Origin of the sequence: Paraburkholderia mimosarum LMG 23256 = NBRC 106338, assembly GCF_000739815.1 — a bacterium.
GTDB classification, from domain to species: Bacteria; Pseudomonadota; Gammaproteobacteria; order Burkholderiales; family Burkholderiaceae; genus Paraburkholderia; species Paraburkholderia mimosarum.
The window spans coordinates 57,672-115,131 of the sequence record NZ_BBJJ01000022.1 but is presented as its reverse complement, the minus strand read 5'-3'; the positions used below and the strand labels follow the sequence as shown (position 1 = coordinate 115,131).

Below are 57,460 nucleotides of genomic sequence, written 5' to 3'. Positions count from 1 at the left end.
AACATCATTGCCAGTTTGAAAATGCCATGGCGCAGCGCACGCGATGTCATTCACCCGTGTTCAGAAGTGCATCAGTTTTCATGTTGCCTTGGGAGTTTCCCGGGCGTTGCGCAGCGAAGCTGCCTGGTGATCTGTTCTTTTTCCGCCTCGCCCCCGTGCACACGGGCGCGAGCGCTTCTGTATCCCTGAATCATCAAAGGCATCGAACGCCCTTCGCGAAGCGCAGCACTTATGTGTCATTTGCAATCGCGCTTCAATGGCCGACGCGGTGCGAATCGCGCGAACGCGTGTGACCAGAATGCGCGCCACAAATGACGATAACGAGCTGTCGAGCGAGCCGCAGCCGCGCAATTTACGCATGCGGACGAAATCTGTCCGGTGATCGACGGCAACCCCATTGATCACTGTTTCGCCCCAAGTGCTGCCGCGGATAAATAGAAATACAGATCAGTTATGTGTGCAGCCGCACGCTCTCTTCAGCAACGGAGCGACCTCGGCTCGCGGTTCGCGCACGCACGTTCGAAGTGCGTCTACATCCGAGACATCGCCACGGGTGTGCATGCCGTTTCATTCCTGAATCAAAGTAAAAGATTGACGCGACGCACAAGCGCGTGGCCTGCTGGAGTAGGGGTTTCCATCACTATGGGCGTCCCGAAGATGATGTCCGGTGGAGGGGGGCATGGCTTGACGACTTCACCGATGAAACGTTTTTAGACGTTCCTCGCAGCTTTGCAAGGCGGTTTCTGAACGGAGTCCTGAAAACAGAAGGTTCGGCGGGATGCTGGCACGGGCTTCGCTATAAGGCTCGCCGCGCAAATGAACGGGGCAGGTGCGCAACGCAATAACCGGCACCCGGAACACAACGCTGAACTACCCGCCGCTCGCCAGACAAAGCGATCGTTGTTGCCCTCAATGCGCCATTCATATGGCGCAGGGAACCGCTTTGCCTGTCGGCTGGCACCGACCACGCGAGGAACAATGAAAACCAAACGCTCTAGCCGACACAAGCACGCCGCAGTCAAGGCGACCGCCTTGCTGCTGGTGCTGCTTGCGCGCGACTACTGCGCCGCGCAGCCGACCACTGCGTCCGGAATCACGGGGAACGTCGCAGAAGGCCAGGTGGCGGAAGGCAAGGTGGACACGGAGCGCGACCAGCTCCGAAAACGTATCTTTGCGCAAGCGGGTGCGGGCGCGGCGCAGCTTGCGCTGCAGGACGCGCGCGCGAGTCGCGATGCGTTCTCCGATCATGAGCTCTTGCAGATCGAAGCGCTCGTCGTGGAGACGGAAGTGCACTGGGGCCGGCAGCAATCGCTCGCATCCGATGATCCCGATCGCCTCGCCCAGCACAGAACCGCGCTCGAGCACATCGACGACATGCTCGCGCGCACGCCCGAGACGGACGAATACGCCGATGTGCGCCGGGCGGTGCTGGTCGAGAAAGTCGCCGCATTGCAGGGGCTTGGCCGCATGAAGGACGCTACCGCGCTCTATGAGGCCCTGTCCCGCTCCAACGAGCCGATGCCGGCACGCACCTACGCGGCGGCTGGCGACGCGTACACGTACCTCGACCAGCCGCGCAAGGCCGTGCCCGCGTATGAGCACGCCTTGCAAACGCCCGTCGATCCGCTCGTGCCGTCCGTCGAGCCGCATGTGCTAAAGCGCATCGACGTAGAGGAAGGGCTCTTCTTCGCATACCTGGATTCGGGCCGCTACGACGACGCGCAACGGTTGTTGAAGCAAATTTCGGCGAGCACGCCGGTTCGCGCCGATCTCGCCGAGCATCCCGAAGACGTCAACGAAGATTATGGCCGTGTGAAAAAGCTGCAGGCGCAGTACCTGCTCTACACGGACCGCACGCGCGAAGGCGTCGCCGCGCTCGATGATCTGCGCCACGAAGCGCCGTTTGATCCTGCGCTGATCAACGCGCGTTCGGACGCGTCGCTCGTGCAGCAGCGGCCGCGCGAAGCGCAAAAGGTCTACGAAGACACGCTCGTCGATCATCCCGGCGACATCGAAACGCTGGCCAGCCTGGGCCGCACTGCGCTCGAGCTGAACCAGTACGATCGCGCAGCCGACGTGAACGCGACTTTCGGAGACCGCTTTCCGGACAACAACACGGTGAAGGTGTTCCAGCGCGATTACGCTGCCTACAAGAGTCCGCAGCTGATCATTGCCGCGAACGGGCAGAAGGGTAATTCGGTACTTGCCGACAACAACTGGGGCATCGACACCCAGCTCTACTCGATGCCGATCGCCGACTACTGGCGGGTATTTGCGCATCAGTTCAGCGGACGTGCGGACACAGGCGACGGCAACAGCGTGAGCCGCATTCGCAATGGTATCGGCGGCGACTTCCGGTTCCGCGGCATCGATGCCGCTGCGGAAGTCGATCGCTCGACAGGACCGCAAGCGAGGACCGGCGGCGCCGGCAGCCTGAGCTACGCGCCCGATGATCACTGGCGCTTCCAGGCGGGGGTGGACAGCAATGCCAACTCGCTGCCGTGGAAGGCGTATCAGCAAGGTGTGACGGGCCGCACCGCAACGGGCAGCGTGCGCTACACCATCGACGATTACCGCTACTTCGATCTGGCCTACGGCGCAGCGCGATATAGCGACACCAACTTCAACCAGGCCTGGGTCGGCACCTGGTACGAGCGCCTCATCAATACGCCGAATCAACTCGTCGCGACATGGGTCGAGCTGAACACGAGCAGCAACACGCTCGCGAACACCGCGTACTTCGCGCCTCACCGCGATCTGACTGCTCAAGTAACCGCGATGTACCAGTGGACCTCGTGGCGCAACGCCGACCAGTCGCTTGCGAATCGCGCCTACGCGACGCTCGGCGGCTATCGTCAAACGGACATCGGAAACAGCTTGCTGTGGGAGGTGCGTCTCGAACAACAGTGGCAGTTCAGTGCGCACGCGTCCCTTGCGTATGGCCTCGGTCTTTCCAGCCAGCGAATGGATCACACGCGCGAGACCAGCAAGCTCATCTACCTGAACCTGAATGTTCCCCTGTAGGCCATTATGGACAAGCTCAATCGCCGACGTTTTCTCGCTTTCGCCGCGGGTCTCGCCGCAGTGCCCGCCGCGCAGGCTCGCCTCGCGCTCGACCGTTTGCCGCCGGCCGATGCCGACGATGGACTCACGTTTCGCGTGCTCGCCATTCACGATATCCGCGACGATCTGCACGCCGACGTGTCGACGGTCGCCGATACCTGTGCGATAAGCACGGCCACGCTCAACACCATCTTCGCGTGGCTGAAGGCAAAGGACTTTCGCCCGGTGAGCGTCGCTCAGATCGTCGCGTCGCGCAACGGCGGACCGCGTCTGCCGCCGCGCGCCGTGCTGCTCACTTTCGACGATGCGTACAAAAGCCAGTACACCCGCGCCTTTCCGCTGCTTCAACAGTACGGCTATCCGGCGCTGATCGGTGTAGTCACGCGCTGGACGGATACCCCTGCGGGCGACCCCGTACGCATCAGCCACAAGTCGGTGATGCCGCCGGGCTACTTCATGAGCTGGGACGACCTGCGCGAAATGGCGCAGTCGGGCCTCGTCGAGGTCGCTTCGCACACGCACGACATGCATCATGGCGCGCTCGCCAATCCACAGGGGAACGAACTGCCCGCTGCGAGTGCCCATCTGTACTCCCCGCAACTGCAGCGTTATGAAACGGATGAGGAGTACCAGGCACGCGTGCACGGTGATCTGAAGAAGAGCGTCGATCTGATTCAGGAGCGCGTAGGCATGACCGTGCGTTCGGCCGTGTGGCCCTATGGGATGTACAACGCCGCGCTCATCAATGCGTCGCAGGCGCTGGGCATGTCCGTGCATTTCACGCTCGACGACGGCCCGAACACGCCCGACGTGCCGCTCACGCAGATCCGGCGTCTGCTCGTTTCGTACGACTGGGACGTCGGCACGCTGATCGCGCAGATGCGCTCTCCTGGCGCATATCGCGGCGAGCGCAACCCGGTCGAGCGCGTCGTCAACGTATCGCTCGACGAGATGTATGACACCGATCCCAACAGGAGTGAAGAAAAGCTCGGCCGTCTGCTCGATCGCATCAAGGCGCTCGAACCGAAATCCGTGTATCTGAAGGCGTATTGGGATCCCGACAACACGGGCGTCGCGCGCGCGCTCTACTACCCCAACCGTCATCTGCCGATGCGCGCCGACCTGTTCAATCGCACTGCATGGCAACTGATCACGCGTGCGGGCGTGCAGGTGTATGCGCGCATGCCGCTGCTCGCTTTCGATCTGCCGGCGGGCCACGCGGCCGCTGGACGCCTCGTCGAAGTCGCGTCGATCAGCCCGGGCGATGCGCAGCGCGGACGCATGCCGCGTCTGAGCCCGTTTGATCCGCTCGCGCGGCAGACGATTCAGGATCTCTACGATGACCTCACGCGCTATTCGAGCTTCAACGGCGTCGTGTTCGGCGCGGATGCGACGTTGAACGCATACGAAGACACGAGCGCAGCGGCGATGGCAGTGTACCGATCGTGGGGCCTGCCCGGCGATATCGCCCAGATTCACGCATCCGACGAGTTGATGCAGCGCTGGGCGAAGGGCAAGACGGCGCATCTGAACGCCTTCACGAACCAGCTTGCAGAGCGCGTGCGCGCGTATCAGGGCGGCGGCAACGTGCTGACCGCGCGCACGATGCCAGCCGAAGCCGTGCTCGACGCGAACGCCGGATCCAACTTCTCGGTGAGCCTTGCATCGGCCCTCGAGAACTACGACTTCGTCGCGCTGACGGCGGCGCCTCGCGCATCGAACGGGGCTGCCAGCCCGATGGACGACGCATGGCTCGACAGGTTGCGGCAAATCGTGATGAAGCAACCGGGCGCGGCCATAAAGACCGTGTTCGAGTTGCCCGCCTTCAACGCGCAGACGCAGCAACCCATCGAAGCGGCCGTGCTGCGCGCACAGATGAAACGGCTCAACGCCGCAGGCGTCGTGCACATGGGCTATGGGCCGGACGACTTCCTGAAGAACCGGCCGGACACGACTGTGCTGCGCGACGTGATGTCGGTGCAAAGCACACTGCGCATGAATCAGGGGATGTTGGGTTGAGCGTCGCGCGATAACTGAATCTCCAAACGATGCGAAACCGGATCCGGGGAACAAAATGAAAAATGTCTTCAGCTTTATCTCGAACTTCGTCTTTTACTATCCATTGTTGATGGCCTATCTGTGGATGGCAGGTGGTGTGCTTCACTATCTGCTCGTCGAGCGCCGGGACGCCGGGCGCAAGTCGGCGCCGCCGCCGACGTCGTATCCGAAGGTGTCCGTGGTCGTGCCTTGCTACAACGAAGCGGACAACGTGCGCGAAGTGATCGCGTGCCTGGACCAGCTCAACTATCCGAACTACAACATTATCGCGATCAACGACGGCAGCCGCGACGACACCGGCGCGATCCTCAACGAACTGGTGAACGTCTATCCGAAGCTGGTCGTCGTGCATCAGCACCAGAACGAGGGCAAGGCGATCGGGCTCACGACGGCAGCGATGCTCTCGGATGCCGAGTACCTCATGTGCATCGACGGCGACTCGCTGCTCGACAAGGAAGCGATCGGCTGGATGCTGCGCCACTTCCTCGAAGACGCCTCCGTCGGCGCCGTGACCGGCAATCCGCGCATCCGCACGCGTTCGTCGCTGCTCGGCCGCATGCAGGTGGGCGAATTCTCGTCGATCGTCGGGCTGATCAAGCGTACCCAGCACATGTATGGACGTCTGTTGACCGTATCCGGCGTGGTGTCGATGTTCAGGAAGCGCGCGCTTCAGGAAGTCGGCTATTGGAGTTCCGACATGCTGACCGAAGACATCGACATTAGCTGGAAGCTCCAGGTGCAAGGATGGGCCGTGAATTTCGAATCGCGCGCGCTCAGCTGGATCCTGATGCCGGAGACGTTCCGCGGTCTCTACAAGCAGCGCCTGCGCTGGGCGAAGGGGGGCATTCAGGTTCTCTTCAAGTATGCGGGCGCCGTGCTGTCACGCCGCAACATGATGATGTGGCCGATTTTCGTCGAGTACGCGATCAGCATCGTGTGGGCGTACTGCATGCTGTTCACGCTCGTGATGATGGCGGCGACCGCGATGTTCACGCTGCCCGAAAGCTGGCGGTTCGCATTCATGCCGCGCGGCACCGGTGTGCTGCTGTTCGCGACCTGCTGCGCGCAGATCTTGATCGGCTGCCTGATCGATCGGAACTACGACAAGAATCTGATGCGCTATTTCGTCGACACCGTCTGGTATCCCGCTGCGTTCTGGGCGATCAGCATGATCGCGTCAGTGATCGCGTTGCCGGGCGTAGTGAGCCAGCGCCGCAGAAAGCGCGCGCGCTGGGTGAGCCCGGATCGCGGAATCCGGTCGAGCGGCGCGGTGGCCGGCGATGCATCGCCAGCGCCTCAGTACAGCGCAGCGCTCGAAGCGCCGCAGTCCAACGAGCAATTGACATAAAGCATTCGAATCGACAAAACCGGCTCAACATCCTCCACACGGGAAAACAACATGGAATTTCCGATCATCGATGTTTCAAAGCAGTCCGTTTCGCAGTTCGCGACCGAATGCACGAGGGAAAAGGCGATGCGTATGGTCGCGTGGTATCGCTTCGTGCGGCCATCACTCGTGCTCGGCACGTGGGTGCTAGCCGCCGCGTACATCCGCTGGTGTCTGGTGCATGCAAGTGCAGAAGAACTGTCGCTCGACGCATTCATGCCGGGGATCTCGGGGATCGGCATCGTCGTGCTGGCCATGATCCTCTGGACTTTCGGGCGCCAGATGGATGCGATGAATGCGAACCGCGTGCGGCGCATGCCTGAAACGAGCGACGGGCCGCCGCCCGTGACGACGCTTGAAGTCCCGCACGGCGAGGCGGGACGCTGTCTCGTCGCGTATCACGACGACGACGGCATGATCTCGCACGTCGTGACGGCGCCCGACTTCGAGCGTCAGGCTGCGTGAGTGCTCCTGCGTCCCAATATCGGAACATTGAACATAAGCAATTTCACGCACCACGGAGACCACCATGTGCGGAATTATTGGAGCGGTTGCTCAACGCAACGTCGTCGGCGTTCTCACTGAAGGCCTGCGTCGGCTCGAATATCGCGGCTATGACTCGTGCGGTGTTGCCGTCTTGCAGCACGGCACGCCGCGTCGCGTGCGCAGCGTCGAGCGCGTGGCGAATCTCGCAGAGCGGGTCGAAGAAGCGCGGCTGTCGGGCACACTCGGTGTCGCGCACACGCGCTGGGCGACGCACGGCGCACCCGTAACCGACAACGCGCACCCGATATTTTCGCGGGACGAGATTGCGCTCGTGCATAACGGAATCATCGAAAATCACGAGCCGCTGCGCGACGAGCTGAAAGCGCTCGGCTACCATTTCGAATCGGATACCGACACGGAAGTGATCGCGCATCTGATCCACCACACGCGCGGGCAGGAAGCGTCGCGCGATCTGTTGACGGCCGTGCAGCGCGCATTGCAGCGCCTGCGTGGCGCGTATGCGATCGCCGTTTTCGCGAAGAACGAACCAGACCGCGTGATCGGCGCGCGTGCGGGTTCTCCGCTCGTGATCGGCGTCGGCGAGGGCGGCAATTATCTGGCTTCGGACGCGATGGCGCTGTCCGGCACGGCCGGGCATTTCATCTTCCTCGAAGAAGGGGACATCGCCGTGCTGTCGTGCGATGGGGTGCATATCATCGATCGCGATGGCGCAACGGCGCGTCGCGAACTGCAGGCGCATCACGCTACCCACTATGCCGCGGAGCTGGGTCCGTATCGCCACTACATGCAGAAGGAGATCTTCGAGCAACCCGACGTGGTCGCCGACGCGACGGAACGCGTGCGTTCGATCACGCCGGCGCTGTTCGGCGCGAAAGCGCAGCGCGCGTTCAGCGAGATAGATTCGTTGCTGCTGCTGGCGTGCGGCACCAGCTACTACTCGGCGCTGACCGCCAAATACTGGCTCGAATCGATCGCGGGCATTCCGACGCAAGTGGAGATTGCCAGCGAATACCGCTATCGCGAGAGTGTCGTGAATCCGTGCGGGATGGTCGTCGTCGTCTCGCAATCGGGCGAAACGGCCGATACGCTCGCCGCGTTGAAGCATGCGCAACAGCTTGGCTATCACCATACGCTCGCGATCTGCAACGTGCCGCACAGCTCGATGATGCGGCTCACGGAGCTGCAATATCCGACCGGAGCGGGACCAGAGATCGGCGTGGCGTCGACGAAGGCGTTCACGACGCAGCTCGTCGCGCTTTACCTGCTGGCTCTGACGCTCGCCAAAGAGCGCGGCCGCGTGAGCGCCGACGACGAGGCGCTGGCGCTGCGTCAACTCCACCATCTCCCTGCCGCGTTGAACAGCGTCCTTGCGCTGGAGCCCCAGATCGTAGCGTGGGCACAATCGCTTGCGCGCAAGGATCACGCGCTGTTTCTCGGGCGCGGCGTGCATTACCCGATCGCGCTGGAGGGCGCGCTGAAGCTCAAGGAGATTTCATACGTGCATGCGGAAGCCTATCCCGCAGGCGAGTTGAAGCACGGTCCGCTTGCCATTGTCACGAGCGAGATGCCGGTGATTACGGTCGCGCCGAACGATGCACTGCTCGACAAGCTCAAGTCGAACATGCAGGAAGTGCGTGCGCGCGGGGGCGAGTTGTATGTGCTGGCGGATGCCGGCACGAAGATCGAAAACACTCACGGCGTGCGCGTGATCCAGTTGCCGGAACATTACGGACCCCTGTCGCCGATCCTTCACGTGGTGCCGCTGCAGTTGCTCGCGTATCACACGGCATGCGTGCGCGGCACCGATGTCGACAAGCCGCGCAATCTGGCGAAATCGGTTACGGTCGAGTGAGGGACGGCATGCGGGCGACATGTGCGGTGCTTGCCTTGGTGGCCGCATGCGGCCTCCTTCCGGTCGCTTCGCCGGCGGGCGCGAAATCCGCGAAAGCCTCGGGCGCCGTGCGCGTGCCAAAGGGCGATATGCGCGCCTACATGCACGGAATCGGCGCGACGATCGATGCGCGTGGCGTAACGACCGTGTTCTTCAGCAGTTCGGGCCTGCCGCCGCGCGGCGCGGGCGCCGACGGCAACTGGACGCACGATGTGTATATCGCGCGCTGGACGCCGCAGCAGCGCAATCTCGGCCGTCCGCGCATTTTCATCCGGCGTCCCGAAGCGCAGGAGCCCGTTTCGGTCGCGCAAAACGATACGGGCCGCGTGATGGTGTCGTTCGAAGACGGCTGGAATACGCCGAACGAAGTGAGCCAGCGCTACGGCGTGTACACGTCCGCGTTGAAAGGCGTGAAGCCGTACCCGAACGACGTTCTGTCGGGCGGCCATTCGGGGCATGTTGCCGCTGTCGGCCCGCGTTTCGTGGTGTTCTATTCGAATGACTGGGTCGACGGTGGCGGCGTCGATAACCTCGGCACGGGCAACGGCGTCTATGTGAAGACGTATGATGCCGACGGCTCGCTGCAACGGGCCATCGACGTGGCGCCGCGCGTGCGCGAATGGTGGCCCATGATCGCCGGCTCGCCGGCGCGCGCGCTGCTCGTGTGGCAGCAGTATGTGAGCGGCGAGACCTATGCGAGGCTGAAGGTCGCGACGCTCGATCCTGCGACGGGGGCGCTGAGCGACCCGCGTGTGATCGCTGGCCACGTGCGGTACTACACGTACGCGGCTTCGTACGTGCCGTCGATCGAGCGCTTCATCGTGGTCGCCACTGACGACAAGGGCAGCGGCTTCGCGCAGCTCGTCGATGCGAACGGAACGACGACGGCGACGCTTCCTTGCATGCCGGAGACGGTTCGCGAGGCAGGCGTTGCGGTGATCGGCGATCGGGCGTTCACGCCGTCGCAGGATGGACGGCTGCTGCATCTGAAGCTGACGTCCTCATCTATCGAACTCGCGGGCACGCAGCCGTCGCCGGTCAAATGGACTTATACCGGCAGCATCGGGCTCGTGCGCTCGCCCGACCAGTTGCATTGGGTCGCCACGAGCCCCGAAGGCCTGCAGGAAGCGGACTTCGATCTGAAAGCCGCGACAGCGCCTCACAATCAGGATGAATGCCGGGGATAGAGGGGCGTTAAGGCGTTCCGCGTGCGCATCCGACGCATTTAACGTGGCGAAATCTGGTGAGTGATTTGCATAAGCCGGACCCCGCACTCCGTCAAAACCATATCGACCGAAAAATATATAGAGGTACGAATTGAATATCGTGATCCTCGCGGCAGGCATGGGCAAACGCATGCACTCCGCGCTGCCCAAGGTCCTGCATCCGCTCTCCGGCAAGCCGCTCCTCTCGCACGTCATCGATACCGCCCGCACGCTTTCGCCCACCCGCCTCGTGGTCGTGGTCGGCCATGGCGGCGAAGCCGTGCGCGAGGCCGTCGGCGCGCCCGACGTCCAGTTCGCGCTGCAGGCGCAGCAGCTCGGCACGGGCCACGCGCTCGCGCAGGCGCTGCCGCTGCTCGACGCCAGCGTGCCCACGCTCGTGCTCTATGGCGACGTGCCGCTCACGCGTGCCTCGACGCTCAGGCGCCTTGTCGATGCCGCCGGCCAGGACGGCTACGGCATTCTCACCGTCACGCTCGACGATCCGACCGGTTACGGCCGCATCGTGCGCGACACGGCGGGCAAGGTCGTGCGCATCGTCGAGCAGAAGGACGCGAACGAAGCGCAGCGCAAGATCGCCGAGATCAACACGGGCATCGTCGTGACGCCCACCGCGCCGCTCGCGGGCTGGCTCGACGCGCTCAAAAACGACAACGCCCAGGGCGAGTATTACCTCACCGACGTCGTGGAAGCCGCGATCGCCTCTGGCCATCCGGTCGTGACCGCACAGCCCGACGAAGAATGGGAAACGCTCGGCGTGAACAGCAAGCAGCAGCTCGCCGAACTCGAGCGCGTGCACCAGCGGACTGTGGCGGAGGCGCTGCACTGACTGGCGTGACGCTCGCAGACCCGGATGGGGCATCGCCTTTACTTGTGCTGTTCCGGGCATGATTTTGGTCCCTTGAAAATGCAGCAAGGTGGATCTATGGAATGAGCCATATTTGAGGCACACTGGAAACGCGTGGCTGCGCCGGCCACGTTTTCCACTCACCCCACGAGCAGGCATCCCGCATGTACGTACCCGCCCATTTCGCCGAAAACCGCAAGGAAGTCCTGCATGAATGCATCGCCCAACATCCGTTCGGCACGCTGGTGACGCACGGGAAGAGCGGCCTCGACGCCAATCACATTCCTTTCGAACTCGCAGCGGAAGAGGGCGAACTCGGTGTGTTGCGCGCGCACGTCGCGCGGGCCAACCCCGTTTGGCAGGACGTAGCCAACGGCGATGAGGTTCTCGTGATCTTCAGAGCGGGCGATGCCTATATCTCGCCGAACTGGTATCCGAGCAAACATGAAGCGCACAAGCAGGTGCCGACGTGGAACTACAGGGTGGTTCATGCGCACGGGCGCATCACGATCCTCGACGACGAGCGCTACGTGCGTGGGGTGATCGGCCGCCTGACGCGCACGCACGAAGCCTCGCAGCCGACGCCATGGAAAATGGCCGACGCGCCAAGGGAATACACGGATGCGCTGGTCAAGGCGATCGTCGGCGTGCAGATCGAGATCACGCGCCTCGTGGGCAAGAGCAAGCTCAGCCAGAACAAGGAGGAGCGCGATATTCGCGGCGCGGGCGAAGCGCTCAAGTCGCTCGGGGAATCTCCCATTGGCGACGCCATGCTCGCCGCCGCTGCCCAGAAGGCTGCCCAGAACGGCCAATAGCGCGCTCGCGAGCTCGATCTGGACCAGATTTTCGCCTGGACCCGATCGCCAAGCGGGCTTGCGGGTAAACCACATTCCAGGCGCATGAATAAATTCTTCACACGCCTATTCAACTGGGATTTAATTGTCCGGCGCGGCAGTCTGCGACCGGTCACGCGCGACGCCGTGACCTGACCCTGACGATACGAGGCCGGAACGATGAATCCTCAAGAATACGAAATCCACGATGCGCGCTTTCGCATGCTGCTGCAGCCGAACGCACAGTTCGAGAAACTCGCGGGCGGCTGCATGTGGGCGGAGGGGCCGGTCTGGTTCCCGGCAGGCGACTTTCTCGTCTGGAGCGACATCCCCAATAACCGGATGATGCGCTGGGTGCCCGGCATCGGCACGGGCGTGTTCCGCGCGAACGCCAATTTCAGCAACGGCAATACGCTCGACCGCGAATGTCGTCTGGTGACGTGCGAGCACGGCACGCGGCGCGTGACGCGCACGGAGCACGACGGGCGGATCACCGTGATCGCGGACCGCTTCGAAGGGCGGCGCCTGAATTCGCCCAACGACGTGATCGTGCATTCGGACGGCTCGATCTGGTTCACGGATCCCGACTACGGCATTCTCGGCGACTACGAAGGCTTTCGTGCGCCGAGCGAGATCGGCGCATGCCATGTCTATCGCGTGGCGCCGGGCACGGGCGTGGTGGAACGCGTGGCCGACGATTTCGCCAAGCCCAACGGCCTGGCCTTCTCGCCCGACGAGTCGCGCCTCTACGTCGCCGATTCGGGCGCCTCGCATATCGAGAACGGTCCGCATCATATCCGCGTGTTCGACGTCGATGCGCATGGCAAACTGCACAACGCCCGCGTGTTCGCGGAAGTCTCGCCCGGTGTGCCCGATGGCATGCGCGTGGACGAACACGGCAACGTCTGGACGAGCGCGGGCGACGGCATCCATTGCTATGCGCCCGATGGAACGCGGCTCGGCAAGATTCTCGTGCCGGAAACCGTCGCGAATCTCGTGTTCGGCGGGCCGAAACGCAATCGTCTCTTCATCGCGGCCAGTACGTCGCTGTACTCGCTCTACGTGGGCGTACGTGGCGCTTTCAACGGAGCGCCGCAATGAGCCCATTCGATACGCCCGCCGCTTCGGCGCTTTCGGCCGCGCTGATTCTGCTCGACCGGCGCGACGACGTCGCCATTGCACGCGCGCAGTTGCTGCCCGGTTCGCCGCTGTATGGCGAGTACACGGTTGCGAGCATGATTCCGCCCGGACACAAGATTGCGTTGCGCGATATCGCGCAAGGCGAACCGGTGCGCCGCTACGGGCAGATCATCGGCTTCGCGAGCCGTCCGATCCGTCGCGGCGAGCATGTCCACACGCAGAATCTGTCGATGGGCGATTTCGAGCGCGATTACGCCTTCGGGGTGGACGCGCACGAAACGCCGGCCGCCACGCAACCCGCGGCATTTCTCGGCATCCGGCGTGCCGATGGCCGCGTGGCGACGCGAAATTACATAGGCATCCTGACGTCTGTCAATTGCTCGGCGACGGTCGCGCGCGCGATTGCCGATCACTTCAGGCGTGACATCCACCCCGAGGCGCTCGCGGCCTTCCCCAACGTGGATGGCGTGGTGGCGCTCACGCACGGTGAAGGATGCGCGCTCGCCGCCGAGGGCGAGCCGATTACCGTCTTGCGCCGTACGCTGGCGGGCTATGCGCGGCATCCCAACTTTTATGCAGTGCTGATCATCGGACTGGGCTGCGAGACGAACCAGATCGACGGCCTCGTTGAGGCCGGGCAACTCGAACGCGGCGCGCGCCTCTCGACCATGACGATCCAGCAGACCGGCGGCACCGCGCGCACGGTCGCCGCGGGCATCGACCAGGTGCGCGCGCTGCTGGCCGAGGCGAATAACGTGACGCGTGAGCCGGTGGCTGCGCGCCACCTCATGGTCGGCCTGCAGTGCGGCGGCTCGGACGGCTACTCGGGCATCTCCGCGAATCCCGCGCTCGGTGCGGCCGTAGACCGTCTCGTCGCGCATGGCGGCACGGCCATTCTCTCGGAAACGCCCGAGATCTACGGCGCCGAACATCTGCTCACGCGGCGCGCGGTCTCGCGCGAGGTGGGAGAAAAGCTCGTGGCGCGCATCCGCTGGTGGGAGGCGTATTGCGCGCGCATGGAAGCCAGCATGGACAACAATCCGTCGGCTGGAAACAAGGCGGGCGGCCTCACGACGATCCTCGAAAAATCGCTCGGCGCGGTGGCGAAAGGCGGCACGACGCAGCTGGTCGAGACCTACGAGTATGCGCAACCCGTACGCGCGCAAGGGCTCGTGTTCATGGATACGCCAGGCTACGACCCGGTCTCCGCCACGGGGCAGGTGGCGGGCGGCGCCAATCTGATCTGCTTCACGACAGGCCGCGGTTCGGCCTACGGCTGCGCGCCTTCGCCTTCACTGAAGCTGGGCACGAACACTGCGCTGTGGCGTCGCCAGGAAGAGGACATCGACCTCAATTGCGGCCGCATCCTCGACGGCGAGCAGAGCGTCGACGAAGCAGGCGCGGCGATTTTCGAGCTGATGCTCGCGACAGCCTCCGGGGCGCGCACGAAGAGTGAGCTGCACGGCTATGGCCAGAACGAATTCGTGCCCTGGCATCTGGGGGCGGTCATGTAGAACGGCTGCGGCGATGGCGCAGTCACGCCGCGCCGTTGCCGTATTGCCATGCACAAGGGGCGGAACATGTCGAATGCCACTGCTTCAAACGGTTCGCAAGTCGTCATCGAAGCGCGCGCGCTGCAGGCCTTCGTCGTCGCCATCTGGCGCGCGGCCGGCAGCGAGGCGCGCGAGGCCGCGCTGGTCGCCGACCACCTCGTCGAGGCCAATCTTGCCGGGCACGATTCGCACGGCGTAGGGATGATTCCTCGCTACGTGCTGGCATGCCGCGAAGGCGAACTGAAGCTGAACGCCCACGCGCAGATCGCACGCGATTCAGGCGCGGTGTTGACGATAGAAGCCGGGCGCGGTTTCGGTCAAGTCGTGGCGTTCGAAGCGATGGAGCACGGCATCGAGCGCGCGAAATCGCTTGGCGTGTGTGCGCTCGGGCTGCGCAACGCTCACCACATCGGGCGCATCGGGCACTGGGCGGAGCAATGTGCGCGCGCCGGTCTCGTGTCGTTCCACTTCGTCAACGTGGCGGGCGATCCGCTCGTCGCGCCGTTCGGCGGCATAGACCGTCGCTTCGGCACCAACCCGTTTTGCGCGGCGTTTCCGCTCGAAGGGCGCGCGCCGCTCGTGCTCGACTTCGCCACGAGCGCGATCGCCGCGGGCAAGGTGCGCGTGGCGTACAACAAAGGCGTGGACGTGCCGGCGGGGGCCTTGATCGACGGTGACGGCCGGCCCACGCGCGACCCCGGCGCGCTCTTCAGCGATACGCAGCATGGGGCGCTGCGGGCGTTCGGCGGCGACGTCGCGGGCCACAAGGGTTCGGGGCTCGCCGCGATGTGCGAGATTCTGGCGGGCGCGCTCTCGGGCGGCTTCACGACACGCGAGCAAACCATCGTTTCCACGCATGCCATCGTCAATTGCATGGTCTCGGTGATCGTCGATCCGGCGGCGTTCGACGCGCCGTCGCGCGAGCACGAGGCGCTGGCGTTTGTCGAATGGCTAAAGGCAACGCGGCGCGAGGCGGGCGTCGACGAGATCCTGCTGCCCGGCGAACGCGAGGACGCTACGCGCAAGGAGCGCCGGGCGCACGGCATTCCCGTGGATGCGACGAGCTGGGCGCAAATCGTCGATGCCGCTCGCATGGCGGGCGTGCCGGAGCCCGAGATCGTCGCCTTCGAGCGTAATCAGCTCAAGTGACGCCGGCGTCACTCGTCGCACTTCACCTCGTTCCTGGGTGCGACGATGATCACCGGGTAGGTGCCCCGATCGAGTTCGACGCGCACGACGATAGCGGTGGTAGCGGGGTCGCTGTCGTCGTACACGCTCACCTTCTCGTTCTTCAACAGCGTGACGCCCGTGCAGCCGGAAGCGTGGCTGTCGTCGTCGGCGACCTTGCATTGAATGTCGTTTTCCTTGAGGTAGCGGATCTTGTCGCGGTCCGGCGTGGCCAGGTAGTCGCGCACGCTTTGCGCCGAGCCTGCCACGCCCGTCACATAACCGATCGCGCAATCGCGCTTCGCGTTTGAATCGCCCGATGACGGTTGGGCGGTCGCGGGTACCGCCGACAAAGCAGTGAAAGCGAAGACGGACGAGAGGATGACACGCTTCATGAATGTTCTTTTGCCGCAAAAGTAGAACCATCAATTCTAGCGCGTCCGCGTATTCCGCTATGATCGACGCCCGATTCACCGACTGAAGCAGCCTCTAGCCAACCCGCGCCAAAAGTGAAATGGACCGTATAGACGCCATGAAGGTATTCGTCGCCACGCTGGACGAGGGGAGTCTAGCGGGCGCGGGCCGCCGGCTGGGCCGCTCGCCCGCGGCGGTGAGCCGGGCCATCGCGTTTCTGGAAGCGCACACGGGCACGCCGCTCTTGTACCGCACCACGCGCACGCTCCGGTTGAGCGAGGCGGGCGAGCGCTATGCGCTGGCGTGCCGGCGCATTCTTGCCGATCTCGAGGAAGCCGACCTGCTCGCCGCCGACGAGCGCTCCGCGCCGCGCGGGCTGCTCGGCGTGACGGCGGCGGTGGCCGTGGGCGAGGACGTGCTGCGCCCGCTGATCGAAGCGTTCATCGATCGCCATCCCGACGTGTCGATCCGCCTGCACCTGCTCGACCGGCCGGTGAGCCTCGTCGACGAGGGTATCGACGTGGCGCTGCGTATCGCGCATTTGCCCGACTCGACGCTCGTCGCCATTCCCGTGGGCGAAGTGAGGCGTGTGGTGGTCGCCTCGCCGGGATATCTGGCCACGCATGCGGCCATCGAGGCGCCCGCCGATCTCGCCAGCCACGCCATCATCTCGATGACGCATTTCGGGCTCGACTCGTGGAGCTTCCCGGCGGCGCGGCAAACGGCGCTGCCGCAAGTGGTGCAGTTCGCGCCGCGCTTCATCGTCAACACGATTCGCGCCGCGCTGGCTTCGGCCGTGGCGGGCCACGGCGTCACGCGGCTCTTTTCCTATCACGTGGCGGAGCAGGTCGAGGCCGGCGCGCTCCGGATCGTCCTGCGCGACAACGAGCATGCGCCGCTGCCCGTGAATCTCGTCACGCCGCATGGGCGCCTTTCGGTCCCCAAGGTGCGCAGTTTCGTCGACTTCGTCGCGCCACGGCTGCGCGAGTATTTCGAGCAGGCCCGGCGCATTACGGATGCCGATTGAATGCTTTTTATGCCCCACTCGATCGAATAGCGGAAGAATGACTTCCGCATGCCGTCGATTCTCTCGCCACGCGGCCTGAACTAGACTGACTCTCATCTTCAGCAGGTGCTTCATTGCCTCGGTTCAGGGGAGTCGTCATGCATCAAGCCGTCTCGCATCCAGCCGCGCCGGCGGCCTACAACGTCTGGCGGGGCACGCTCGCCGGGGCCAGCGCGAGCCTCATCGGCATCGGCCTCGCGCGGTTTGCCTATACGCCGCTCCTGCCTGCCATCATCGGCGCGCACTGGTTTCCTGCCTCGACTGCCGCCTACCTCGGCGCGGCGAATCTCGGCGGCTATCTGGCCGGCGCGCTGCTCGCGGGCGCGATGGTTCGCGCCATAAGACCCGCGACCGTGCTGCGCGCGATGATGCTGCTCGCGACCCTCGCATTCGTCGCCTGCGCGGTGCCGGTTTCGTTTCTGTGGTTCTTCGTCTGGCGGTTCGCCTCGGGCCTCTCCGGCGGGGCGCTGATGGTGCTCGCCGCGCCCACGATCCTCGCGCACGTTCCCGCGGCGCGCCGGGGCTTCGCGAGCGGCGGCATTTTCACCGGCATCGGCCTCGGCATCGCGGCCTCGGGCACGATCGTGCCGATCCTGTTGCGCCAGGGGCTCACGGCCACGTGGCTCGGGCTCGCCGCCGTTGCGCTCCTGCTCACCTTCGTCGTGTGGAACGGCTGGCCCGAACACGGCGCCCCGGCGCACGCCCATGCGCCGTCGCGCTTCGAAAACGCGCCGGTGTATCCCCGCGCGAAGCTGCGCGCGCTCTATGCCCAGTACGGGCTGAATGCCGTCGGGCTGGTGCCGCACATGATCTTCCTCGTCGATTTCGTGGCGCGCGGTCAGGGCCGCGGCGTCGTTGCGGGCGCTGAATTCTGGGTGCTGTACGGCATCGGCGCGATCGTCGGCCCGCTCGTAGCGGGGCACCTCGCTGATCGCGCGGGCTTCGGTCCGGCGTTGCGCGTGGCGTATCTGGTGCAAGCGGCGGCGGTCGCCATTCCCGCCGCCGGGTTCTTCGGCACGCCGGGCCTGATGGTCTCGGCGGTGCTGGTGGGCGCGTTCACGCCCGGCATCGTGCCGCTGGCGCTCGGCCGCGTGAACGAACTGCTCGCGCATCATCCGTCCGCGGTGAAGGACGCGTGGAGCCGAGCCACGACGAGCTTCGCCGTGATGCAGGCGGCCGCGGCCTATGGCTTGTCGTTCGTGTTCTCGTCGAGCGGCGGCAACTACCTCGTGCTGTTCGCGATCGGTGCGGCGGCGCTCGTGCTTGCGCTCTTTGTCGATCTCTTCTCCGCGCTGAGGGCCAGGTGAACCCCGCCGCCTCTTCCTCGACGGCTGCGCTGGGGCGGGCAGCGCCGCAGGCGCGCGGCTACGCCGAGCGCAATGTCCAGTACTGGCGGCGCAATCTCGTCGTCTGCGTGTTCGGTTCGTTCACGACGCTCGTGAGCCTCAGCATGCTGCTGCCGTTTCTGCCGCTCTACGTGCGCGAGCTCGGCGTGGGCTCGCAATCGGCCGTCATTCAGTGGTCGGGCATCGCGTTTGGCGCGACCTTTCTCGGCACGGCGCTCACCGCGCCGCTATGGGGGCGGCTTGCGGACCGTTATGGGCGCAAGCCCATGCTCGTGCGCGCGGCCATCGGCATGGCCGTGGTGATGTCCCTGATCGGCGTGGCGCACAATGTGTATGAGCTCGTCGCGCTGCGTCTGATCGCCGGCCTCGTGGGTGGCTACGCGTCGGCCTCCACCGTGATGGTCGGCACCCAGGCGCCGCGCGAGCGTGCGGGCTGGGCGCTCGGCATACTTTCGACCGGCGCGCTCGCGGGCAATCTCATCGGCCCGCTGGTGGGCGGCGTGCTGCCCGGCTGGATCGGCATCCGCGGCACTTTTTTCGCGGGCGGCGCGATGATCGCCGTGGCGGCGCTGCTGACCATCTTCGTGGTGAAGGAAGAGTTTCATCCGGAAAGCGACGCGAAACCGCACGCACGCAACGCCGCGGCCGGTTCGGGCAGTGGCGCGCGCCGGCCCGACTATGCGGTGGTGGCCGCGCTGCTCGTGACCGCGATGATGGTGCTGCTCGCCAACATGTCGATCGAACCCGTCATCACGGTTTATATCGGCAACCTGGGCGTGGGTGCCGGACAGCTCGCGCGCCTGGCGGGCGTGGTCATGGCATGCTCGGCGCTTGGCAGCATGCTCACGGCGGCGCGCCTGGGCGCACTGGCCGACCGCTTCGGGAGCTGGCGCGTGATCGTCGCCTGCCTCGTGCTCACGGGGCTTGCGATGGTGCCGCAAGCCTTCGTTACGCAGTGGTGGCAGCTCGCGGTCCTGCGCGTGGTGATGGGCATGACGCTCGCGGGCCTCTTGCCTTCCATCGGCAAGCTCGCGCGGCAATCGGTGGACGAAAGCAGCACGGGCCGCATGCTCGGCTATCTGCAATCGGCGCAATTCAGCGGGCAGGTGGTGGGCCCGGTGATCGGCGGCGTGATCGGCGTTCACTTCGGCCTGCACGCCGTGTTTTTCGCCACCGGCGCGCTGCTGATCGCTTGCGGCGGACTCGCGCGCTGGGCGCAGCGTCGCGCCCGAGTCCCGCTCGAGCCTTGATTGAATCATTGATTGGAGCCTGCCAGGCTGGCGGCCACGTTCTCACTCGAACGCATCCGGAGGGAAAGCAACATGAGCACTCAAGCGGACGACCGGGCATTGCTGCGCTCGCTCGGCATTCAGAAGCCGATCATTCAGGCGCCCATGGCGGGCACCACCACGCCGGCGCTGGCCGCCGCCGTGTCGAACGCCGGTGCGCTCGGCTCGCTGGGCGTGGCCGCGATGAGCGCGGAGAACGCGCGCAAGGCCATTCATCAGACGCGCGAGCTGACGGCGAAACCGTTCAACGTCAACGTGTTCTGCCATCGCCCGGCCACGCCCGACGCGGCCGTGGAGCGTGCGTGGCTCGACTGGCTCGAGCCGGTGTTCCGGCAATACGGCGCGACGCCGCCACAGTCGCTTACCGAGATCTACACGAGCTTCGTCGCGGACAAGGCCATGCAAAGCATGCTGCTGCAAGAAAAGCCGGCGATCGTGAGCTTTCATTTCGGCCTGCCGCCCGATGCGGTGATCGCCGAACTCAAACACGCGGGCATCCGTTTGCTTGCGAGCGCAACGAATCTCGACGAAGCGGCCGCGGCGGTCGAGGCGGGTGTGGATGCGATCGTCGCGCAGGGCGTCGAGGCGGGCGGCCATCGCGGTGTGTTCGATCAGCAGGCGCGCGACGATGGCCTCGGCACCTTCGCGCTCACGCGCCTCCTCGTGAGCGAATTCGATGTGCCCGTGATCGCGGCGGGCGGCATCATGGACGGCGCGGGCATCGCCGCCGCGCTCGCGCTGGGCGCGCAGGCGGCGCAACTGGGCACGGCGTTCGTGGCCTGCCCGGAGTCCGCCGCCGACGAAGGCTACCGCGCCGCCCTGCTCGGCGACGCGGCGCGCCACACCACCTTCACCGCGGCTATCTCGGGCCGCGTGGCGCGCAGCCTCGTCAACCGTTTCACCGCGCTAGGCGAGGATCCGAACGCCCCGCGCATTCCGTCGTATCCGATCACCTACGATGCGGGCAAGTCGCTCAATGCGGCCGCGAAGGCCAAAGGCGAATTCGGCTACGGCGCGCAATGGGCGGGGCAGGCGGCACCGCTTGCGCGAGCGCTGCCCGCCGCCGAGCTGGTGGCGCAACTGGAGCGCGAAACGCGTGAGAGCATCGCGCGCTTGCAGTCCGTGTGGGGTTGAACGGTACTTAACGACGGCAAGCGCGAATGAGCACATCGGCACGCACTGGCCATGCGTGCCGATGTTGCGTTGAGCCGCGGGAAAGGCTGGGTCACACGGGCAGGATCTGGGCGATCACGACGAGTTCGACGGCCAGATTCACGGGCAGTTGCGAATGCGAGAACGCGGAGCGTGCGTGTCCCGCCTTTTCGCCGAGCACGGCCGCGAAGAGATCCGATGCGCCGTCCAGCACGCCGGCCTGGTTGTGGAAGCCCTCGGCGCTGCTCACATGGCCCTCCACGCGCACGATGTGGTGCAGGCGCTCGAAGCCGCCCAGGTGGCGCTTGATCTGCGCGAGCACGTTGAGCGCGGCGAGCTGCGCGGCCTGCTGGCCTTCTTCGAGCGTCAGCTGTTCGCCCACGCGCCCGGTCCAGCGCGGCTTGCCGTCCACAATCGGCACCTGGCCCGAAATGAAGAGCAAATCGCCTGCCTCGGAAACGGCCGTGTAGTTGCCGAGCGGTTGCGGCGCGGCGGGCAGGGTGAGGCCGAGATCGGCAAGTTTTTGTTCGACGGACACGATGTTCTCCTTGAGCGGTGATGGCGTGGCGCGCCATGCGCCTCATGCCTGATGCACACTCTAGGCAGACGCGCGAAGGCGGTAAATATCAGCGGCACAATTCATTGGCAACGCGGTGTAATGAATCGAGCACGGCAGTTGCGTGTCACGAAAGGCGCGAGAGCGATCAGCCATGCAACGAAAATTCGACGACCTGCTGCTCGGCAGCATCGAACTCTTTTGCCTCGCGGCGGAACTGGGCAGCTTCACGCTGGCGGCGAATGCGGCGAGCGTCACGCCCGCCGCGGTGAGCCGTTCCGTAGCGCGGCTCGAAGAGCGGCTCGGCGTGCGCCTCTTCGTGCGCACCACGCGCCAGATACGCCTGACCGACGCGGGGCGGCGCTATTTCGAGCAATGCCGCCAGGCCCTGTCGCAGCTCGTGGACGCCGAGCGCGAAGTCACCGGCGAGCAAACCACGCCGGCCGGCGTGCTGCGCATCAGCATGCCCACGCCTTATGGACACTACCGCGTGCTGCCGCTGCTGCCCGCGTTTCGTGAGCGCTATCCGCAGGTGCAGGTCGAGACGCACCTGAGCAACCGCAACATCGACTTCGCCGATGAAGGTTTCGACCTTGCGATACGCGGTCGCGCGCCCGCAGATTCCAACCTCGTGGCGCGCAAGCTGGAAGACGCGGAAATGGTGGTGGTGGCAACGCCGGGATATCTGAAACGCGCGGGCGTGCCGAAGACCGTGGCGGATCTCCAGTCGCACGACTGCATACAGTTCGAAATGCCGAGCAGTGGCCGCCACCTCGCGTGGATCTTCGAAGGGTCGAACGAAGACGGCGATGTGCTCACTAGAGGAGGTTACGGAACCTCGGGCGACGCGCTCGCCGGCGTGACACTCGCGCGCGCCGGTGCGGGGCTTTTTCAGACGTATCGCTTCGTGGTCGAGGACGATCTGCGCGAGGGTCGCCTCGTGGAGGTGCTGCGCGACGTGGGCGGGCGCACGCGGCCGTTCATTCTGCTGTATCCGCACGCGCGTTATCTGACGTCGCGCGTGCGCGCTTTCGTCGATTTTCTGGTGGGGCAGTTGGCGGCGGCGCCCGCGCCGCGCAAGCGTGCGCGCTGATGGCGCGCCAAGGAGGGAATAGCCGCCTTCGTGGTTCGTTTATGCAGGACGCGGGGCGCGCGAAGCATGGTGGCTCCACTGGCCGCGCGACGGGTCCAGGCTCGCTGGACCGTCCCCGCTAGAAGGAGGTGTCAGATGAAAGCTTCGCCTTCGTTGTCTGCATGTCGTTCATCCGTCTGCCTGGATGCCGCGGTCCTCGCGCCGCGCGTGTCCCGTTGCCTGCGCGAGCTGGCGTTGGGTGCGGGGCTCCTCGCCGCAACGCTGGGAAGCGCCTGGGCCAGCGGTCCCGAATCGATCCTGCCGCCGCAGTTCGCGACTTCATCGACCGTGCCGGCCAACGGCGATGTCAATCCCTATGGCATCGCGTTCGTACCGGCTGGCGTGCCCTCATGGAGCACGCTCAAGCCCGGCGATGTCGTGGTGTCCAACTTCAATGCGCAATCGAATCTGCAAGGCACCGGTACGACGATCGTGAAGATCGTCCCCAACAGCAGTCCGGTGACCTTTTTTGCGGGGCACAACCTCGGTCTCACCACGGCCCTCGCCGTGCTGGGCAACGGCTTCGTGCTGGTGGGCAACGTGCCGACCACCGATGGCAAGAACGTCGTCGCGCCGGGCTCGCTTCTCGTCATCAATCCGCAAGGGCACCTCGTCAGGGAGCTGAAGGACTCGCATCTGCTGGACGGACCATGGGATCTCGCCGTGATCGACGGCGGCCAGGTCGTGAAGGTCTTCGTGTCGGACGTGCTGAATGGCAAGGTGGCACGAATCGATCTGGCGATCGGCGAGAACGGCGTGACGGAACTGCCGACCTCGACGATCATCGCTTCGGGCTACCAGCATCGCACCGACCCGGCTGCGCTCGTCGTCGGCCCGACGGGGCTTGCGTACGACGCGCTCCACGATGTGCTCTACGTCGCCTCGACGGGCGACAACGCGGTGTTCGCGATTTACGGTGCGGCGGGTGCGAGTCATAGCGCCGGCGTAGGGCGGATGATCTATCAGGACAACACCCACCTGCATGGGCCACTCGCGCTTGCGCTTGCGCCCAACGGGCATCTCGTCACCGCCAACGGGGACGCCGTGAACGCCGACCCGCAGCAGCCCAGCGAAATCGTCGAATTCACCGTGGATGGGCAATTCGTCGCGCAGCTGTCGGTCGACCCCGCGCCGGGTTCCGCGTTCGGACTCGCATTCGGCATGGACAGCCAGCATCACCTGCAATTTGCCGCCGTGGACGACAGCACCAATTCGGCGACGGTCTGGACGTTGCGCACGGGTAATTGACGAGCCGCCAGGCAATGGACTTTTACACGAGACAAGGGAGATCGAGAGACGGCCAGCCTTCTGCGTCTCGTGTCCTGTGCCTGCCATCGGCGAAACGGTCGCATACACGGTCGGCATGCCGTCGTATGCGGATGGCGGCCGGGCTCGCCGCAGGATCATTGACGCAAATCAATCGCGCCCGGGTTGCCGTCCCAATAATGGTGAAACTGCCGCGGTCCGCGTCGCCAATGCCTCGCGCGAGCCGTTTCCTCGCATCAGTATTTCCCCTGGTAAAAAGGAGTGCATGATGCAAGTCTCACGCCGTCACTTCATTATTGTCGCCGCCTCTCTGGCGTCTGCGTCGGTGCTCCAAACCGAGTCGCGCGCGGCTTCCGCGGAAGTCTCCGAGAACGACCCCACGGCCCAAACCCTCGGCTACAAAGCCGACGCCGCGACCGTCGACACCACCAGGTACCCGAAGTATCAGGCAGGGCAAGCCTGCGCCAATTGTCAGCTCTATCAGGGAAAGCCCGGCGATACGTCCGGACCTTGCCCGCTGTTTGCCGGCAAACTGGTCAGCGCCAAGGGTTGGTGCAGTGCGTACGTCAAGAAGGCCTGAACGGCGCTTAAGGGCGTGGATAGCGGACCTGGATTCAGGTCCACCTCACGCAAGCGCCGGATAACGCTGACTCCCGACTGACTCCCGCCACGCGGCCATCAAAGCCATGTTTTTGCGGGCCTCGCGGCGTGCCGACGCGCAACCCGTTTCACCACGACGCAGCCCACACATAGAGAAACAGTGTGTCGTTGGACCTTGCGTTGCGTCCGTTACCATCGTAGTTGGTGGTCGCGCCAAGGTATTTGGTGAAATGTGTGTACTGCAAGCCAATGCGCACGTATTGCACCGGGATCCAGAAAATCTCGGGTGTCCAGCCTTGCGTATTCGGTGAAAAATTCGCGCTGCCGGCGTAAGCGACACTATCGGAACTGCCCGTCGTATTGAAGAAGGAAAGGCTTACGCCGTATTTGTTCTGGTAGATGTACGACGCCTTGAGCCGCAGGCTGTTCAAATTCCCCGACGTGCTGTCGCCGAGAACGAAATTGTTCGGATCGTGAATGTTCTCTTTGACATAGAGCGCCTGCGCGGTAATCGTATGCGGGTCGAGAATGTACTCATACTGGGCGTCCGCGCCAATATCCCGATAGCGGGTTACGCCCTGCACGAATATCGGGAATGAGTTTGCATCGTTGGGATAGACCTCCACGCTTAACCCGAACGCGCCTAGCATGACGCTATGCGGGCCCCATTCGTGGGTTAAGGCGATTCTCGCGTAAGGGTTGTACCCGCGCAGATAGATCTGCGGGTGAGCCGGATCGCCCGCACTGTTGCCATGGCTCAGGAAGGACCAGATGCCATCGGCCGTTTTGTACGCCGTCAATTCGGCGTAGATCGTCTTGTTCCAATACAGGTAGCCGCCCAGGCCAACGACCTGTTGGGCCAATGCGCCATCGATGATCGGCAGGTTCTGAATGCGGGCGACCGGACTGATCGTCGAAGAAACGTAGGGATAGCTCCATGCAGGCGCGCTATTCCAGACGTCCTGCACGGTCGGATTGTTGTGCAGGGTCAGGCCGAGTACCAGGTCGCTGGTGTCGCCTATGATGCTGTCGACAAAACGGAAATCGGTGTTGTCCGATCCCCAGCGCCCCTGCCACTTGCCGTCGCCGTTCTGGTGATCGTAATTCGAGTACGTGAACTGGGCGAATCCGCCGATATGATCGGTAATTTTCCCTGCGAGGAAAATACTGGCCGCATCGAAGATCGGAAGGCCGTTTTTTGGATTGATGGGCGCCCCGTTGGAGTCAACGTTGTTCCTTGTGTTACTCATATCGACCGTCGCCATTGCCGCTAGCGGAATCGTGCGCTTTCCAAGGGTATAGCCGTTCAACTTGAACCAGCGACCATAGGGTGTCAGTTCAGGAAATTGCCCGCCCGCGTGACATGCCACGCAACTTTGCCCCGTCTGCCGCGCGAATATGGGCAACGCGTGGACCACAGAGGCCTGGAACAGGCAAAGCGCCGCCAGTACAGCGGTAGAGGCGCGACGAAACAGGCCCCAGCATGCTCGGTCGCGCGCAAGCGCCGAATTCATGATCGTTTCTCCCTCTGCGGTGTCGCACCGCATCGCACCATTCCTTAAGGAAACCTTAAGACTGCAGGAAACGAAGGTGAATCATCAGCCAACGTGAATCTTGCTGCGCCCTGCCGGTGAAGCATTGACGGAGATCAGCTGATCAGTTGACGGACGGAAAGGCCTTTCCGCAGTCCCCCGGCCCGCAAAGCGGAGGAAATCTCATCTGGATTGCAGATAGACGGCCACGGCCTTTGCCTGTTCGTCGTTCAAGGTGTGCGCCACTGCGCTCATCACGGGCGCATTCCCACGCGTGCCATTTTTGAAAACTTCGATCTGATGAAACAGATATTCCTTGTGCTGCCCGGCCAGCCGCGGGAATGTGCCAGCCCCCTGGCCCTGTGCGCCATGGCATGTCGCGCAAGCCGGCACGCCCTTATCCGGCACGCCGTGCTCGAAGATTTCCTGCCCCTTGGCCGTCAGGGCGGCGTCGCCGCTCGCGCCTCGCGTTGCCGGCTGGCGCGAGAAATAGGCGGCCAGCGATTTGACCGCGGCTTCATCCAGCAGTGCAGCCATGCCCCACATGTAATCGCGGGCTGTGTTTTCGCCACGCGCGTGCTCGCGGAATCCCTTCAATTGGGCTTCAATGTATTCGGGTGTCTGCGCATTGAGCTTAGGAAACATCGGCGATTCGCTGCGCCCGCCTACACCGTGGCAGCCGGAACAAATCTGCATGGCGATGCGCGCGCCATCCTCGCTTTGCGCGAGGGCCGGCGTCGCGATGAGGCCAGCGGCGACAAATAACGCAATGACGGGCGTTCCTGGACCGAGGATCATTTTTTATCAGCGTCGTCGTCAAGTCGAACGGAGGGAAGATCTCAACCGGTGCAGGCAGCATAGGATATTTTCGCGTTCAACGCGGAGGGAAAATTGAAGGGGGATGTGTTTTGCCACACATGCGAACGGTGCACCCGAGCAGCGAGTCCCGGGTTTTTCGACCACGCTCGGGGCGGTCCGTGAAGCGCTTTGGCGTGACCGCCCCTCCAAACAGGGTTCAGCCTGTTCGTTTTCGCGGCGCATGGCCGTTGTTCCTTTCACTACGCTAGCAGCAATGACGAGATCCGCTTTTCAGCTAACTCGATACTAGTTAGCGCAACGGGCAAGACAGGCGTAGAGCGTCAGAGCAAGTGCGACTGGCGCCACAGTTTTGCGACTGATCGTCAGAGTTGGCGCGAGTGCCCTACGCTCTTACGAATGCTCGCCCCGGCGATTGCCGTGGGGCCGGTATGCCAGTCGAACCGGAAGCGTCAGACGATGGTCGATGTACGCACTTCCATGCATCGGGTCGGCGCCTGAGCAAATTCACCCACCCGCATCGTCGGTCCGAGTGCGGCCAGCTTGAGTCGTTCGCACAAGATTTGCACACGTCCCTTGCACACCTGTCAAGCGACAGGTGGCGTTCAGCTCAGCCGTATCTTCGGCTGCACGAGGCCGTTGATCTGCTCGGCGGTCCACAGCATCATGGCCTTGCCAAAACCGTGCAAAGCCTGCTGATGTTGCCGGTAGAGCATGGCGTGACTGAACTGCGCGAATCGGCCCTTGATGAATCCGCCACGGAAGAACCCGAACTGCCCGAGCGTCCCAAAGGCGTTGTAGTCGCTCAGCGATACCAGCGCGCCGAAGTCGTGAAATGCAAAGTCGGGCAATGAGCCGCCGCCTAGCCAGCCCGGCAAGTGCCTGGCGAGATGTTGTGCCTGCTGCGTGGCGACTTGCGCCGTGGGTGCGAGAGGACGTTCATTGCCGGCGAGCGTCAACGTCGCGCAATCGCCGATCGCGAACAGTGTGTCGTCGTCCTGCGCCTGCAGGGTTGGCCTGACGGCGATCTGATTGGAACGATTGATCTCGATCCCATCCAGTTTGCTTAGAAAATCAGGGGCCTTGACGCCCGCCGCCCACACCATCAAATCCGCCGGTCGGTGGCTGCCATCGCCCAACCGGAGTCCATCGGGTTCGGCGGCGGTCACTCGCGTGCCGGTTCGCACCGTGAAACCAATATGCCGTAACTGTGCCTCACTGGACTCCGACACCGCCGGCGGAAACGCGGCCAGTACGCGCGGTGCGCTTTCATAAAGGGTGAGGTTCAGACGTGAGCGGATGCCGGGGTCGCCGTAACTCGACGCCACTTCGAGCAAGCGGCTCAATTCCGCTGCCAGTTCGACGCCAGTCGCTCCGGCGCCGACGATCGACACGCGCAACGCGCTATTCGTCACAACACTCTGGAATATGCGGATTCGCAATGCTTCGTTGAAGACCTCAGCCTGTGCCTGGCTGTCAATGAAATGGCAATGATCGAGGATGCCTGGGGTGCTGAAGTCGTTGGCGCGACTGCCTAACGCAAGAATCAGTACATCGTATTCGACGGTGCGCGGGCCGATCACAATTTCACCCGACTTCGAACGCAGCGCAGCCAGCTTTACGATTCGCGCATTGCGGTCCAGGCCTTCCATCTCGCCTGGCTGATAGTTGAAGCCGTGGTCGCGAGCGTGGGCGAGATAGATGACCTGCTGTTGCTGGACATCGCGCGTGCCCGCCGCGATCGTGTGCAGCATGGGCTTCCAGATGTGGGTTGCGCTTTTGTCGATCAACGTGACCTGAGCGCGGCCGCTGCGGCCAAGCGTGTTGCCCAGTCTGGTCGCGAGCAGAAGTCCAGCGATACCGCCGCCGACGATGACGATCCGGGTGGTCTGGCGCATGGGTGAATATTCTACGAGTGATGAATTAATGCGATACTAAGGTTTCGAAGGGTTCATGTCAAATCGGTGCCGCTGCTATTCGCGGTGCGGCACCCGTTAAAATTCTTAGTTTTCCTTGAACACGATCTACCGTCGCCGATGAAACACCCTCACGATCAAACCCAGTGCGCCACGACGACTCCCACGCCCCGTCGGTCGCGCGGCCGCCCAGTGTGCAGCGACGCGGGTGGCGCCGACGCATTGCTTCGCACTGCCCGAGGGGCGTTCGCGAGGAGCGGCTATGAGGCGACGAGCGTGCGCGAAATCGCCAGGGCGTCGGGTGTCGACCCCGCGCTGGTCGCGCATCACTACGGCTCGAAGGAAGCGCTGTGGATTGCCGTGGTGGACCAGATTGCCGACGAAGTGGCTCCCATGGTCGCGAAGACCGCCGCCTTGCGGGAGATTTCAGGTCCAGGACCGCGAGCGCGCGTCGAGGGCGCCGTGTCGATCCTGATCGACCAGGTGTTTCTGACGCCAGACGTTGGCATGTTTTTTTCGACTGCCGCAACCGAAACTGGAGAGCGCCTTAACCTGCTGATCGAACGGGTGGTGCGGCCGTTTCATGATGTGTTCGTGCCGTTGCTCATCGATGCGATCGACGCAGGTGAGATTTCGCGGCAAGATCCCGACATCATGTTCACGATGCTCGCCAATGGCATCAGCAAAACTGTCGCCTATAGCCATGTACTGAGTCCGTTCTCTTCCTTACCGCGGCGTCCCAAGGCATTCAAACGCGCCGTTCTGACGACGGCTTTAGCCATGCTCGGCTGAACCGCTGCGACCGGGTCTGCGGTCGGCGCGACGCCGCCGGGCAAAACCCGGCTCTTCAGAAAACCCGTTGAGCACGGCTACCCGATGGTCCCCCCGGACAGGACGCGGCGCCGCTTCCCACGACCGCAGCACTGAACGCGGCATACATGGGCGCAATAGGCGCGGTACCCGCTAGAATTGCGGCTTTAGCCCGGAATACGCCCATGTCTTTTGCCTCGCTTGGTTTGATCGATCCGTTGCTGCGTAATCTGCAGGAACTCGACTACCAGACACCTACGCCGGTGCAGGCCAAGGCGATTCCGGCTGTGCTCAGCGGCAAGGACGTCATGGCCGCAGCACAGACCGGCACGGGCAAAACGGCCGGTTTCGCGCTGCCGTTGTTGCAGCGGCTGGTGCAACACGGACCGGCAGTGTCCAGCAACCGCGCGCGTGTTCTGGTGCTGGTGCCTACGCGTGAACTGGCTGAACAGGTGCTGCAGAGCTTCGTCGAATACGGCAAAGGTCTCGGCTTGCGATTGCTGGCCGCCTATGGCGGCGTGAGTATCAACCCGCAGATGATGAAGCTGCGCAAAGGCGTGGATGTACTCGTCGCCACGCCTGGCCGTTTGCTGGATCTCAATCGCCAGAACGCCGTGCAGTTCGATCAGGTTCAGACGCTGGTGCTGGATGAAGCCGACCGCATGCTGGATCTGGGCTTTGCGCGCGAACTCGACGCCGTCTTTGCAGCCTTGCCTGCTCAGCGGCAGACCCTGCTGTTCTCCGCCACGTTTGGCGATGATATCCGCGCGATGGCGGCGAACATTCTGCGCGCCCCCGTCAATATCAGCGTCAGCCCGCCCAATGCTACGGCCAGTAAAATCAGGCAGTGGGTCGTGCCGGTGGACAAGAGAAACAAGCCTGAACTCTTCATGCATCTGGTGGCCCAGAACAACTGGGAACACGCGCTGGTTTTCGTCAAAACGCGCAGTGGCGTGGAGTATCTCGCTGCCATGCTCGCCGATGCGGGCTATGCGGTCGACACCATCCACGGCGACAAACCGCAACCCGCGCGCCTGCGTGCGCTGGAGCGCTTCAAGACGCGCGAAGTGCAGATGCTCGTCGCCACCGATGTGGCTGCGCGCGGGCTCGATATCGACGACCTGCCGCTGGTGATCAACGTTGACCTGCCGATCGTGGCGCAAGACTATGTGCACCGTATTGGCCGTACCGGCCGCGCGGGCGCAAGCGGCGTGGCGGTGTCCCTTGTCTGTGCCGACGAAGCGCCGCAACTGGCCGCGATCGAAGCGCTGATCCGGCAAACGCTGCCCCGTGAAGAAGAACCCGGTTTTGAAGCCGAACACCGCGTGCCGCAAACCAGCGCGACGGGCCAGATCGTCAAGAAACCCAAAAAACCCAAGAAGCCCAAAGTGCCGCAAGCTGCGTCGCCGGGCGCCACGCCAGTGCCCGGCAAGAAACGGCGCCCGCAAAGTGACGAAAACAAACACCAACCCGTCGCGCAGCGCGCTTTGACCACGGGTCAGGACACCAGCTTGTCCAGCGGTAGCCCGTTCAGCGTGCAGAAGCCGCGCAGCAAGCCCGCCAGCAAGCCCGCTGCGGGTTCGCGCAAGCCCACTGGCAAACCCGCAGGCAAACCCGCAAGCGGCCGAGCCAAACGCCGGCCCTGATCCTTCACATGGGCCGTCGACCGCCGGTTGACCGCTGGCACGGCAGCGCCGTCCTCGATGGCTTGACATGCATCAAGCGCGACGGTGCAGCCATAAGCAAAATGAAAAGCTGCATGGCTATCCGCTGAGAGGTCGGTCGTGGCGACACTGGCAATCCTGTTCGTCGTGGTGCTGCTGATCAATCTGATGCCGGCATTCGCGCCGCCAACCTGGATGGCCATGTCATGGGTCGGCTTCAATGTTCCCGAGGGCAACCCGGTGGCCTTCGCGGTGGTCGCAGCCGGCGCGGCAACCCTGGGCCGGCTGATCCTGGCCACGTTTGCGCGGTCGCTCGTCCGCGGACGGCTGATGCGCGAATCCGACCGGCAGAACATCGACGTCGTGAGAGCCTGGCTGGAGAAGCACAGGAAGATGACCGTCGGCGGGTTCTTCCTTTATGCGTTGAGCCCGTTTCCTTCGAACTACCTTTTCATCGCGTACGGGCTTTCAGGGCTGCCGCTCAAGGTCATCGGGGCGGCCTTCTTCGTCGGCCGTACGGTGAGCTACGCAATCTGGGCGCATCTGGGCCGGTTCGTATCCGAACAAGTCGATCCGGAAACGCAGCTGGAAGGCGGCTATCTCGGCGGCTATTTCGTCGTCACCCAACTGGTCTTGCTCGGGCTCGTGTACATACTCATGAAACTCGACTGGAAGAGGCTCCTCGAACAGCGCAAGCTGGCGTGGCGACGTTCGCTGAGGCGGCACGACCACGTTGATCACAGCAGCACCACCGAGCGTTGAACGAAGGGGCGCGGCATGCCTGGTGGACCGCTGCCGCGTGAGTCCCGCGGGCACAGGCAAGCGGCCCGGCGCGTGATTGCTCTCGATGACGCGAAGCGCTTTCGCAGGGACCAAACGCTTCAAGTGTAGATGTCTGCACTTGATTTGACAGATGGTGTCAGTCGACGGTCTCAGTGCGGCCATAAAGCGTCGTTCGCGCGGGCACTCGCTCGGACGTTCAGAAGACGGCTCCTCCTGGCAAGCGGCCATTCGGTCTGCAGAGCTGCTGGGTAACGCTTTCACCCACTGGAGAGGCGCCGCATTTCCACGGCGCGCGCCGGGAACACGCATTCGCCCTGGCTCCGGCCTCGCCGGCCGATCCAGCTGCGTTGCTTTTGCCCCCGCGATCTTGCTAGAGTGCTTTAGGTTCCCCAACTGGGAGAAGACCATGCGACCTGGAATGATGGCGGCGCTATGCGGCTTCCTTTTCGCTTCCACGACCGCCATTGCGCAAGAGACGCATATCGCCGCATTTGATGCGCCAGCGAGCGGAAACAAGTACACGCAGCAGTACGTCCTCGACGTCGGTGACGTGCCCGAGCACAAACTGCGGCTATACGAGTTAGTGCGCAATTACGGCGGCAAAGACCAGACAATCGAAGGCATCGTTCTGAAAGAAGCCGTCATCCGCGCCACCAGCGATCTGACCGATTTGAACGGGCTGGGACGCAGCTATGTCGAATACCGAATGGAGAACGGCGACAAGATTTTTGCGCGTGGATATTTCCTAAACCACAAGCTGCCAGACAGTAACCGTCTGAAGAACCTCACAGAGTTGGATATCACCGGTGGTACCGGCAAGTTCCGCGGCATTCGCGGCATCGTGCGCGCAGAGACAACTTCCGACTCCAAGACCTTTAACCAGAACCACACCGAGTTTGAATACTGGTTCGAGAAGTAGCCACAAGGCTGCTTCGAGTCTGCGAACGCCTTGGTGAATCCGATGTCCGCTCCAGGTTCGAGCAGCCGCACATCATTCTGCGGGTGCTAACGCTTGATGATAGTTCCGGCACAAATCCGACTATGCACAATTGGACGTCGCACGATCACCCGAGGGTTTCCGAAAGCCGTCTGATTTCGCGATGCCGTGAATAGCCGACGGCAAACGACGCACAATCAGCCATGATGCGCCATTCGCCTGCGCGTGCTGGCTCAGCCGTACAGACGTCGGTTCCGCTCAGCCGCCGTTTCGTTCCCTTTACAAGTCGACAGGACGAAGGGCAGCGAAGAACGCGGCGCGCTCCCGCTTGAACAGCGCTGGTTTGCCCGGCCGAGACGACAGCACGAATGGCGGTTGTACTCCGATAGCCGACTGTGAAGCGACGTTGGGTCGAACGGCGGCAACGGGTCGGTTGCCGACTTCCGCCACATGCATGATGGAGCAGCCTTCGCCGGATTTGACGGTGTCTGTCCGATGACGTCCCGACTTATACACTTCAAGGTCTTATCCCCGTCACCGCGCCGATATTGGCTTCAGGTTCCTTGCGATTCGCACTGAACCATGAAACGTCCACACGCAAGCCCCCAAGCGCAGCGGATCTGCCTACCCGGATCGAAGCGCCATGTGCACTCGCAATGCGCCGCACGATCGACCACCCGAGGCCGCTCCCGCTTTGCCCGGTGCCCCGCGCCCGGAAGAACCGGTCTCCGAGCCGGTGCAAGTCGTCCTCCGGCAGACCCGGCCCGCTATCTTCCACGGCCAGCACGACGCGGCCATCGCAACAGCGCACCGACACCGAGATTCGAGCCCGAGGAGGGCTATAGCGGACAGCGTTGTCGACCAGGTTGCGAATGAGCGCAGCAATCAGCACCTCGTTGCCTGTGATGTCGCAGTGTTCAGCCGCTTCGAGTTCGAGTCGCTGCCACTTGCCGATCGACCGGGGGGCGATGTCGGCGACAACCTGCTTCGCAACGGCACCCAGGTCGACTGCAGTGCTGTCAGTGGTATCGTCGGCCGGCGTCCCGGCTTCGAGTCGCGACAGCAGCAAGAGCTGATCGACGAGATGCGCCATACGGTCGCAGCCCTCGAGCACGCCAGAGAGCGCGTGCCTGCGAAGCGCGGCATCGGCTTCCGCCATCGCTACCTGGGCCTGTGCCTTGATCGCGGCGATGGGCGTGCGCAGTTCATGCGCGGCATCGGCGGTGAAGCGCCGCTCCGCGTCGAGCACAGCCCGAATGCGATCGAACAGACGGTTGAGCGCATCGAGCATCGGCTGCATTTCTTGGGGTGCGCGATTCATCCGGACCACGTCCAGTGCACGCGGATCGCGCCGCGCCAGCATGCTGCCCAGGTCCCGGAGCGGCGCCGCGCCTCGCCGCACGGCCCACCAGGTCACGAGCGCGAGCACCGGCAGGGCGCCGGCCATGGGCCAGAAGGCGCTGCGCATCACCGCCATCAGTATCGAAGTGCGTGAGTCGACCCGTTCGCCCACGTAGACTTCGACATCGTGCTGCGCGCCGGGAGTCGCAAACACGCGCCATGCGTTGCCCTCTATCTGGACGGTCCAGAACCCCGATTGCCGCTTCTCCCGGGAAGGCACCATCGGTTGCGCGGGCGCGTTGGCCGAATGCATGCCGAGCCGCCCTTCGTGGAAAACCTGAAATACCACCTTCGGCGCATAGGGATGCAGAATCGGCGCGTCCAGGGTTTCGTCGTCGTCTGCCGCCTGGGCCTGCTGCATCACCAGCAGCGCGGCAGCCTGCGCGAGGTGGCTGTCGAGTAGCTGATCGATTTCCCGCCGCGCGTCCTGCCAGGTGAGTACGCTCGCGCCCAGCCACACGCCAGCGACCACACCCGTCACGAGCACCAGCAAACGTCCCTGCAGCGAGCGAGGCAGCTTCATGGCTCGCCCGTGGTTTCGCGCATCAGCACGTAGCCCACGCCGCGTACCGTCCGGATCAGGTCGCTGCCGAGCTTGCTTCTGAGGCGGTGCACATGCACTTCGACTGCATTGCTCTCCACTTCCCGGCCCCAGCTATACAGGTGCTGCTCGATCTGCTCACGCGAAAGCACGCGGCCTGCATTGAGCATCAACACGTGCAGCAGATCGAACTCGCGCGCGGACAGCGTGACGGGTGCGCCGCCGCGGTAGACCATACGCGATGCCGGTTCCAGCACCACATCGTGAGCCTGAAGCCGCTCGCGCGGCCGGCCATGCGCGCGGCGCACCAGTGCCCGCAGCCGGGCGCCGAGTTCATGGAGGTCGATCGGTTTGACCACGTAGTCATCGGCGCCGATGTCGAGCCCGCGAACGCGGTCCTTCACGGCATCGCGCGCCGTGAGCACCAGAATGGGAAGCTCCACACCGGCGCGGCGCACGTTTAGCAGCACATCGATTCCGTCCATGCGCGGCAAGCCGAGATCGAGCACCGCAGCCGCATACGGTTGCGCGCGCAACTCGCTTTGCGCCGCTTCACCGTCGCGAACCCAGTCGACTTGAAAGCCCTGCTGCCGCAACCCGGCACGAATGCCGTCGCCGAGCAGGGTGTCGTCTTCGACAAGCAGAATGCGCACGCGTGAAAGGTCCTGTCGATCGGGCTCAGTCGCCGTCTCTATCTCCGTCGGTCCGCAAATGCGCAGCGGAACCGGCGGATGGGGTTGGCGCCGGTGTTTGCGGCGCTGCTTGCCATTGTGTCCACCACCAGGCGATCGCGGCTGCCATGACCAACGCAGCGAATCCCCAGCGCGCGGTTCGTATGCTTTCGTTCGCGCGGCCCGATTTGTATCCCGTTACCATCGCGCCAATCAGGTTTTCGCGATGCAGCAGGCTGCTCGCCAGCACCGCGACGACGTGAATGGCGATGAGCGCGAGCATGGCGTTGGCGACGCCCCCATGCAGCTCGCCAAGCCATTCGCCGCCGGTGCCGTTATAAGCGGCCCAGCCGGTCGCTCCGACCGCCCAGGTCATGAGCAGCATCGCAACGATCGCGATGGCGCCTGCCGGATTGTGGCCGACGTGTCGTTCAGGACGTCCCTTGAGGAGGCTCGCCATGTAGCGCATGACCGCTGTTGGCGAGCGCACGAAGGCGGAGAACCGGGCGTATCGCGTGCCCATCAGTCCCCAGACGATGCGAAACCCTACGAGGCCGACCATCGTGTAGCCCAGTGTCGCGTGCAGCAGGCGCCATCGCTCGCTCTCCGCGGTCAGCCAGGCGCCGGCGAACGAGGCAACCATCAGCCAGTGGAACACGCGCACGGGCGCGTCCCATACCAGAATCCGGATCGTGCCGGACGCATGCGCGTCATTGTCAGCGCGGGATACGGATGTATCGTTCATCGAAATTTCCTTGATCTGCCTGCGTATGGCAGGCGGCGCAGTTGGACGCGCTCTTGATTGCGGGACGCCGCCACGTCGACGCGGGCACTTCGTCGTGCGCGGCCATGAACCATGACGTGCGGGTAATGCGATCCTCGGGCGGCGCGTTCGCCGCCCGCCCCGCGTTTGCCGCGTGGCCCGTGAGCCAGCCTTCGAGCTGCTTCACGGAAGCGGGGTCCAGAGACGCGTTGGTGCCGAAGTGGTGATCGAGATTGTTCAGGATGCGTCGCCATGAATCGGCAGGCAACATACCTGGCGGATAGGCCAGGTGGCACGCGGCGCACTCTTGCCGGTATTTGGGCAGTGGCGTCACGGATCTTGCCTGCTGTTGTTCTTCGTCCTCCGCGAAACCCGGGCCGGAAAGCACGGTCGCGGCCAGTGCCGTGAACGCGAACGCAATAGCAGTAGCGGGTCGGATTCTCATAGGTCAGTCACCAGCGAAGTCATCGATGTGGATCGCGCCGTGCGTGCTATGGCTTGAGCGTCATGAGCCAGCTCAGGATGTCGGCTTTCTCCGACACCGTGCACTCGCGCCCAACCACGTCGCCGCAATTGCGGCGGAACCACTTTTCCGTTTTTGCCGCATCGGTAAAGCGCTCCGGATTGAAGGCCGGCGCGAGCGGTGCAATCGTCTTGCCCGTGGCTGCGTGCTGGCCGTTTGCGGTCGGCGTGGCGCCGTGGCAGGTCGCGCAGGCCCACTCACGGCCATGCCGCGTGGTGAAGAACTGTTGGCCCCGCGAGGGCACGGGCGCAGATCCCGACTGCGCGGCGTAGCCGTTCAAGATTTGCGCGGGAGATTGCGCGTACGCGGCTGGAACACCGGTGGCAGTGACAAAGCCGAACACGTAGAGCAAGCGAAGCGCGCGCAGGCATCCGGACGTGAGCATCGTGAATTCTCCTGGTGGATGCCCTCCATGTTCGGGCGGCTTCCTTACCGGATTCTTAACGCCGCCATCCAATGCATTTTCAACAACCGCGCCCCGCTTTTTTTGATCTGAATCAATCCCGTCGGATCACGCGGTGGTCAGTGCCCACGGGGCCGGAGAACGGATCCGCTGACCCTTCAGCATCATGCAGACGATGAATTGACGTATGTCAATGGCTAAAGCAGCAACGTTCGTAGATTGGAACAAGCGGTTCCCTGCGTCGCAGGTGAGCGCCCGGTATGCATGATGAAGGAGATGACGATGTACGTTGTTTCGCGTTTGAGCCGAGTTCTTCTTTGTCTGGCTGGCGTGGCTCTCTATGGAACGGCTCTGGCCGATTCCTCGCCATCGCCGAACGTCGCGTCTCAGGTCGACTGCGGGAGATGGGGGAATGGGCCGGGGCCGGGCATGATGGGTGGCGGGTATGGTGCGGGAATGATGGGTTACGGCGCCGGGCCCGGCATGATGCATGGCTACGGAATGGGAATGGGCATGGGCCCTGGCGCCATGATGCCGGGCGGCTGGGCAGCCAGTCTGGATCTGACCGACGACCAGCGTACGAAGATCAATCAGATCCAGGACCAGGCACGCAAGCGTCTCTGGGCGCTGATGGGCAGCATGATGGATCAGCAGGCGACGCTGCGCGACTTGTACCAGGCGCCGAAGCGCGACGACGCGGCAATCGACGAGACCCACAAGGCGATCGGCGCGCTCCGTCAAAAGATGACCGACTCCTCGATCGATGCGCGCAAGCGTGTGGAGGCCGTGCTGACGCGCAAGCAGCTGGACAAGCTTCGCGCGTACGAAAATCAGGCGGACGAGCTCGGATGGTGACGTATGGCGAGGTCGAAGTGCGAACTCGCTGCTGCTGAAGCCGACGCGCGTTCGATCCACCGCAGTGCATGTCGAATCGCAGCGTCTCGATGAATGTATCGTCGATGATGGTTCACTGCGATTCGAGCGTACGGATCAATCGGACGCCGGCACCCTTGCCAGGCTACGTCACGCCTTGACGTTAATCAGTTGACCGATCGTCTGGCCACTGGAATTGACGGTGGGCGCCGATGCAGTCGGTGCCGCCTGCGACGCCTTATCGTCAGCGTCGCCATCCCTGTCAGGACCCACCTCGCCAGCTTCACCGCCCTTCGAGACGTTTGGCGGCAACGGATGCTGCTGTGCGACGGCGTTGCCGCCGATGGAAGATATCGTCATTGTTTTCCTCTGGAAAATATGGGTACAACGCTGTGCCCGATCGGGTTATCGGCGCGCGTTGCTCGTGGATTGAGTCTCTTTCTGGAGGAAACCTTCTCACCATGGTGAGCAATCACCGGTTGCGGCCGGGACGCGTCGGCGAAGAAAAACCGAGGCGATTCGTGGCTTCGTTTCCGTTGCATGTCGCGTAAACCCTCCCGCAAGAAATCGCCCGCCGTAAGAACCGGGTAAGCCGGCGCTTTTAACTTACTCACGAGCGCATCGAAAGAACAACAGCTGAGAACGTGCGCCCGAGCGCATCGCGCCACATCCCCGCACGGGGATCCCCAACTCATATGGCTCGCTGATCGTTCCGGCGCTGCCCGAAAGAACGCGTTCTTTCAGGCAGTGGAAGATACCCGTATAGGAGACGAAGATGGACCTCAAACTCGCAGAGAAAATAAAATCGAGCGCGACATATCGCGAACTGGTGCGAAAGCGCTCGAAGCTCGCCTGGACGCTGACCGCCCTCGTGCTGGTCGTCTACTACGGCTACGTGCTGCTCGTCGCCTTCGACAAGAGTCTGCTTGCCGCGAGGATGGGTGCGGGCGTGATGACCTGGGGCATGCCGATCGGGCTCTTCGTGATCGTGTTCACGGTGGTGATCACCGGCCTCTACGTGCGCCACGCCAACAGCAACTACGACGAACTCACCGACCGGATCAAGCGGGAGGCCGCATGAAAGCCCGACAATTCCTCGCCGCAAACGCGCTGCTCGCCGCTTCGGCCAGTTGCTTCGCCGCCGGTGCCGACCTCGGCCAGGCGGTCAAGCAGGCGACCAACTGGACCGCGATCTGCATGTTCATGCTGTTCGTGATCGCCACGCTGTTCATCACCAAATGGGCCGCCAGAAAGACGCGCTCGGCCGCCGAGTTCTATACCGCGGGCGGCGGCATCACCGGTTTTCAGAACGGCCTTGCGATCGCGGGCGACTTCATGTCTGCGGCGTCGTTCCTCGGTATCTCGGCCGCGGTCTACGCGAACGGCTATGACGGCCTCATCTATTCGATCGGCTTTCTGGTGGGCTGGCCGATCATCACGTTCCTGATGGCCGAACGACTGCGCAATCTCGGCCGCTTCACGTTCGCCGACGTGGCCGCCTACCGCTTCAAGCAAGCCCCGATACGCGCGTTCGCCGCATCGGGCACGCTCGTCGTGGTGGCGTTTTACCTGATCGCGCAGATGGTGGGCGCGGGACAGCTCATCAAGCTGCTGTTCGGCCTCGACTACTGGATCGCGGTGGTGATTGTCGGCGCACTAATGATGGTGTACGTGCTCTTCGGCGGCATGACCGCGACCACCTGGGTGCAGATCATCAAGGCGTGCCTGCTCCTTGCGGGCGCCTCGTTCATGGCTTTCATGGTGCTCTGGCAATTCCACTTCAGCCCCGAGGCGCTGTTCGCGAAGGCCGTGGAAGTGCACGAGAAGAAGGCGTCGATCATGGGGCCGGGCAACTTCATCAAGGATCCGATCTCGGCGATCTCGTTCGGCATGGCGCTGATGTTCGGCACGGCCGGCCTGCCGCACATCCTGATGCGCTTCTTCACCGTTCCCAATGCGAAGGAAGCACGCAAGTCGGTGTTCTGGGCGACCACCTGGGTCGGCTACTTCTACATCCTCACCTTCATCATCGGCTTCGGCGCGATCGTGCTGGTGAGCACGAATCCGGTGTTCAAGGACGCGGGCGGCAAGCTGCTCGGCGGTGCCAACATGGCCGCCGTGCATCTGGCGAATGCGGTCGGCGGCAATGTGTTCCTCGGTTTCATCTCGGCCGTCGCCTTCGCGACCATCCTCGCGGTCGTCGCTGGCCTCACGCTCGCCGGTGCTTCGGCCGTGTCGCACGATCTGTATGCGACCGTGCTCAAGCACGGCAAGGCATCGAGCGAGAGCGAACTGCGCGTTTCGCGTTTCACCACGGTCGTGCTGGGCATCGTTGCGGTCGTGCTGGGCATCGTGTTCGAAAAGCAGAACATCGCGTTCATGGTGTCGCTCGCCTTCGCAGTCGCGGCCTCGGCCAATTTCCCGGTCCTGTTCATGTCCGTGCTGTGGCGCGGCTGCACGACGCGCGGCGCCACCATCGGCGGCTTCCTTGGGCTGCTCTCGGCGGTGCTGCTGACGGTCCTCTCCAAGGCCGTGTGGGTCGATGTATTCCACTATGCGAACGCACCGTTTCCGTACGCTTCGCCCGCGCTCTTTTCGATGGCGATCGGCTTCGCCGGCATCTGGATCTTCTCGGTGACCGACAAGTCCGCTCGCGCACGGATCGACCACGCCGGGTTCGAGGCGCAGAGCGTGCGCTCGGAAACCGGCATCGGCGCGGTGGAGGGCGCGAGCCACTAACGAGGCCTGGTACCCTTCGAAGGGGCGGCGTCGCGACTCGGCGAGGTCGACTATCGAAGAGATTCAAAAGGGAGGGGGCGACGCATCTGCGGCGCCTCCTTCCGTCAATCTGCAATCGATTAGCATGTCGAAGTAATGTCAAGGCTTTGCGACATGCCACATGTCCTTGAAGCCGTCGCCATTCGTCTGTCCTGCCCGCGTGTCTTTGGCGTAGCGATAGAGGGGGTGGCCCTTGTAGGTCCATTGATGCTTCCCGTCCGCGGAAGCGATGAGCCCCCAGTCGCCGCTGGCCTTGTCGTAGGGATCGGCGAGCGCGGCGGGCCACATGGCGGCGCACGCGCCGGCGCAGGCGCTTTTGCCCTGCGCCGTATCCTTGTCGAACGTATAGAGCGTCATACCGTCGTCGTCGACGACGATGCCGTTGGCAACCTTGGGCGCTTCCGCGAACGCCGCGATCGGCAGCAAGCAAGCCGCTGCGACGCACAACAAGATTCTGGTCATGATTTCCGTCCTTGTGAAAACCCACCCGGGATAGCTGATAAACGGCTGACGGCCGCGTTTCTTCCACCATGGCCACCCATTCGTTCGCTGTCGAACAAACGCGGGTAAGGGCATCACGCATGATCTTCTGGCGCGCTTTTGCGCCAGCAGCTTTTGTGCACCAGGAGCCGCCGGGGCGGGCCGGATGGGGCATACTGCACAGCGCGCCCCGCCTTTTTGCCCGAGGAAGCCGCGATGATCTTTCGACAGCTTTTCGACCCCGTATCGTCCACTTACACCTACCTGCTCGGCGACGCTGAAAGCGGCGAAGCGCTGCTGGTCGACCCCGTCTACGAGCAGGTGCCGCGCGATCTCGCGCTCTTGCAGGAGTTGGGCCTGCGGCTTCAGACGACGTTAGACACCCACGTGCACGCCGACCACGTAACGGGCGCATGGCGCTTGCGCGAGCGCTGCGGCAGCCGGATCGCGCTCGCCGCGGTGGTGGGCGCCGAGGGCGTCGACCTGCCGCTACGGCATGGCGACCGCGTTTCGTTCGGCAAGCGCTATCTGGAAGTTCGCGCCACGCCCGGCCACACGAGCGGCTGTCTGACCTATGTGCTCGACGACGCGAGCATGGCCTTCACCGGCGATAGTCTGCTGATACGCGGCTGCGGCCGTACCGATTTCCAGGGCGGGAGCGCGCAGGCGCTTTTCACGTCGGTGCGCGAGCAGATCCTCACGCTGCCCGACCCTTGCCTGCTTTATCCCGGGCACGACTATCGCGGCATCACGGTCACGAGCGTGGCCGAAGAGCGGCGCTTCAACCCGCGCCTGGGTGGCGACGTCGATCTCGGCGATTTCGCGGGCTACATGCATAACCTGAATTTGCCGCACCCCAAGCTGATGGCCGTCGCGGTGCCCGCCAACCTGCGCTGCGGGAAGCCCGAAGGCGAGGCGCCGGTTCAGGAGTCGCCCGACTGGGCGCCCCTCACGCTGCGCTTTAGCGGCGTATGGGAGATCGAGCCGATGGCGCTGCTGGAGCATGCGGCCGGGTTGCAGATCGTGGACGTGCGCGAGGCGCCCGAATTCATCGACCCGCTCGGCCACTTGCCCGACGCGAAGCTCGTGCCGCTCTCGCAGTTGATGGCCCGGATCGACGAACTCGACCGCGAGCGCCCCGTCGTGGCCGTGTGCCGCTCGGGTGTGCGGTCTGCGCAGGCGAGCGTGCTGCTGAGCAAGGCGGGCTTCGACAAGGTGGCCAATCTCGCTGGCGGGATGCTGCGCTGGAAGGCCGAGGGTTTGCCGGTCGCGCCAGGGAGCCGCTGATGATGCCTTCGAGGAGACGAACATGACTGCCCACGACTTCGCCGAGTTCTCCTGGGACGAGCAGGAGGACGTCAAGGCCGTGCTTGCCAGCCGGGGGCTCGAGCTGCGCGAGTTCAGGATCTCGGACAACGCCAGCGCGGCTGGTGAGGGGAAGAACGGACCGCTCCGGCAGGTTTGCGTAACGCGGATCACCAACGGCAAGACGGCCACCTACGAAACCGACCACTTCGCCCCCTGGATCACGGACTTCGACGAGGCGCTGCAAGCCGGCGAATTCGACGACTGAGCGCTATCGGCTCAACGCGGCCTGAGCCCGCTGGAGCCACTCGCTATTGTGTTCGCGGGCATGGCGCGGCCAGTGCTTCGCGTCGTGCACGATTTCGGCATAAAGCTCGCGCGCGCGCTGGCGATCGGCTGGATCCGGCTGCTTCGCCAGCCAGTCGGCGAACAGGCAACGCGGTGCGGCGTCGCTTGCGCAGGAGAGCGCGGTTGCGAACGCGGCACGCGCGCCCGGTGCCCCTGTCGCGGCCAGGGCCCGTGCATACAGCAAGGACGGATCCGGTTGCTGGCGGGCGGCCGGTTGCACGGCGAACAGCTTTTCCAGCGTCTCCTGTGTGGCCGCGGCATTGCCGTTGGCGAACTGTGCACGCGCCAGCCCTTCGAGCAAGGCCGGATCGGACGCGAACGGCCCGCTGGCGGCGGCCTGATAGTGCTCCAGCGCTTCGGCGGCGTTGCCGGCATCGAGCAGCGCGGCTCCCAGCCGCATGCGATGCGCGACGGTCGGCGCGCGGTCGAAATCCGTGCGCGCCTCGCGCACCGCGCGATTGGGATCGACGAGCTGCGAGATGGCCCTTGACGTCGCCCTGGCCCCGCGCGACTGGCGCAGCGAGGGCAAGTAGATAACGAAGAAGTAGACGAGGCTGCCAAGACCAGGAAAAAGAAACAGGATCAGCAGCCAGTACATGTTCTGCTGGTTGCGAATCGCATGCACCGCGAAGAGCAGGGCGATGATGACGTAAAGGCTGATTCCGAAAATGCGCATCGACGAGAAGGTCCGTTGTGCTGCGTGATCCGCCGCGAGTCATCGAATCGATCGGGTGGCGGGCGACGCGTCAATGGGAAGGGCCGTGCAGGTTGCGCTGCAGCGACTCCAACCCCCAATGATACTGCCTGGCGGTTTCGGTCTCCGCGAGCGCGCCGCGAATCGCGGCCTTTCGAACGGCAATTGACGGATCGGCGCCCACAGACGCGGTTGCGCCTACGCGCGTTTCGCGGCGACGTACGTGTAGACGACCGGGAGCACGAACAGCGTGAACGCCGTGCCCACGAGCATGCCGCTCGCGAGCGTGATGCCTATCGCGAAGCGGCTCGCTGCCCCTGCGCCGCTCGCGAACACCAGCGGCGCCATACCCGCGACCATCGCAGCCGTGGTCATCAGGATCGGGCGCAGCCGCACCGCGGCCGCGCGCTCGATTGCGGCAGCGCGGTCGAGCCCTTCGGCGCGCCGCAAGTCGTTCGCGAAGCTGACCATCAGAATGCCGTGCTTCGAGATGAGACCGATCAGCGTCACGAGCCCGATCTGTGTATAGATGTTGAGCGTCGCGTAGCCCAGATAGAGCGGCACGAGCGCGCCGCAGACGGAGAGCGGCACGGTCACGAGAATCACGACCGGATCGCGCGTGCTCTCGAACTGCGCGGCGAGCGCGAGAAAGATCAGGATCAGCGCGAACACGAACGTCACGATGAGCCGGTTGCCTTCGTGCACGTATTGCCTCGACTCGCCCAGCCAGTCGATCGAATAGCCGGCAGGCAGGTCCAGCGAGCGCAGGAATTCGACCGCTTCGCCCATGGTCACGCCTGCTGCCGGTATCGCCGAAAACGTGACCGCGTTCATCTGGTTGAACTGGTTGAGCATCGCGGGTTGATGACCCGTCGAAACGCGCACGACCGTCGACAGCGGAATCATCCCGCCCGACGCAGTCTTCACGTAGTAGCGGTTCAACGTATCGGCGGAGAGGCGCTCGTTGCGCGTGACCTGCGTAATTACGTCGTATGCGCGCCCGTCGTGGTTGAAACGGTTTACATAGTTTTCGCCGACCAGCAGCGCGAACGTTTCGGCAATGTGCTGCATCGTGATGCCGAGCGCGTTCGCCGCGTCGCGGTCGATGTCGACGTTGATCGCGCGGCTGTCGAATGTGAGGTCAGTGTCCATGGCCGCGAACAAGCCGCTGTTCGTCGCGTCCGCCTTCAGTTTCTCCATCTGCACAAACAGCTCCGGGTAGCTTGCGGGCGCGAGCAACACCATCTGCACCGGCAAACCGCCGCTCGACGCGGGCAATGCCGGCAGCAGGAATGCGAATACCTGGGTGCCAGTTATGCCGTTTGCCCCGGCCTGCACGAGCGACTGCAATTCGAACGCACCGCGCTCGCGCCCGGACCAGTCCACCAGGTTGACCCCGGCAAAGCCGAGGTTGTTGCCGTTGTAGCCGTTCAGGATGAAACTCGTATCCGCCTCGGGCAACGTTCGGAACACGCGTTCCATGTCCGCCGCGTAGCGCTCCATGTAATCGAGGTTCGCGTACTTCGGCGCCTTGATCGCGGCCATGATAGAGCCTTGATCCTCGGGCGGCGCGAGCTCGTGTTTGGCCCCCAGCGCGAGCGGTACGATGACGGCCATCACACCGACGCCGAGCACTACCGTTGCGCTCCGCGCCGCGAGGCACGCACGCAGCGCGCGCTGGTAGCGTGCAGTGAGTTGCCCGAGCCCGCGTTCGATCGCGCGTTCGAGACGCGAGGCGGCTACGCCCCGTGCGAGCAGTTGCGCGCCGAGCATGGGCGACAGCGTGAGCGCGACCACGCCCGACATCAACACGGCGCCCGCGAGCGTGAACGCGAATTCGCGAAACAGCGACCCGGTCAGGCCGCCCATCAGTCCGATGGGCGCGTAGACGGCAATCAGCGTGCCCGTCATTACGACGACCGGCGCGACGATCTCGCGCGTGCCCACGAGCGCAGCGCGCAGCGGCGCCATGCCACCTTCGACGTGCCGGTGAATGTTCTCGACAACGACGATCGCGTCGTCCACGACGAGGCCGATGGCCAGCACCATCGCGAGCATGGTCAGGATGTTCAGCGAGAACCCGGCGGCCAGCATCAACAACGCGGTGCCGGCGAGCGACAGCGGAATCGCGACCACGGGCACGAAGACCGCGCGCAGCGAGCCGAGAAACACGAAGATCACGACCACGACGATGGCGACCGTTTCGGCGAGCGTGACGCAAACCTCGTCGATCGACGCATGAATGAAGCGGGCGACGTCGAAGCCGTTCGCGATGGCGAGGCCTTCGGGCTTCGTACGTTCCATCTGGGGCAGCAGTGCCTCGATGCCGCGCACGATCTCGAGCGGATTGCCCGCAGGCGTAGCGTTCACCGCGATGTAAACGGCGCGGTGGCCGTTCATCAGCGCGCTCGAGTCGTCGTTCTGGCCGCCCGTTGCGACGGACGCCACGTCCTTGAGCCTTACGACGCCATGGTCGTAGCCGCCGGTTTTCACGATGAGTTCGCCGAACGAGCGCGGGTCGCCGAGATCGGTGTTCGCGGCGATGTCCGCGGCCGTCAGCGCGCCTTTCGCCTGACCCGGCGCCGCCTGCACGTTGTTCGCCTTGAGCGCCGCCGCGATCTCGCCCGCGCTCAGCCCGTGCGCCGCGAGGCGCGCCGCGTCGATCCACACGCGCATCGCGAGGTTGCGGCCGCCGAGGATGTCCGCGGACGCGACGCCGGGCACGGCGCTCACGAGCGGCTGTGCGACACGCACCACGAAGTCGGTAATTTCGGGCACAGACAGCGTGTCGCTCGCGAAGCCGAGGTACATGACGGCGGTCGGCGCGTCCGTGAGCCTGGTGATGACCGGATCGTTCGCTTCGACCGGTAGCCTGTATTTGACCTGCTGCACCTTCGCCAGGACTTCGGTCATCGCGCGGTCCGAATCCGCGCCGAGGCGCAGCCGCGCCTTCACGACGCTTCTGCCTTGCGTCGTCGTCGAGGTGAGATAGTCGATGCCTTCCGCGGTCGCGATCGACTGCGCGATGGGCGCCGTGACGAAGCCTTGCATCAGCGTTTGCGATGCGCCGGGGTAGCCGGTCTCGACGCTAATCGTCGCGCTTTCGAGCGCCGGGTATTGCCGGACCGGCAACGCCATCAGTGCGCGCGCGCCGACGAGCAGGATCAGCAGACCCAGAGTCACGGCCAGCACCGGGCGCTCGATGAACAGGTCGGTCCAGCGCGCGCCGCCGGCTTCGTGTTCGCGGCGCGGGATCATTGCGGCCGCTCCGGCGGCGTAGCGCCGTCGAGTGCGATCTTCACGCGCATGCCCGGCGCGACGCGCAACTGGCCGGACGTCACGATGACTTCACCGGGACGCAGACCGTCGAGCACCGCCACGCGGTCATCGCGACGCGCACCGGTCTGGATGCGGCGAATCGCGACTGTGCCGACGCCGTTGCGGTTTGCGTGCTCGACGACGGCAACCGTTTCGCCGTCCTGCGAGGTCTGCACCGCAGTATCGGGTACCGTGAGCACGTCGTGCCGGGGCGGCAGTTCGAGCCTGACCTGGGCATACATGCCGGGGCGTAACAGATGGTTTGGATTGCTCAGCGTGGCCTGAACGCTCACGCTGCGCGTACGCTCGTCGACATGCGGTTCGAGCGCGGTGACGCGGGCGTCGAACAGGCGGCCGGGAAACGCGTCGGTCGCGACGCGCACGCGCGAGCCGGGACGTAGTTGCCCGAGGTGCTTTTGCGGCAAGGCGAAATTCACGTGCAACGTATCCAGGTCTGTCAGCGTCGCTATGGGGTCGCCCGCGTTCACATACTGCCCGACGTTCACGCGCCGCAAGCCGATCTCGCCGCTGAACGGCGCACGCACGCTTTTCTGCGTGATCACGGCCTGGACTTGCCGGGCGTCGGCGGTGGTCGCTGCGAAATCGAACCGATGCTCATCGAGCGCCCGGCGCGATTCCGCACCCATCGGCACCAGCGTTTGTGAGCGCTGGAGCTGCGTTTTCGCGTAGGCCGCCCTCGCTTGCAGACTCGCGAGCCGCGCGCGTTCCGGTGCATCGTAGAGCTGCACGAGCCGCGCGCCTTCGGCGACCGCCGTGCCCGGCTCGAATTCGATGCCCGTCACGCGCCCGGCGACCTCCGGCGCGAGCGTGACCTGCCGGACCGCCGCGAGCGTGCCGATTGCGTCGAGCGTGACCGATTCCATGCCGGTCCGCGCAACGGTGGCCGCGACCGTGAGCGGTGGGGCGGGGGGCGGAGCCTCGTGCACGGGCACGTCGCGCGCGTGCCGCCACAGCACGAAACTGCCGAAAACAGCGGCCAGTGCGACGACCGCCAGCGCGAGCGGCCGGGCGGCGCGCATCCGCGCGCGCCAGCGGGACAGGACTGTCATGCGCGGCTCGTATCACGAGCGCCGAGCGGGCTGCGGCACCTGCGCGGCCGCCGTCTCCGCGGCCTCGCCTCGCTCCGCTGCGGATGCCTGCCTCGCGCGAACATTGGCCGCGGTCGTAGACCACTGAACGATCAGCATGCCCCCGGCGATCAGCAGCACGCCCGCGATGCGGCCAAGGGTGGCATGCCTCACGGGCAGGCCCATGACGCCGAAATGATCGATCAGCAGCGAGGTGAGCATCTGGCCGGCGATCACGCAGACGATGAACGATGTCGCGCCCAGACGCGGCGTGAGCATCAGCGCGGCGGTGATGTAGATCACGCCCGCGATGCCGCCGAACCAGATCCACGGCGGCATGCGCAGTGCATCGCGAACGAACGGCGCATGGGCGTGCGTCGCGAAGAGCACCGGCGCCACGGCGACGAGGCTGACGCAGAGCGACACGAGCGTTGCCCACAGCGGATGACCGAGCGCGCGGCCGAGGGCAGCGTTGCTGCCGGCCTGCAACGGGACGAGCGCGCCGGCCGCCACCGCCGCGCCTCCCAGCATGATGCCGGACAAGGACTGAGTGATATGCACGGAATACCTCCGGTTTCTTGTTGGTGATCCATGCCGATTCTCATATATTAGTTCTTCGAATTAAAATTCGTGATTAGCATATCTACCATTCTTTCAACGAATAATGGATAAGCTGAAACAAGTCGATTTGAATCTTCTGGTGACACTGCACGCATTGTTGATCGAGAAGCACATCTCGCGGACGGCCACGCGGCTGAACAAGAGCCAGCCCGCGATCAGTCATGCGCTTGCGCACTTGCGCAGGATCTTCAACGACCCGTTGCTCGTGCGCGCCGGTGTCGGGCTCGAATTGACGCCTCGCGCGACGGAGCTGATGCAGCCGCTTTCCGAGGTGCTGCACCAACTCCGCGCGCTGCTGGAACCACCTCGCTTCGAGCCGTTGGAGGCACAGCAGACGTTCCGTCTCGCCATGTCGGATTACGGCGCGCGTGTCGTGCTGCCCCCGCTCGTGCGGCTGCTGCGCCAGCGGGCGCCGGGCGTCGACATCGCCGTCGGTCAGGCCACCCGGGAAACCATGCAGACGCAGGTGCTCGACGGCGAGATCGATCTCGCACTCGGCGTGTTCCCGGCGCCGCCGTTGGGTCTGCATACGAAGACACTGTTCGTGGAGTCGTTCGCCTGCGTGGCCGACGCGGCGAGCCTGCCGCCGTCGGGCGGCCTCGCGCTCGACGTGTGGCTCGAACGGCCCCACGCGCTCGTCGCCATGCGAGATGGAATGGACAACGAAATCGACCGCGCACTAGCGGGACTGAAACGCCACAGGCGCATCGCGGTGATCCTTCCGCACTGGGGCGTCGCCAACGAGCTGATTGCCGGCACCGATCTGATCCTCACCGTCGCCCGCCGCAATCTCGATCATGGGGACTTCGAACGCGTCCACGGCAGCAGCCTGCGTGTGTTCGACCCGCCGTTCGCAATCGAGTCGTTCGAGTTCCGCTATCTGTGGCACGAGCGCCGGCACAATGACCCTGCGCATCGCTGGCTTCGCGGTGTTGTTGCGCGTCTCGTGCGGGCGCACTGAAGTTTGGCGGGCCGCCGGGCGTGTGCAGCAGTCCGGCGGTGGCGTTTGGCCGTCTGCCTTGCTGGTATTGCCATACCGTTCATATCTCCTTTAGATGCCCCGCTCCGGCCATTCCTCCTCCGAATAATCCGAATTCGCGCAAAGAATTTTCTTGCTTTCAATTGCCTGCATATACTCGTTTCAAAACCAGAGCCAACCACACCGGCGGAAAGATCAATTTCATGATTTGCGCGAGCGGTATTTGTCGTTTAAATAAACCGCATCAGTGAGAGATGTCAAAGAGTCATCTGGCCCTTCGCCGTCGGAAACCGGATTCGTGAAGGCTGGGTTCGAAAGCGGGATAGCCGGAATCCGAATCTCAACAGTAGGAGGGGCTCGATGAGCACGCTAATTCGTTACGACTCCATCGGCGAGCGGTTCGAGGACTTCACGCAGACAGCAGCGCAGAGGGCGGTCGAGGAGCGCACGATTTTCCATATGACAGGCAATGTCGCCGGGCTGAAGGTGCTCGACCTCGCCTGCGGTTTCGGCTATTTTAGCCGCGCGTTGTATCGGCGCGGCGCAGTTCAGGTCGTAGGCGTGGACATTTCGGCACGAATGATCGAACTCGCGCGCGCGGAATCAAAAAAATACGGCGAACCGTTGATTTTCCACGTCCACAACGTCGCGGAAATGAAAATACTCGGCGAATTCGATTTGGTGAATGCTGCATGGTTATTCAATTATGCTGAATCGCCGGAGGATCTGGCGAAAATGTTTCGCGCTGCTGCGGCGAATCTGAAACCGGATGGGAAACTCGTCGCCTATACCGTTGATCCCGATTTTTCGCTCGAAAAGGGTAATTTCGAACGTTACGGCGTGGACGTGCGCAATGAAACGCCATGGCGCGGAGGCTTTCGTCACGATGCACAGTTCGTCACCCAGCCGCCCAGCGCATTCACTTTTTATCGCTGGAGCCGGGCCGAATACGAGCGTGCCATTCTGGCGGCGGGCTTTATGACGTTTTACTGGCAGAAGCCATTGCTTGCGTTATCCGATATCGCGGCGCGACCAGTCGGTTTCTGGTCCGTGTTCCAGTCCAACTGCCTGCAAACCGGGCTCGTGTGCCAGCGCTGACGCGCAGCACGCACCGGTTGGCGGCCCGGTTTCGCGGCGTTCGATGCGCAGCGGCGCCAGCCGAACGCGTCTTTCCTTCCGACTTCGACTGTCAGGCGACGTACATGAAAATTTCCGATATTGAACGCGGCGTGTCCGTACGAACCCGCGTGAAAGTGCCCATCCGTCCGCGAGCCGGCAAGGTCCGCTTCGAACCCGAAATGGTGACGTTTTCGGGGCTGTGCGATAACGCCGAGCACCTCGCGCTCGTGTTTGGTCCATCCGGTGCGGTGCCCCACGTGCGCGTGCATTCGGAGTGCCTGACCGGCGACGTGTTCGGCTCAGCGCGTTGCGACTGCGGCGAGCAACTGAACGAGGCGATCATGCACTTCGGTGCGTGCGGCGGCATTCTGCTGTACCTGCGCCAGGAGGGGCGGGGCATTGGCCTCTACAACAAGCTCGAAGCGTACCGCTTGCAGATCGTGAATGGCCTCGACACGTTCGCCGCGAATCGCGCGCTGAATTTCCCCGACGACCCGCGCGACTTCCGCGTCGCCGCGCACGGATCTGGTCGCCCGAGCAGCGCTGCGAAGTGCTGGTGACGCCGCACACGCATTCGGTCAAGTGCGTCTGCTCGAGCGATGACGGCCGCTTCGTCGCGACCGGCAGTTACAACGGACGCGTGACGATCTACGACCGGCGCGAGTCGCGGTGGTGCGCCGACGAGCGTCTAACGATCGCGGGCGTGTCGTCGCTGGCCTACGATCTGAACGCGGGCCTTTTCCTCGCAAGTTCGTACGATGGGCGCGTCTACCAGGTTGCCGCGCAAGCGACGCGTTGAATCTGCCCCGCGTGCCGCGAGCCGGGCGGTTCTGATCAAGAGGAGTTCGGACTAAAGATGCCGATGCTCGCCGACAATCCAAACTGCCTGAGCGACCGCGAAGCCATGGGGCTACCCGAGACGTTCGTCGCGCGCTTGCCTGCCACCCTGCTGGCCAGACATCGCGAACTGTTGCGGGCAGAGCCTGACGAGCTCGCCGCGTTTGCCGGGGATCCGCAGCAGCCATTCGAGCGGCGCTACGCGGCTGGCACGCTACTCGGTCTCGTTGGCGATCCGCGCATCCGGCCGTTCGATCCGTACATGGTCACGATCCCTGCCGCCCACGCGACACTCGGCTTGTCTCACGATGAGGTGAACCGGGTCGTCGAGCAGTGGGGCGACGTCGGTGTGATCGAACCGTGGATTGCGAAGGAGTGCCCACGTTACGACGCGCAGATCGCGCGGTTCGCGCTGATGCGCTACCCGGTCACAAATCTCGAATACCGGTTGTTCCTGGAACACACCGGCCTGGCTTTGTTGCCGACGTCGTGGACGTTCGGCGCCTATCCGGCCGAGAGGGCGAATCATCCCGTTTGGTCGGTGCTCCCGGAAGCCGCCGACCGTTACGCACAGTGGCTCTCCGCTGCGACGGGGCGGCGCTTCCGGCTGCCTTTGGAGGCCGAGTGGGAGTATGCGGCTTCGGGTGGCGCACACGAGTACCCGTGGGGCGACGCGTTCGATCCGCGAGCGGCGAACACGGTCGAGGCCGGGCCGCTCGGCACAACGCCGGTTGGCATCTTCCCGGACGGGCGCAGCCCGTTTGGGGTCGACGATATGGCGGGTAACGTCGAGGAATACGTGGCGGATGACTACCGGCCTTACCCCGGCGGCGCACCGGTCGACGACGACCTCGTGCTTTCGCAGGGCCCGTATCGCGTGGCGCGGGGCGGCAGCTTCACGCGCTTTGGCGATCTAGCGCGCTGCGCGCGCCGGCACGGCCGGTACCCGCGTGACATCAACGTCTTGGGCTTCCGGCTTGCGGAGTCGCTGCAATGAGCGGCCGCACGACCCTCGGCAGAACAGTCGATATCCCAGCGGCCTCTTCCGTCGCCGATCAGGCTCATATATCGAGCGAATCGGCAACGATGTGTTTGCGCGCATCGCGCACATCGACGCGCTGGTCTGAACGAGAGCAGGTTGTGGGGCAAGTCCGATCCCGGTGGAATAGCGGATCCTGAGATCCGCACTATGGCTCACAGGAGTCGACAGCTCGACGTTGATCGCCGCGATGATCATTGCCGCGCGGCCACCGAGTGCGCGCCGATGCCAGTTTCCGTCTGCGCGCACCTCGCTGCCTTAAGCGAGCCAGCTCGGCACGCATGCGAGGACATCACCCGTGACGATCGAGGTGAGATTGCCGAACCACCAGCGAAGCACGGCGAGCGCGAGCACGGCCAGATGGAGGGCCATTTGCTTGCGTACCACCTGCATCCTGGCGACGAGCGCGACGCTCGCCCCACGACGAGCAGCGATTGCGCGGCCACACGCGCCGCGCCGGCGATCAGCACGATACCCGCGCGCGATCGCGCTGGCTGAAGCCAGCAGATAAATCCCCCGCTGCAGGGCGACCGCGCGCTCGAGGCTGACGAGCGCACCGAATAGCGCGCCCCGGCGTTCTGGCTCTGTGCTAATCGGCCGCAGCCGTGGTGTTCGCGCCGAGTCGATGCGCGATTTTCTTCATATTTTTTCCGTGCTGAGTCCGTGAACCGCCAGCCCCGAATAAAAGCGACTTTTATTCAGCCTCGAAAAAACCGGCGCATCGCAAGCCGGATCATGGAAATCCCGTATGCACCGGCATGATCCGCGAAAGCTTCGGGAAGGGTTGGGATCACTAGAATCCTCCCATTCAATCGAGGCGGGCAGCGTCGTGCAGCCGGCCCAATCAAACGGAGACAGTCGATGCAACCCAGTTTTCGCGCGTTGCGCCATGTGGCGCTCGCTTGTGGCCTGCTGTTTACCCTCGCGACTCAGGGCGCGCACGCGGCCGATGCAAGCGGCGAGAAAATCACCATCATGGTGGGCGGGATCACCAAGCTCATTTACCTGCCCGCGCGCCTGACCGAGCAACTCGGCTACTTCAAGGACGAAGGGTTGAACGTCGAGCTGCTGTCGCAGCCTGCCGGCGTGGATGCGGAGAACGAACTGCTCGCGGGCGCCGTGCAAGGGGTCGTCGGCTTCTACGATCACACCATCGATCTGCAAACCAAGGGTAAAGACGTCAAGGCGATCGTCGTGTTCGGCCAGGTGCCGGGCGAAGTGGAGATGGTGTCGTCGAAGGCCGCCGACACGATCAAGTCCATGGCCGACGTCAAAGGCAAGACGCTCGGCGTGACCGGGCTCGGCTCGTCGACCAGCTTTCTCACGCAGTACCTCGCGGGCCAGCATGGGCTTGGCTCGAGCGACTACAGCATGTTGCCGGTCGGCGCGGACGCGAGCTTCATCGCGGCTATCAAGCAAGGGCGCATCGATGCGGGCATGACCACCGAGCCCACCGTCTCCGCGCTGCAAAAGAGCGGCGATGCCAAGGTGCTCGTCGACATGCGCACGCTCGAAGGCACGCGCGCCGCGCTCGGCGGCACCTATCCGGCGGCAAGCCTTTATGTCCAGGATGCGTGGGCGGCCTCGCACAAGGAACAGGCGGCGAAGCTCGCCCATGCATTCGTGCGCACCATGCAGTTCATTCATACGCATAGCGCCGAAGAAATCGCCGACAAAATGCCCGCCGATTATCAAAAGGACAAGGCGCTATACGTGAGCGCGCTGAAGGCGTCGCTGCCGATGTACACGGCGGACGGCAAGATGCCCGCCGATGGCCCGGCAACCGTGCTGAAGGTCCTCGCGAGCTTCAATCCTTCGGTGAAGGGCAAGCACGTGGACCTGGCCAAAACCTATACGAACGAGTTCGTCAGCGCGAAATGAAGCAGACTCCGAACCTGAATGCCGCGCCCGCCATCGAGTTCCGCTCGGTATCGTGCCGCTTCGTCTCGCCCGACGGCAAGGCCACTATCGCGTTGCGCGATTTCAGCATGTCGGTTGCGCAAGGCGAATTCGTCGCGATCGTCGGGCCCACGGGCTGCGGCAAGTCCACCACGCTCAGCATGATCACGGGCTTGCTGAAACCCACCTCGGGAGACGTGCGCGTGATGGGCGAGTCGGTCGACGGCATCGATCCGCGCATCGGCTTCGTGTTCCAGGCCGACGCCGTGTTTCCGTGGCGCTCGGTGCTCGACAACGTCGCGGCGGGCCCGCTCTTTCGCGGCCGCTCGAAGTCGGCGGCCTACGACGAAGCCAATGAATGGCTGCGCCGCGTGGGTCTCGCCAACTTCGGCAAGCACTATCCGCATCAGCTATCGGGCGGCATGAGAAAGCGCGTGGCGCTTGCGCAGACCTTCATCAACAAGCCCGAGATCCTGTTGATGGACGAGCCGTTCTCGGCGCTCGACATGCAAACGCGCACGCTGATGCAGGACGAGCTGCTTCAGTTGTGGGGCGGAACGGGTTCGGTGGTATTCGTCACGCACGATCTCGAAGAAGCGATCGCACTGGCGGACCGCGTCTTCGTGCTGACCGCGCGGCCGGCCACGCTCAAGAAGGTCTACGAAATCGACCTGCCGCGCCCGCGCGTCACCTCGGAAATCCGCTATCACCCACGCTTCGTGGAAATCTCGCGCGACATCTGGCACGACCTGCGCGAGGAGGTGCAAATTGCCTGACACGCTCGAACTCCGGAAAGCGCCCATGACATCGCCTGCAACACCTTCGAAAGCAACAGCAACACTGGACGGCAAGTCGCTAGCTGAAGTCGAGCGGCTCGCGCAACGCCGCATCCGGCAGCGCCACGCGCTCGTCATCACGCTGCGCATTCTCGTGCTCGTCGTCGCGCTGGGCGGGTGGGAACTCGCCGGGCGCAACAAATGGATCGATCCGTTCTTCTTTTCGATGCCGTCGCTGATCTTCCTGCAGATCGTCGACTGGTTCCAGAACGGGACTTCGCAGGGGCCGCTGCTGTTGCAGGTCTGGGTCACGCTCGAAGAAACCATACTCGGCTTCCTGATCGGTGCCGTGGCAGGCGTGGTCTGCGGTATCGTGCTCGGCCGCAACAAGCTGCTCTCCGACGTGTTCAGCCTCTACATCAAAATCGCCAACTCGATTCCGCGCGTGGTGCTCGGCTCGGTGTTCGTGATCGCGCTGGGGCTCGGTATGGCGTCGAAGGTCGCGCTCGCGGTCGTGATGGTGTTCTTCGTGGTGTTCGCCAACGCGTTCCAGGGCGTGCGCGAGGCCGACCGCTACATGATCGCCAACGCGCAGATTCTGGGCGCGTCGCGCCGCCAGGTGACGACCTCGGTCGTGATTCCCTCGGCGCTCAGCTGGATTCTCGCGAGCCTGCACGTGAGCTTCGGCTTCGCCCTGGTCGGCGCCGTGGTCGGCGAATTCCTCGGCTCGAAGCAAGGCATCGGTTTGCTGATCTCGACGGCCCAGGGCGCGTTCAACGCGAGCGGCGTGTTCGCCGCAATGATCGTGCTCGCCGTCGTTGCGCTTGCTATGGACTACTTGCTGACCGCGCTGGAAAAACGTCTGCTCAAATGGCGGCCCGCCGCGTTTTGAGCGGGAGCGGTTGGGCCAGCCGCGATGCTGGCCTGGAAGTCGATTCACTGCGTATGCCGTCCTGCGCCGAGCCGCCGGACGGCTTTGTACCTGAGAGAACGTGACATGGTGCATAGTCTGCGCGCGCGTTTGCTGTTGTGGCTGCTGGTGCCGCTCGCCGCGTTTGTCGTCGTCACGAGCGGCGTGTCGTACGACGCCGCGCGTCAAACCGCGGATCTGTTGCAGGACCACGCGCTGCTGGATTCCGCGCGTACGATCATCGAAGACGTCGGCTGGGTCGACGGCGCACTCAACGCGACGATTCCACCCGCGGCGCTGGAGCTGTTCGAGTCGCCCTGGCAGGATCACGTCTTCTACAAGGTGCTCGCCGGCAACGGGCGATTGCTGGGCGGCGCGCCGGACCTGCCGCCGCCGTCTGCGAGCAGCGCCGTGCAGCCCGTGTTCTACGACAGCGCGTATGCGGGCCAGCCGATACGCGCCGTTGCCTACGAGCGGCTCCTCTACGACTCGGGCCGTGCCGAACGCGTCACGGTCATCGTCGGCAAGACGATTGCGTCGCGCCAGGCGATGATCGACGGGCTGTGGCGTCCTCAGCTCCTGCGGCAGTGGCTCATGCTGGGGCTCGTCGTGCTGCTCGTGCCGCTCGGGCTCACGCTCGAATTGCGTCCGCTCATGAAGCTCAAGGACGATGTGGCCGACCGCGAGCCCGCGCAACTCGAGCCGATCCGCCCCGATCATCTGCCATCGGAACTCAGACCGATCGTCGATGCGATCAATCAATGCATCGCCCGGCTCAAGGTTCACGCCGCGATGCAACGTCAGTTCATTGCCGACGCGGCGCATCAGTTGCGCACGCCACTCGCGCTGCTCACCACGCAGACGCAGTTCGCTAGCCAGTGCGATGCGCACGATCCCGCGCTTTTCGATGCGCTCAAAGGCGTTCGCCGCACCAGCCAGAAAATGGCGGAGTTGACGAATCAGCTACTTTTGCTCGCGCAGGCGGAATCGATGGCGACGTCGTCTCGCGCCCAAACACGCGTCGATCTCACGGAAGTGGTGGCTTCGGTGCTCGAAGAGATGGTCCAGGCCGCGGAGCGGCGCGATATCGATCTCGGCGCGGATCTGGCCGATTGCGTGCCCGTGGCGGGCAACAAGGGCTTGCTG

49 protein-coding genes and 3 pseudogenes (1 of these 52 running past the window's edge) are annotated in these 57,460 nt (G+C 64.1%); 36 read left to right on the top strand and 16 right to left on the bottom strand.

Translation table 11 applies throughout. The annotated features are described in order from the left end of the window. Positions 1–978 precede the first annotated feature (978 nt). From pgaA to BMI01S_RS18060, 11 genes and pseudogenes are all read left to right on the top strand, one after another. Entirely contained in the window at positions 979–3,024 is a 2,046-nt protein-coding gene (gene pgaA, locus BMI01S_RS18110) for a poly-beta-1,6 N-acetyl-D-glucosamine export porin PgaA (protein ID WP_028231175.1), read from the top strand. Between the two features lie 6 nt (positions 3,025–3,030). Further along, positions 3,031–5,082 carry a poly-beta-1,6-N-acetyl-D-glucosamine N-deacetylase PgaB gene (gene pgaB / locus BMI01S_RS18105; RefSeq protein WP_028231176.1) on the top strand — a complete coding sequence of 684 codons (2,052 nt, stop codon included), beginning with the start codon at positions 3,031–3,033 and terminating at the stop codon, positions 5,080–5,082. A 55-nt stretch (positions 5,083–5,137) separates the two neighbouring features. Next, complete coding sequence (gene pgaC, locus BMI01S_RS18100) at positions 5,138–6,469, top strand: poly-beta-1,6-N-acetyl-D-glucosamine synthase (protein ID WP_028214374.1); 1,332 nt, start codon at positions 5,138–5,140, stop codon at positions 6,467–6,469. Positions 6,470–6,520: 51 nt separating this feature from the next. Continuing rightward, positions 6,521–6,973, top strand: a complete 453-nt coding sequence (locus tag BMI01S_RS18095; RefSeq protein ID WP_028214375.1) for a hypothetical protein — start codon at positions 6,521–6,523, stop codon at positions 6,971–6,973. Between the two features lie 64 nt (positions 6,974–7,037). Further along, the gene (glmS, locus tag BMI01S_RS18090) at positions 7,038–8,867 is read left to right on the top strand and encodes a glutamine--fructose-6-phosphate transaminase (isomerizing) (protein WP_028231177.1); all 1,830 of its coding nucleotides are present in this window, start codon (positions 7,038–7,040) and stop codon (positions 8,865–8,867) included. An 8-nt stretch (positions 8,868–8,875) separates the two neighbouring features. Beyond that, positions 8,876–10,093 carry a hypothetical protein gene (locus BMI01S_RS18085; protein WP_028231178.1) on the top strand — a complete coding sequence of 406 codons (1,218 nt, stop codon included), beginning with the start codon at positions 8,876–8,878 and terminating at the stop codon, positions 10,091–10,093. 130 nt (positions 10,094–10,223) lie between these two features. Next, positions 10,224–10,981, top strand: a pseudogene (locus tag BMI01S_RS18080) (NTP transferase domain-containing protein); the annotation flags it as partial. A 159-nt stretch (positions 10,982–11,140) separates the two neighbouring features. Then, entirely contained in the window at positions 11,141–11,791 is a 651-nt protein-coding gene (locus BMI01S_RS18075) for an FMN-binding negative transcriptional regulator (RefSeq protein ID WP_028231123.1), read from the top strand. A 198-nt stretch (positions 11,792–11,989) separates the two neighbouring features. After that, the gene (locus BMI01S_RS18070) at positions 11,990–12,910 is read left to right on the top strand and encodes an SMP-30/gluconolactonase/LRE family protein (protein ID WP_028231122.1); all 921 of its coding nucleotides are present in this window, start codon (positions 11,990–11,992) and stop codon (positions 12,908–12,910) included. After that, positions 12,907–14,463: a UxaA family hydrolase gene (locus BMI01S_RS18065; protein ID WP_028231121.1), complete on the top strand. Its 1,557-nt coding sequence runs from the start codon at positions 12,907–12,909 to the stop codon at positions 14,461–14,463. The genes BMI01S_RS18070 and BMI01S_RS18065 overlap by 4 nt, the downstream gene beginning before the upstream one ends. Positions 14,464–14,529: 66 nt before the next feature. Then, a complete protein-coding gene (locus BMI01S_RS18060; protein WP_028231120.1) occupies positions 14,530–15,651 on the top strand; it encodes a malate/lactate/ureidoglycolate dehydrogenase in 1,122 nt (373 codons plus the stop codon). A gap of 8 nt (positions 15,652–15,659) precedes the next feature. On the opposite strand, the gene BMI01S_RS18055 is transcribed toward BMI01S_RS18060, so the two are convergent. Then, complete coding sequence (locus tag BMI01S_RS18055; protein WP_028231119.1) at positions 15,660–16,064, bottom strand: hypothetical protein; 405 nt, start codon at positions 16,062–16,064, stop codon at positions 15,660–15,662. 119 nt (positions 16,065–16,183) lie between these two features. Here BMI01S_RS18055 and BMI01S_RS18050 point away from each other — a divergent pair, with 119 nt between their 5' ends. From BMI01S_RS18050 to BMI01S_RS18035, 4 genes are all read left to right on the top strand, one after another. Continuing rightward, a complete protein-coding gene (locus tag BMI01S_RS18050) occupies positions 16,184–17,110 on the top strand; it encodes a LysR family transcriptional regulator (protein ID WP_028231118.1) in 927 nt (308 codons plus the stop codon). Positions 17,111–17,247: 137 nt separating this feature from the next. After that, positions 17,248–18,456 carry a YbfB/YjiJ family MFS transporter gene (locus BMI01S_RS18045; RefSeq protein ID WP_028231117.1) on the top strand — a complete coding sequence of 403 codons (1,209 nt, stop codon included), beginning with the start codon at positions 17,248–17,250 and terminating at the stop codon, positions 18,454–18,456. Then, positions 18,453–19,745 carry an MFS transporter gene (locus BMI01S_RS18040; protein ID WP_407669021.1) on the top strand — a complete coding sequence of 431 codons (1,293 nt, stop codon included), beginning with the start codon at positions 18,453–18,455 and terminating at the stop codon, positions 19,743–19,745. The genes BMI01S_RS18045 and BMI01S_RS18040 overlap by 4 nt, the downstream gene beginning before the upstream one ends. Positions 19,746–19,817: 72 nt before the next feature. Beyond that, positions 19,818–20,918: an NAD(P)H-dependent flavin oxidoreductase gene (locus BMI01S_RS18035; protein ID WP_028231115.1), complete on the top strand. Its 1,101-nt coding sequence runs from the start codon at positions 19,818–19,820 to the stop codon at positions 20,916–20,918. Between the two features lie 91 nt (positions 20,919–21,009). On the opposite strand, the gene BMI01S_RS18030 is transcribed toward BMI01S_RS18035, so the two are convergent. After that, positions 21,010–21,474 (bottom strand): RidA family protein, encoded by a 465-nt coding sequence (locus BMI01S_RS18030; RefSeq protein ID WP_028214941.1) that lies wholly within the window; start codon positions 21,472–21,474, stop codon positions 21,010–21,012. A 172-nt stretch (positions 21,475–21,646) separates the two neighbouring features. On the opposite strand from BMI01S_RS18030, the gene BMI01S_RS18025 reads away from it, so the two are divergent. The 3 genes from BMI01S_RS18025 to BMI01S_RS18015 all read left to right on the top strand — a co-directional run bounded on the left by BMI01S_RS18025 (position 21,647) and on the right by BMI01S_RS18015 (position 24,470). After that, positions 21,647–22,585 carry a LysR family transcriptional regulator gene (locus BMI01S_RS18025; protein ID WP_028214940.1) on the top strand — a complete coding sequence of 313 codons (939 nt, stop codon included), beginning with the start codon at positions 21,647–21,649 and terminating at the stop codon, positions 22,583–22,585. A 135-nt stretch (positions 22,586–22,720) separates the two neighbouring features. Continuing rightward, positions 22,721–23,872 carry an NHL repeat-containing protein gene (locus BMI01S_RS18020; protein WP_238328129.1) on the top strand — a complete coding sequence of 384 codons (1,152 nt, stop codon included), beginning with the start codon at positions 22,721–22,723 and terminating at the stop codon, positions 23,870–23,872. 286 nt (positions 23,873–24,158) lie between these two features. Continuing rightward, positions 24,159–24,470 (top strand): high-potential iron-sulfur protein, encoded by a 312-nt coding sequence (locus BMI01S_RS18015; protein ID WP_028214938.1) that lies wholly within the window; start codon positions 24,159–24,161, stop codon positions 24,468–24,470. A gap of 148 nt (positions 24,471–24,618) precedes the next feature. Here the strand turns inward: BMI01S_RS18015 and BMI01S_RS18010 are convergent, their stop codons facing one another. From BMI01S_RS18010 to BMI01S_RS18000, 3 genes are all read right to left on the bottom strand, one after another. Further along, a complete protein-coding gene (locus BMI01S_RS18010; protein WP_051381426.1) occupies positions 24,619–26,004 on the bottom strand; it encodes a hypothetical protein in 1,386 nt (461 codons plus the stop codon). Positions 26,005–26,205: 201 nt separating this feature from the next. Further along, positions 26,206–26,820, bottom strand: coding sequence for a c-type cytochrome (locus BMI01S_RS18005; RefSeq protein ID WP_036021263.1), 615 nt, complete (start codon positions 26,818–26,820; stop codon positions 26,206–26,208). Between the two features lie 623 nt (positions 26,821–27,443). Beyond that, the gene (locus BMI01S_RS18000; RefSeq protein ID WP_028231113.1) at positions 27,444–28,736 is read right to left on the bottom strand and encodes an NAD(P)/FAD-dependent oxidoreductase; all 1,293 of its coding nucleotides are present in this window, start codon (positions 28,734–28,736) and stop codon (positions 27,444–27,446) included. 138 nt (positions 28,737–28,874) lie between these two features. Here BMI01S_RS18000 and BMI01S_RS17995 point away from each other — a divergent pair, with 138 nt between their 5' ends. From BMI01S_RS17995 to BMI01S_RS17980, 4 genes are all read left to right on the top strand, one after another. Then, positions 28,875–29,546, top strand: a complete 672-nt coding sequence (locus BMI01S_RS17995) for a TetR/AcrR family transcriptional regulator (protein ID WP_028231112.1) — start codon at positions 28,875–28,877, stop codon at positions 29,544–29,546. A 203-nt stretch (positions 29,547–29,749) separates the two neighbouring features. Then, positions 29,750–31,210 carry a DEAD/DEAH box helicase gene (locus BMI01S_RS17990; protein WP_028231111.1) on the top strand — a complete coding sequence of 487 codons (1,461 nt, stop codon included), beginning with the start codon at positions 29,750–29,752 and terminating at the stop codon, positions 31,208–31,210. 138 nt (positions 31,211–31,348) lie between these two features. After that, positions 31,349–31,990 (top strand): TVP38/TMEM64 family protein, encoded by a 642-nt coding sequence (locus BMI01S_RS17985; RefSeq protein WP_028214932.1) that lies wholly within the window; start codon positions 31,349–31,351, stop codon positions 31,988–31,990. Between the two features lie 427 nt (positions 31,991–32,417). Next, positions 32,418–32,930 carry a hypothetical protein gene (locus BMI01S_RS17980; protein ID WP_154671257.1) on the top strand — a complete coding sequence of 171 codons (513 nt, stop codon included), beginning with the start codon at positions 32,418–32,420 and terminating at the stop codon, positions 32,928–32,930. A 535-nt stretch (positions 32,931–33,465) separates the two neighbouring features. Here the strand turns inward: BMI01S_RS17980 and BMI01S_RS17975 are convergent. The 5 genes from BMI01S_RS17975 to BMI01S_RS17955 are packed head-to-tail and all read right to left on the bottom strand — an operon-like array spanning position 33,466 to position 37,232. Next, positions 33,466–34,872 (bottom strand): ATP-binding protein, encoded by a 1,407-nt coding sequence (locus BMI01S_RS17975; RefSeq protein ID WP_042290044.1) that lies wholly within the window; start codon positions 34,870–34,872, stop codon positions 33,466–33,468. Continuing rightward, positions 34,869–35,543: a response regulator gene (locus BMI01S_RS17970; protein ID WP_028212710.1), complete on the bottom strand. Its 675-nt coding sequence runs from the start codon at positions 35,541–35,543 to the stop codon at positions 34,869–34,871. Before BMI01S_RS17970 ends, BMI01S_RS17975 begins: the two co-directional genes overlap by 4 nt. Before the next feature lie 25 nt (positions 35,544–35,568). Further along, a complete protein-coding gene (locus BMI01S_RS17965) occupies positions 35,569–36,306 on the bottom strand; it encodes a cytochrome b/b6 domain-containing protein (protein ID WP_036045027.1) in 738 nt (245 codons plus the stop codon). Beyond that, positions 36,278–36,769: a diheme cytochrome c gene (locus BMI01S_RS17960; protein ID WP_028212708.1), complete on the bottom strand. Its 492-nt coding sequence runs from the start codon at positions 36,767–36,769 to the stop codon at positions 36,278–36,280. The genes BMI01S_RS17965 and BMI01S_RS17960 overlap by 29 nt, the downstream gene beginning before the upstream one ends. Positions 36,770–36,815: 46 nt before the next feature. Then, entirely contained in the window at positions 36,816–37,232 is a 417-nt protein-coding gene (locus BMI01S_RS17955) for a DUF1924 domain-containing protein (protein WP_028212707.1), read from the bottom strand. Positions 37,233–37,514: 282 nt separating this feature from the next. Here BMI01S_RS17955 and BMI01S_RS17950 point away from each other — a divergent pair, with 282 nt between their 5' ends. Next, positions 37,515–38,105, top strand: coding sequence for a Spy/CpxP family protein refolding chaperone (locus BMI01S_RS17950; protein ID WP_238327905.1), 591 nt, complete (start codon positions 37,515–37,517; stop codon positions 38,103–38,105). Between the two features lie 168 nt (positions 38,106–38,273). Here BMI01S_RS17950 and BMI01S_RS17945 read toward each other — a convergent pair whose 3' ends face one another. Beyond that, on the bottom strand, positions 38,274–38,483 hold the full coding sequence (locus tag BMI01S_RS17945) for a hypothetical protein (RefSeq protein WP_036019382.1): 210 nt from the start codon (positions 38,481–38,483) through the stop codon (positions 38,274–38,276). Between the two features lie 415 nt (positions 38,484–38,898). On the opposite strand from BMI01S_RS17945, the gene BMI01S_RS17940 reads away from it, so the two are divergent. Together BMI01S_RS17940 and BMI01S_RS17935 are read left to right on the top strand one after the other, a co-directional pair. Beyond that, on the top strand, positions 38,899–39,204 hold the full coding sequence (locus tag BMI01S_RS17940) for a DUF485 domain-containing protein (RefSeq protein WP_028212705.1): 306 nt from the start codon (positions 38,899–38,901) through the stop codon (positions 39,202–39,204). Next, positions 39,201–40,862 (top strand): cation acetate symporter, encoded by a 1,662-nt coding sequence (locus tag BMI01S_RS17935; protein ID WP_028231109.1) that lies wholly within the window; start codon positions 39,201–39,203, stop codon positions 40,860–40,862. Before BMI01S_RS17940 ends, BMI01S_RS17935 begins: the two co-directional genes overlap by 4 nt. Before the next feature lie 138 nt (positions 40,863–41,000). Here the strand turns inward: BMI01S_RS17935 and BMI01S_RS17930 are convergent, their stop codons facing one another. Then, entirely contained in the window at positions 41,001–41,363 is a 363-nt protein-coding gene (locus tag BMI01S_RS17930) for a COG4315 family predicted lipoprotein (protein WP_028212703.1), read from the bottom strand. A gap of 234 nt (positions 41,364–41,597) precedes the next feature. Here BMI01S_RS17930 and BMI01S_RS17925 point away from each other — a divergent pair, with 234 nt between their 5' ends. Both BMI01S_RS17925 and BMI01S_RS17920 read left to right on the top strand, forming a co-directional pair. Then, complete coding sequence (locus BMI01S_RS17925; protein ID WP_028231108.1) at positions 41,598–42,668, top strand: MBL fold metallo-hydrolase; 1,071 nt, start codon at positions 41,598–41,600, stop codon at positions 42,666–42,668. Positions 42,669–42,690: 22 nt separating this feature from the next. Then, a complete protein-coding gene (locus tag BMI01S_RS17920) occupies positions 42,691–42,954 on the top strand; it encodes a hypothetical protein (RefSeq protein WP_028212701.1) in 264 nt (87 codons plus the stop codon). Positions 42,955–42,957: 3 nt separating this feature from the next. On the opposite strand, the gene BMI01S_RS17915 is transcribed toward BMI01S_RS17920, so the two are convergent. The 4 genes from BMI01S_RS17915 to BMI01S_RS17900 form a co-directional block, all read right to left on the bottom strand. Next, complete coding sequence (locus tag BMI01S_RS17915) at positions 42,958–43,710, bottom strand: membrane protein (RefSeq protein ID WP_028231107.1); 753 nt, start codon at positions 43,708–43,710, stop codon at positions 42,958–42,960. A gap of 216 nt (positions 43,711–43,926) precedes the next feature. Continuing rightward, on the bottom strand, positions 43,927–46,986 hold the full coding sequence (locus BMI01S_RS17910) for an efflux RND transporter permease subunit (protein ID WP_028231106.1): 3,060 nt from the start codon (positions 46,984–46,986) through the stop codon (positions 43,927–43,929). Next, positions 46,983–48,116 (bottom strand): efflux RND transporter periplasmic adaptor subunit, encoded by a 1,134-nt coding sequence (locus BMI01S_RS17905; protein WP_456088844.1) that lies wholly within the window; start codon positions 48,114–48,116, stop codon positions 46,983–46,985. The genes BMI01S_RS17910 and BMI01S_RS17905 overlap by 4 nt, the downstream gene beginning before the upstream one ends. A 12-nt stretch (positions 48,117–48,128) precedes the next feature. Next, entirely contained in the window at positions 48,129–48,695 is a 567-nt protein-coding gene (locus BMI01S_RS17900; RefSeq protein WP_154671256.1) for a DMT family transporter, read from the bottom strand. A 103-nt stretch (positions 48,696–48,798) separates the two neighbouring features. Here BMI01S_RS17900 and BMI01S_RS17895 point away from each other — a divergent pair, with 103 nt between their 5' ends. The 9 genes and pseudogenes from BMI01S_RS17895 to BMI01S_RS17855 form a co-directional block, all read left to right on the top strand. Then, positions 48,799–49,716, top strand: a complete 918-nt coding sequence (locus BMI01S_RS17895; protein WP_028231103.1) for a LysR family transcriptional regulator — start codon at positions 48,799–48,801, stop codon at positions 49,714–49,716. A gap of 378 nt (positions 49,717–50,094) precedes the next feature. Beyond that, a complete protein-coding gene (locus BMI01S_RS17890) occupies positions 50,095–50,832 on the top strand; it encodes a class I SAM-dependent methyltransferase (RefSeq protein WP_028231102.1) in 738 nt (245 codons plus the stop codon). A 104-nt stretch (positions 50,833–50,936) separates the two neighbouring features. After that, a pseudogene (gene ribA / locus BMI01S_RS17885) lies at positions 50,937–51,371 on the top strand (GTP cyclohydrolase II RibA); the annotation flags it as partial. Continuing rightward, positions 51,368–51,652: pseudogene (locus BMI01S_RS17880) on the top strand (hypothetical protein); the annotation flags it as partial. The pseudogenes ribA and BMI01S_RS17880, both read left to right, overlap by 4 nt. A 57-nt stretch (positions 51,653–51,709) precedes the next feature. Continuing rightward, complete coding sequence (locus BMI01S_RS17875; protein ID WP_028231100.1) at positions 51,710–52,687, top strand: formylglycine-generating enzyme family protein; 978 nt, start codon at positions 51,710–51,712, stop codon at positions 52,685–52,687. Between the two features lie 903 nt (positions 52,688–53,590). Next, on the top strand, positions 53,591–54,610 hold the full coding sequence (locus tag BMI01S_RS17870) for an ABC transporter substrate-binding protein (protein ID WP_028212699.1): 1,020 nt from the start codon (positions 53,591–53,593) through the stop codon (positions 54,608–54,610). Next, entirely contained in the window at positions 54,607–55,404 is a 798-nt protein-coding gene (locus BMI01S_RS17865) for an ABC transporter ATP-binding protein (protein ID WP_028212698.1), read from the top strand. The genes BMI01S_RS17870 and BMI01S_RS17865 overlap by 4 nt, the downstream gene beginning before the upstream one ends. Before the next feature lie 25 nt (positions 55,405–55,429). Further along, positions 55,430–56,296: an ABC transporter permease gene (locus BMI01S_RS17860; protein WP_028212697.1), complete on the top strand. Its 867-nt coding sequence runs from the start codon at positions 55,430–55,432 to the stop codon at positions 56,294–56,296. 105 nt (positions 56,297–56,401) lie between these two features. Next, on the top strand, positions 56,402–57,460 hold the 5' portion of the coding sequence (locus tag BMI01S_RS17855) for a sensor histidine kinase (RefSeq protein WP_028212696.1). 318 nt of this gene lie beyond the right edge of the window; only the first 1,059 of its 1,377 coding nucleotides appear in the window; the start codon lies at positions 56,402–56,404; the stop codon falls past the right edge of the window.

Excerpts from the sequence above, each read along its gene's own strand:
- pgaA (WP_028231175.1), top strand. The coding sequence starts at position 979 with ATGAAAACCAAACGCTCTAGCCGACACAAGCACGCCGCAGTCAAGGCG.
- pgaB (WP_028231176.1), top strand. The coding sequence starts at position 3,031 with ATGGACAAGCTCAATCGCCGACGTTTTCTCGCTTTCGCCGCGGGTCTC.
- pgaC (WP_028214374.1), top strand. The coding sequence starts at position 5,138 with ATGAAAAATGTCTTCAGCTTTATCTCGAACTTCGTCTTTTACTATCCA.
- BMI01S_RS18095 (WP_028214375.1), top strand. The coding sequence starts at position 6,521 with ATGGAATTTCCGATCATCGATGTTTCAAAGCAGTCCGTTTCGCAGTTC.
- glmS (WP_028231177.1), top strand. The coding sequence starts at position 7,038 with ATGTGCGGAATTATTGGAGCGGTTGCTCAACGCAACGTCGTCGGCGTT.
- BMI01S_RS18085 (WP_028231178.1), top strand. The coding sequence starts at position 8,876 with ATGCGGGCGACATGTGCGGTGCTTGCCTTGGTGGCCGCATGCGGCCTC.
- BMI01S_RS18075 (WP_028231123.1), top strand. The coding sequence starts at position 11,141 with ATGTACGTACCCGCCCATTTCGCCGAAAACCGCAAGGAAGTCCTGCAT.
- BMI01S_RS18070 (WP_028231122.1), top strand. The coding sequence starts at position 11,990 with ATGAATCCTCAAGAATACGAAATCCACGATGCGCGCTTTCGCATGCTG.
- BMI01S_RS18065 (WP_028231121.1), top strand. The coding sequence starts at position 12,907 with ATGAGCCCATTCGATACGCCCGCCGCTTCGGCGCTTTCGGCCGCGCTG.
- BMI01S_RS18060 (WP_028231120.1), top strand. The coding sequence starts at position 14,530 with ATGTCGAATGCCACTGCTTCAAACGGTTCGCAAGTCGTCATCGAAGCG.
- BMI01S_RS18055 (WP_028231119.1), bottom strand. The coding sequence starts at position 16,064 with ATGAAGCGTGTCATCCTCTCGTCCGTCTTCGCTTTCACTGCTTTGTCG.
- BMI01S_RS18050 (WP_028231118.1), top strand. The coding sequence starts at position 16,184 with ATGGACCGTATAGACGCCATGAAGGTATTCGTCGCCACGCTGGACGAG.
- BMI01S_RS18045 (WP_028231117.1), top strand. The coding sequence starts at position 17,248 with ATGCATCAAGCCGTCTCGCATCCAGCCGCGCCGGCGGCCTACAACGTC.
- BMI01S_RS18035 (WP_028231115.1), top strand. The coding sequence starts at position 19,818 with ATGAGCACTCAAGCGGACGACCGGGCATTGCTGCGCTCGCTCGGCATT.
- BMI01S_RS18025 (WP_028214940.1), top strand. The coding sequence starts at position 21,647 with ATGCAACGAAAATTCGACGACCTGCTGCTCGGCAGCATCGAACTCTTT.
- BMI01S_RS18020 (WP_238328129.1), top strand. The coding sequence starts at position 22,721 with ATGAAAGCTTCGCCTTCGTTGTCTGCATGTCGTTCATCCGTCTGCCTG.
- BMI01S_RS18015 (WP_028214938.1), top strand. The coding sequence starts at position 24,159 with ATGCAAGTCTCACGCCGTCACTTCATTATTGTCGCCGCCTCTCTGGCG.
- BMI01S_RS18010 (WP_051381426.1), bottom strand. The coding sequence starts at position 26,004 with ATGAATTCGGCGCTTGCGCGCGACCGAGCATGCTGGGGCCTGTTTCGT.
- BMI01S_RS18005 (WP_036021263.1), bottom strand. The coding sequence starts at position 26,820 with ATGATCCTCGGTCCAGGAACGCCCGTCATTGCGTTATTTGTCGCCGCT.
- BMI01S_RS18000 (WP_028231113.1), bottom strand. The coding sequence starts at position 28,736 with ATGCGCCAGACCACCCGGATCGTCATCGTCGGCGGCGGTATCGCTGGA.
- BMI01S_RS17995 (WP_028231112.1), top strand. The coding sequence starts at position 28,875 with ATGAAACACCCTCACGATCAAACCCAGTGCGCCACGACGACTCCCACG.
- BMI01S_RS17990 (WP_028231111.1), top strand. The coding sequence starts at position 29,750 with ATGTCTTTTGCCTCGCTTGGTTTGATCGATCCGTTGCTGCGTAATCTG.
- BMI01S_RS17980 (WP_154671257.1), top strand. The coding sequence starts at position 32,418 with ATGCGACCTGGAATGATGGCGGCGCTATGCGGCTTCCTTTTCGCTTCC.
- BMI01S_RS17975 (WP_042290044.1), bottom strand. The coding sequence starts at position 34,872 with ATGAAGCTGCCTCGCTCGCTGCAGGGACGTTTGCTGGTGCTCGTGACG.
- BMI01S_RS17965 (WP_036045027.1), bottom strand. The coding sequence starts at position 36,306 with ATGAACGATACATCCGTATCCCGCGCTGACAATGACGCGCATGCGTCC.
- BMI01S_RS17960 (WP_028212708.1), bottom strand. The coding sequence starts at position 36,769 with ATGAGAATCCGACCCGCTACTGCTATTGCGTTCGCGTTCACGGCACTG.
- BMI01S_RS17955 (WP_028212707.1), bottom strand. The coding sequence starts at position 37,232 with ATGCTCACGTCCGGATGCCTGCGCGCGCTTCGCTTGCTCTACGTGTTC.
- BMI01S_RS17950 (WP_238327905.1), top strand. The coding sequence starts at position 37,515 with ATGATGAAGGAGATGACGATGTACGTTGTTTCGCGTTTGAGCCGAGTT.
- BMI01S_RS17945 (WP_036019382.1), bottom strand. The coding sequence starts at position 38,483 with ATGACGATATCTTCCATCGGCGGCAACGCCGTCGCACAGCAGCATCCG.
- BMI01S_RS17940 (WP_028212705.1), top strand. The coding sequence starts at position 38,899 with ATGGACCTCAAACTCGCAGAGAAAATAAAATCGAGCGCGACATATCGC.
- BMI01S_RS17935 (WP_028231109.1), top strand. The coding sequence starts at position 39,201 with ATGAAAGCCCGACAATTCCTCGCCGCAAACGCGCTGCTCGCCGCTTCG.
- BMI01S_RS17930 (WP_028212703.1), bottom strand. The coding sequence starts at position 41,363 with ATGACCAGAATCTTGTTGTGCGTCGCAGCGGCTTGCTTGCTGCCGATC.
- BMI01S_RS17925 (WP_028231108.1), top strand. The coding sequence starts at position 41,598 with ATGATCTTTCGACAGCTTTTCGACCCCGTATCGTCCACTTACACCTAC.
- BMI01S_RS17920 (WP_028212701.1), top strand. The coding sequence starts at position 42,691 with ATGACTGCCCACGACTTCGCCGAGTTCTCCTGGGACGAGCAGGAGGAC.
- BMI01S_RS17915 (WP_028231107.1), bottom strand. The coding sequence starts at position 43,710 with ATGCGCATTTTCGGAATCAGCCTTTACGTCATCATCGCCCTGCTCTTC.
- BMI01S_RS17910 (WP_028231106.1), bottom strand. The coding sequence starts at position 46,986 with ATGATCCCGCGCCGCGAACACGAAGCCGGCGGCGCGCGCTGGACCGAC.
- BMI01S_RS17905 (WP_456088844.1), bottom strand. The coding sequence starts at position 48,116 with ATGACAGTCCTGTCCCGCTGGCGCGCGCGGATGCGCGCCGCCCGGCCG.
- BMI01S_RS17895 (WP_028231103.1), top strand. The coding sequence starts at position 48,799 with ATGGATAAGCTGAAACAAGTCGATTTGAATCTTCTGGTGACACTGCAC.
- BMI01S_RS17890 (WP_028231102.1), top strand. The coding sequence starts at position 50,095 with ATGAGCACGCTAATTCGTTACGACTCCATCGGCGAGCGGTTCGAGGAC.
- BMI01S_RS17875 (WP_028231100.1), top strand. The coding sequence starts at position 51,710 with ATGCCGATGCTCGCCGACAATCCAAACTGCCTGAGCGACCGCGAAGCC.
- BMI01S_RS17870 (WP_028212699.1), top strand. The coding sequence starts at position 53,591 with ATGCAACCCAGTTTTCGCGCGTTGCGCCATGTGGCGCTCGCTTGTGGC.
- BMI01S_RS17865 (WP_028212698.1), top strand. The coding sequence starts at position 54,607 with ATGAAGCAGACTCCGAACCTGAATGCCGCGCCCGCCATCGAGTTCCGC.
- BMI01S_RS17860 (WP_028212697.1), top strand. The coding sequence starts at position 55,430 with ATGACATCGCCTGCAACACCTTCGAAAGCAACAGCAACACTGGACGGC.